This is a genomic window from Janthinobacterium paucivorans (assembly GCF_051380805.1).
In the GTDB taxonomy this organism is placed as follows: Bacteria; Pseudomonadota; Gammaproteobacteria; order Burkholderiales; family Burkholderiaceae_D; genus Janthinobacterium; species Janthinobacterium lividum_D.
Genome location: NZ_JBNYXR010000006.1, coordinates 221,802 through 278,070, shown reverse-complemented (window position 1 = coordinate 278,070; position 56,269 = coordinate 221,802). Strand labels below are relative to the sequence as shown.

Annotated in this window: 50 protein-coding genes and 1 pseudogene (1 of these 51 running past the window's edge); 18 read left to right on the top strand and 33 right to left on the bottom strand. The window is 61.1% G+C overall.

The annotated features are described in order from the left end of the window. Window positions 1-30: 30 nt before the first annotated feature. The 5 genes from serS to ACQ4V8_RS10325 form a co-directional block, all read right to left on the bottom strand. Window positions 31-1,320, bottom strand: coding sequence for a serine--tRNA ligase (gene serS, locus ACQ4V8_RS10345; RefSeq protein WP_196856434.1), 1,290 nt, complete (start codon window positions 1,318-1,320; stop codon window positions 31-33). A gap of 146 nt (window positions 1,321-1,466) precedes the next feature. Continuing rightward, window positions 1,467-1,670: a hypothetical protein gene (locus ACQ4V8_RS10340; protein WP_010396568.1), complete on the bottom strand. Its 204-nt coding sequence runs from the start codon at window positions 1,668-1,670 to the stop codon at window positions 1,467-1,469. Window positions 1,671-2,150: 480 nt separating this feature from the next. Beyond that, window positions 2,151-3,470 (bottom strand): replication-associated recombination protein A, encoded by a 1,320-nt coding sequence (locus ACQ4V8_RS10335; protein WP_196856478.1) that lies wholly within the window; start codon window positions 3,468-3,470, stop codon window positions 2,151-2,153. Between the two features lie 69 nt (window positions 3,471-3,539). Beyond that, entirely contained in the window at window positions 3,540-4,199 is a 660-nt protein-coding gene (lolA, locus tag ACQ4V8_RS10330) for an outer membrane lipoprotein chaperone LolA (RefSeq protein ID WP_070345414.1), read from the bottom strand. A gap of 5 nt (window positions 4,200-4,204) precedes the next feature. Beyond that, complete coding sequence (locus tag ACQ4V8_RS10325) at window positions 4,205-6,565, bottom strand: DNA translocase FtsK (protein WP_070345415.1); 2,361 nt, start codon at window positions 6,563-6,565, stop codon at window positions 4,205-4,207. A gap of 215 nt (window positions 6,566-6,780) precedes the next feature. On the opposite strand from ACQ4V8_RS10325, the gene trxB reads away from it, so the two are divergent. The 3 genes from trxB (at window position 6,781) to ACQ4V8_RS10310 (ending at window position 9,177) form a co-directional block, all read left to right on the top strand. Next, entirely contained in the window at window positions 6,781-7,734 is a 954-nt protein-coding gene (trxB, locus tag ACQ4V8_RS10320; RefSeq protein WP_010396559.1) for a thioredoxin-disulfide reductase, read from the top strand. 7 nt (window positions 7,735-7,741) lie between these two features. Next, a complete protein-coding gene (locus ACQ4V8_RS10315; protein WP_010396557.1) occupies window positions 7,742-8,413 on the top strand; it encodes a Smr/MutS family protein in 672 nt (223 codons plus the stop codon). A 134-nt stretch (window positions 8,414-8,547) separates the two neighbouring features. Continuing rightward, window positions 8,548-9,177, top strand: a complete 630-nt coding sequence (locus tag ACQ4V8_RS10310) for a trimeric intracellular cation channel family protein (protein WP_010396555.1) — start codon at window positions 8,548-8,550, stop codon at window positions 9,175-9,177. Window positions 9,178-9,332: 155 nt separating this feature from the next. Here the strand turns inward: ACQ4V8_RS10310 and ACQ4V8_RS10305 are convergent, their stop codons facing one another. Together ACQ4V8_RS10305 and ACQ4V8_RS10300 are read right to left on the bottom strand one after the other, a co-directional pair. Next, on the bottom strand, window positions 9,333-9,671 hold the full coding sequence (locus ACQ4V8_RS10305; RefSeq protein ID WP_010396553.1) for a P-II family nitrogen regulator: 339 nt from the start codon (window positions 9,669-9,671) through the stop codon (window positions 9,333-9,335). A 41-nt stretch (window positions 9,672-9,712) separates the two neighbouring features. Then, window positions 9,713-11,329 carry an NAD+ synthase gene (locus ACQ4V8_RS10300; protein WP_010396552.1) on the bottom strand — a complete coding sequence of 539 codons (1,617 nt, stop codon included), beginning with the start codon at window positions 11,327-11,329 and terminating at the stop codon, window positions 9,713-9,715. Between the two features lie 102 nt (window positions 11,330-11,431). Between ACQ4V8_RS10300 and ACQ4V8_RS10295 the strand changes: the two genes are divergently transcribed. After that, window positions 11,432-12,565: a GNAT family N-acetyltransferase gene (locus ACQ4V8_RS10295; RefSeq protein ID WP_010396549.1), complete on the top strand. Its 1,134-nt coding sequence runs from the start codon at window positions 11,432-11,434 to the stop codon at window positions 12,563-12,565. Window positions 12,566-12,651: 86 nt separating this feature from the next. Here the strand turns inward: ACQ4V8_RS10295 and ppa are convergent, their stop codons facing one another. The 5 genes from ppa to hemC all read right to left on the bottom strand — a co-directional run bounded on the left by ppa (window position 12,652) and on the right by hemC (window position 17,581). Further along, window positions 12,652-13,194: an inorganic diphosphatase gene (ppa, locus tag ACQ4V8_RS10290; protein WP_010396547.1), complete on the bottom strand. Its 543-nt coding sequence runs from the start codon at window positions 13,192-13,194 to the stop codon at window positions 12,652-12,654. A gap of 228 nt (window positions 13,195-13,422) precedes the next feature. Continuing rightward, window positions 13,423-14,619 (bottom strand): heme biosynthesis HemY N-terminal domain-containing protein, encoded by a 1,197-nt coding sequence (locus ACQ4V8_RS10285; RefSeq protein WP_436571401.1) that lies wholly within the window; start codon window positions 14,617-14,619, stop codon window positions 13,423-13,425. A 4-nt stretch (window positions 14,620-14,623) separates the two neighbouring features. Then, window positions 14,624-15,799 carry a uroporphyrinogen-III C-methyltransferase gene (locus tag ACQ4V8_RS10280; protein WP_280720811.1) on the bottom strand — a complete coding sequence of 392 codons (1,176 nt, stop codon included), beginning with the start codon at window positions 15,797-15,799 and terminating at the stop codon, window positions 14,624-14,626. Beyond that, window positions 15,796-16,578, bottom strand: a complete 783-nt coding sequence (locus tag ACQ4V8_RS10275; protein WP_070346515.1) for a uroporphyrinogen-III synthase — start codon at window positions 16,576-16,578, stop codon at window positions 15,796-15,798. The genes ACQ4V8_RS10280 and ACQ4V8_RS10275 overlap by 4 nt, the downstream gene beginning before the upstream one ends. Further along, the gene (gene hemC, locus ACQ4V8_RS10270; RefSeq protein WP_436571400.1) at window positions 16,571-17,581 is read right to left on the bottom strand and encodes a hydroxymethylbilane synthase; all 1,011 of its coding nucleotides are present in this window, start codon (window positions 17,579-17,581) and stop codon (window positions 16,571-16,573) included. Before hemC ends, ACQ4V8_RS10275 begins: the two co-directional genes overlap by 8 nt. A gap of 254 nt (window positions 17,582-17,835) precedes the next feature. Here hemC and ppc point away from each other — a divergent pair, with 254 nt between their 5' ends. Further along, on the top strand, window positions 17,836-20,685 hold the full coding sequence (gene ppc, locus ACQ4V8_RS10265; protein ID WP_436571399.1) for a phosphoenolpyruvate carboxylase: 2,850 nt from the start codon (window positions 17,836-17,838) through the stop codon (window positions 20,683-20,685). Between the two features lie 244 nt (window positions 20,686-20,929). Continuing rightward, complete coding sequence (locus ACQ4V8_RS10260) at window positions 20,930-22,075, top strand: HAF repeat-containing protein (RefSeq protein ID WP_436571398.1); 1,146 nt, start codon at window positions 20,930-20,932, stop codon at window positions 22,073-22,075. A 131-nt stretch (window positions 22,076-22,206) separates the two neighbouring features. On the opposite strand, the gene rpoD is transcribed toward ACQ4V8_RS10260, so the two are convergent. Further along, window positions 22,207-24,756 (bottom strand): RNA polymerase sigma factor RpoD, encoded by a 2,550-nt coding sequence (gene rpoD, locus ACQ4V8_RS10255; protein ID WP_070345423.1) that lies wholly within the window; start codon window positions 24,754-24,756, stop codon window positions 22,207-22,209. A gap of 561 nt (window positions 24,757-25,317) precedes the next feature. Between rpoD and ACQ4V8_RS10250 the strand changes: the two genes are divergently transcribed. From ACQ4V8_RS10250 to ACQ4V8_RS10235, 4 genes are all read left to right on the top strand, one after another. Next, on the top strand, window positions 25,318-25,827 hold the full coding sequence (locus ACQ4V8_RS10250; protein WP_010396530.1) for a ProQ/FINO family protein: 510 nt from the start codon (window positions 25,318-25,320) through the stop codon (window positions 25,825-25,827). Window positions 25,828-25,836: 9 nt separating this feature from the next. Next, window positions 25,837-26,484, top strand: a complete 648-nt coding sequence (locus ACQ4V8_RS10245; protein WP_010396528.1) for a 3'-5' exonuclease — start codon at window positions 25,837-25,839, stop codon at window positions 26,482-26,484. A 216-nt stretch (window positions 26,485-26,700) separates the two neighbouring features. Beyond that, a complete protein-coding gene (locus tag ACQ4V8_RS10240; protein ID WP_436571397.1) occupies window positions 26,701-27,459 on the top strand; it encodes a c-type cytochrome in 759 nt (252 codons plus the stop codon). Next, window positions 27,456-28,730 (top strand): c-type cytochrome, encoded by a 1,275-nt coding sequence (locus tag ACQ4V8_RS10235; RefSeq protein ID WP_436571396.1) that lies wholly within the window; start codon window positions 27,456-27,458, stop codon window positions 28,728-28,730. The genes ACQ4V8_RS10240 and ACQ4V8_RS10235 overlap by 4 nt, the downstream gene beginning before the upstream one ends. A 125-nt stretch (window positions 28,731-28,855) precedes the next feature. On the opposite strand, the gene ACQ4V8_RS10230 is transcribed toward ACQ4V8_RS10235, so the two are convergent. Further along, window positions 28,856-29,491, bottom strand: coding sequence for a class I SAM-dependent rRNA methyltransferase (locus tag ACQ4V8_RS10230; protein ID WP_010396525.1), 636 nt, complete (start codon window positions 29,489-29,491; stop codon window positions 28,856-28,858). Window positions 29,492-29,679: 188 nt separating this feature from the next. On the opposite strand from ACQ4V8_RS10230, the gene ACQ4V8_RS10225 reads away from it, so the two are divergent. After that, entirely contained in the window at window positions 29,680-30,483 is an 804-nt protein-coding gene (locus ACQ4V8_RS10225) for a head GIN domain-containing protein (protein ID WP_436571395.1), read from the top strand. 60 nt (window positions 30,484-30,543) lie between these two features. On the opposite strand, the gene ACQ4V8_RS10220 is transcribed toward ACQ4V8_RS10225, so the two are convergent. Then, window positions 30,544-31,086 (bottom strand): YaeQ family protein, encoded by a 543-nt coding sequence (locus tag ACQ4V8_RS10220; RefSeq protein ID WP_010396523.1) that lies wholly within the window; start codon window positions 31,084-31,086, stop codon window positions 30,544-30,546. 50 nt (window positions 31,087-31,136) lie between these two features. After that, window positions 31,137-32,006, bottom strand: coding sequence for a formyltetrahydrofolate deformylase (gene purU, locus ACQ4V8_RS10215; protein ID WP_010396522.1), 870 nt, complete (start codon window positions 32,004-32,006; stop codon window positions 31,137-31,139). A 344-nt stretch (window positions 32,007-32,350) separates the two neighbouring features. Between purU and ACQ4V8_RS10210 the strand changes: the two genes are divergently transcribed. The 3 genes from ACQ4V8_RS10210 to ACQ4V8_RS10200 all read left to right on the top strand — a co-directional run bounded on the left by ACQ4V8_RS10210 (window position 32,351) and on the right by ACQ4V8_RS10200 (window position 33,974). After that, window positions 32,351-32,863, top strand: a complete 513-nt coding sequence (locus tag ACQ4V8_RS10210) for a phasin family protein (protein ID WP_070345425.1) — start codon at window positions 32,351-32,353, stop codon at window positions 32,861-32,863. A gap of 58 nt (window positions 32,864-32,921) precedes the next feature. Beyond that, window positions 32,922-33,326, top strand: a complete 405-nt coding sequence (locus ACQ4V8_RS10205; RefSeq protein WP_010396518.1) for a KGG domain-containing protein — start codon at window positions 32,922-32,924, stop codon at window positions 33,324-33,326. A 135-nt stretch (window positions 33,327-33,461) separates the two neighbouring features. After that, the gene (locus tag ACQ4V8_RS10200; RefSeq protein ID WP_010396517.1) at window positions 33,462-33,974 is read left to right on the top strand and encodes a YgjP-like metallopeptidase domain-containing protein; all 513 of its coding nucleotides are present in this window, start codon (window positions 33,462-33,464) and stop codon (window positions 33,972-33,974) included. Between the two features lie 96 nt (window positions 33,975-34,070). On the opposite strand, the pseudogene ACQ4V8_RS10195 reads toward ACQ4V8_RS10200, so the two are convergent. The 12 genes and pseudogenes from ACQ4V8_RS10195 to ACQ4V8_RS10140 all read right to left on the bottom strand — a co-directional run. Then, window positions 34,071-34,187 (bottom strand): annotated as a pseudogene (locus ACQ4V8_RS10195) (FxDxF family PEP-CTERM protein); the annotation flags it as partial. Window positions 34,188-34,694: 507 nt separating this feature from the next. Beyond that, window positions 34,695-35,240: an LOG family protein gene (locus ACQ4V8_RS10190; RefSeq protein ID WP_070346517.1), complete on the bottom strand. Its 546-nt coding sequence runs from the start codon at window positions 35,238-35,240 to the stop codon at window positions 34,695-34,697. 11 nt (window positions 35,241-35,251) lie between these two features. Next, window positions 35,252-36,025 carry a tetratricopeptide repeat protein gene (locus tag ACQ4V8_RS10185; RefSeq protein ID WP_010396511.1) on the bottom strand — a complete coding sequence of 258 codons (774 nt, stop codon included), beginning with the start codon at window positions 36,023-36,025 and terminating at the stop codon, window positions 35,252-35,254. A 48-nt stretch (window positions 36,026-36,073) separates the two neighbouring features. Then, a complete protein-coding gene (locus ACQ4V8_RS10180) occupies window positions 36,074-36,745 on the bottom strand; it encodes a TetR/AcrR family transcriptional regulator (RefSeq protein ID WP_010396509.1) in 672 nt (223 codons plus the stop codon). A gap of 137 nt (window positions 36,746-36,882) precedes the next feature. Continuing rightward, window positions 36,883-37,500, bottom strand: coding sequence for a phasin family protein (locus tag ACQ4V8_RS10175; protein WP_436571394.1), 618 nt, complete (start codon window positions 37,498-37,500; stop codon window positions 36,883-36,885). 135 nt (window positions 37,501-37,635) lie between these two features. Further along, window positions 37,636-41,274: an EAL domain-containing protein gene (locus ACQ4V8_RS10170; protein ID WP_010396504.1), complete on the bottom strand. Its 3,639-nt coding sequence runs from the start codon at window positions 41,272-41,274 to the stop codon at window positions 37,636-37,638. 301 nt (window positions 41,275-41,575) lie between these two features. Next, complete coding sequence (locus ACQ4V8_RS10165; RefSeq protein ID WP_436571393.1) at window positions 41,576-42,547, bottom strand: esterase/lipase family protein; 972 nt, start codon at window positions 42,545-42,547, stop codon at window positions 41,576-41,578. Further along, complete coding sequence (locus tag ACQ4V8_RS10160; RefSeq protein WP_070345428.1) at window positions 42,544-44,184, bottom strand: GMC family oxidoreductase; 1,641 nt, start codon at window positions 44,182-44,184, stop codon at window positions 42,544-42,546. Before ACQ4V8_RS10160 ends, ACQ4V8_RS10165 begins: the two co-directional genes overlap by 4 nt. 10 nt (window positions 44,185-44,194) lie before the next feature. Continuing rightward, on the bottom strand, window positions 44,195-44,719 hold the full coding sequence (locus tag ACQ4V8_RS10155) for a hypothetical protein (protein ID WP_010396498.1): 525 nt from the start codon (window positions 44,717-44,719) through the stop codon (window positions 44,195-44,197). Window positions 44,720-44,968: 249 nt separating this feature from the next. Then, entirely contained in the window at window positions 44,969-45,733 is a 765-nt protein-coding gene (locus ACQ4V8_RS10150; protein WP_029496276.1) for an RNA methyltransferase, read from the bottom strand. 339 nt (window positions 45,734-46,072) lie between these two features. Next, the gene (locus tag ACQ4V8_RS10145; protein WP_070345429.1) at window positions 46,073-46,429 is read right to left on the bottom strand and encodes a MarR family transcriptional regulator; all 357 of its coding nucleotides are present in this window, start codon (window positions 46,427-46,429) and stop codon (window positions 46,073-46,075) included. A gap of 81 nt (window positions 46,430-46,510) precedes the next feature. Then, window positions 46,511-47,071 carry a hypothetical protein gene (locus ACQ4V8_RS10140; RefSeq protein ID WP_261980691.1) on the bottom strand — a complete coding sequence of 187 codons (561 nt, stop codon included), beginning with the start codon at window positions 47,069-47,071 and terminating at the stop codon, window positions 46,511-46,513. A 1,116-nt stretch (window positions 47,072-48,187) separates the two neighbouring features. On the opposite strand from ACQ4V8_RS10140, the gene ACQ4V8_RS10135 reads away from it, so the two are divergent. Continuing rightward, entirely contained in the window at window positions 48,188-48,970 is a 783-nt protein-coding gene (locus ACQ4V8_RS10135; RefSeq protein ID WP_010396489.1) for an inositol monophosphatase family protein, read from the top strand. A 65-nt stretch (window positions 48,971-49,035) separates the two neighbouring features. Here the strand turns inward: ACQ4V8_RS10135 and ACQ4V8_RS10130 are convergent, their stop codons facing one another. From ACQ4V8_RS10130 to ACQ4V8_RS10115, 4 genes are all read right to left on the bottom strand, one after another. Beyond that, on the bottom strand, window positions 49,036-49,194 hold the full coding sequence (locus tag ACQ4V8_RS10130) for a XapX domain-containing protein (protein ID WP_010396486.1): 159 nt from the start codon (window positions 49,192-49,194) through the stop codon (window positions 49,036-49,038). Next, entirely contained in the window at window positions 49,191-49,391 is a 201-nt protein-coding gene (locus ACQ4V8_RS10125; RefSeq protein ID WP_196856453.1) for a DUF1427 family protein, read from the bottom strand. Before ACQ4V8_RS10125 ends, ACQ4V8_RS10130 begins: the two co-directional genes overlap by 4 nt. Before the next feature lie 9 nt (window positions 49,392-49,400). Beyond that, a complete protein-coding gene (locus ACQ4V8_RS10120; protein ID WP_436571392.1) occupies window positions 49,401-51,251 on the bottom strand; it encodes an amidohydrolase in 1,851 nt (616 codons plus the stop codon). 85 nt (window positions 51,252-51,336) lie between these two features. Next, complete coding sequence (locus ACQ4V8_RS10115) at window positions 51,337-51,990, bottom strand: hydrolase (protein ID WP_436571391.1); 654 nt, start codon at window positions 51,988-51,990, stop codon at window positions 51,337-51,339. Between the two features lie 216 nt (window positions 51,991-52,206). Here ACQ4V8_RS10115 and ACQ4V8_RS10110 point away from each other — a divergent pair, with 216 nt between their 5' ends. Further along, entirely contained in the window at window positions 52,207-52,461 is a 255-nt protein-coding gene (locus ACQ4V8_RS10110) for a hypothetical protein (RefSeq protein ID WP_436571390.1), read from the top strand. Between the two features lie 31 nt (window positions 52,462-52,492). Here ACQ4V8_RS10110 and ACQ4V8_RS10105 read toward each other — a convergent pair whose 3' ends face one another. Continuing rightward, the gene (locus ACQ4V8_RS10105) at window positions 52,493-54,235 is read right to left on the bottom strand and encodes a methyl-accepting chemotaxis protein (protein ID WP_436571389.1); all 1,743 of its coding nucleotides are present in this window, start codon (window positions 54,233-54,235) and stop codon (window positions 52,493-52,495) included. Between the two features lie 290 nt (window positions 54,236-54,525). Between ACQ4V8_RS10105 and ACQ4V8_RS10100 the strand changes: the two genes are divergently transcribed. Both ACQ4V8_RS10100 and otnI read left to right on the top strand, forming a co-directional pair. Then, window positions 54,526-55,896, top strand: a complete 1,371-nt coding sequence (locus ACQ4V8_RS10100; RefSeq protein ID WP_010396472.1) for a DEAD/DEAH box helicase — start codon at window positions 54,526-54,528, stop codon at window positions 55,894-55,896. Window positions 55,897-56,055: 159 nt separating this feature from the next. Next, window positions 56,056-56,269, top strand: partial view of a 2-oxo-tetronate isomerase gene (gene otnI / locus ACQ4V8_RS10095; RefSeq protein ID WP_010396469.1) — the 5' portion only. Its footprint extends 623 nt past the window's final position; the window shows 214 of its 837 coding nt (coding positions 1-214); it begins with the start codon at window positions 56,056-56,058; its stop codon lies off the right edge, out of view.

Genomic DNA, 56,269 nt, shown 5'->3' with positions numbered 1-56,269 from the left:
GCCTTCCATGGCGGCCCCTACCGGGCTCTTTTACGCCGTCAAATGCGTCAAGCCACCCATGTAAGGACGCAGCACTGGCGGGATCTCGACGCTGCCATCGGCTTGCTGGTAGTTTTCCAACACGGCGACCAGGGTGCGGCCCACTGCCAGGCCGGAGCCGTTCAGGGTGTGCGCCAGTTCAGGCTTGCCGGCCGCGTTGCGGAAACGCGCTTGCATGCGACGGGCCTGGAAGGCTTCCGTGTTCGACAGGGAAGAGATTTCGCGGTAGGTGTTTTGCGCCGGCAGCCACACTTCCAGGTCGAAAGTTTTGCTGGCCGTAAAGCCCATGTCGCCCGTGCACAGCGACATCACGCGGTAAGGCAGGCCCAGGCGTTGCAGAATCGTTTCCGCATGGCCGACCATTTCATCGAGCACTTGGTACGAGGTATCCGGGTGCACAACTTGCACCATTTCCACCTTGTCGAACTGGTGCTGGCGGATCATGCCGCGCGTGTCGCGACCGTAGCTGCCCGCTTCCGAACGGAAGCATGGCGTGTGGGCCGTCATTTTCAGGGGCAGCTGATCGAGCGCAAGGATTTCATCGCGCGCGATGTTGGTCAGCGACACTTCCGAGGTCGGGATCAGGTAGAAGGTCTCGCCCTCGCCTTCCACGCCGCCCTTTTTGACCGAAAACAGATCGGCTTCGAATTTCGGCAACTGGCCCGTGCCGCGCAGCGAATCGGCGTTGACCATGTAGGGGGTATAGCATTCCGTGTAGCCATGCTCGTCCACGTGCGTGTTGAGCATGAATTGCGCCAGCGCGCGATGCAAACGGGCGATGCCACCCTTCATGACAGAGAAGCGCGAACCGGTCAGCTTGGTCGCCACTTCGAAATCGAGGCCCAGCGGAGCACCCACGTCGACGTGATCCTTGACCTCGAAATCGAAACTGCGCGGCGTGCCCACCTTGCGCACTTCCACGTTGCCCGACTCGTCAGTGCCTAGTGGCGCCGACTCATGCGGCAAATTCGGCACGGCCATGATGAAATCGCTGAGTTTGGCTTGCACCAGGGCCAGCGCCGCTTCATCGGCTTTCAATTCATCGCCCAGGCCAGCCACTTGCGCCATCACGGCCGAGGTATCTTCCCCCTTGCCTTTCAACATGCCGATTTGCTTGGACAGCGCGTTGCGCTTGCCCTGCAGCTCTTCGGTGCGCGTCTGGATCGCCTTGCGTTCGGCTTCGAGGGCATTGAAACCTGCCACGTCGAGCTGGAATTTGCGCGTCGCCAGGCGGGCGGCAACAGTGGCGATGTCTTTACGGAGAAGTTGGATATCTATCATGGGTGGATGGCGGTGCCGATGTATCGAAAGCACCCATTGTACCAAGACCCGTTCAGTTCTTTATGAGTTTTGCGCAGCGCCAAGCATCATCATGGTAGCCTGGCTGGACACTCGCACCGCTTTATCGCAGGTGCTCAGGCGGCGGATCAAATAAACGCAGCTTTTTCGGCAGCGCTCAAGCGGCGGGCGCTGACGCTGACGACGGGCATCGCGCTGTCGGCAGCCTGGGCAATCACGGTGTTGCTGGCACTCACTTCCAGGGGATGCGCGCCGGCAGTGGCAAAGCTGGCGCCGATGGCGATCATGGCGGCGGCGACAAAGGTGATTTCCATGTTTTTCAGTGCGTGCATGATGTGACTCCTGGTTAGTTTGCGTCGTTGACTGCTGCTGGTATGGTGGTACTTTAGCCAACTGCCACAAACAAGGCCACCGACTTGCGACCAGCGGCCAAAAACAGGGAGCGAACGGTAAAAAACGGGGCTTGAAGCGTAATGCCGTTCAGTTAGTGTGTTAGTGATGCTATTTTTAGCCCAAGAACTAGGACAGGGGTCGGACCCTGAGGGTCCGACCCCAGCTCTTTGCCTCTGGGGTTAGCGAATTTACTGGCGCTCATAAATCACGCCAAAACCCTTAACTGAACGGCATTAGGGCTTGAAGCGCGCAGTGACAAGGCATCCTTGACGAGCTGCCCTCAACGGCTGATCGCCTGCCCGATGCGGGCGCTGCCGGCATCATCGGCAGCACTTTCTGACAACGTCGGCACGGGCAAGTCTCGCTGCGCCTGGCACACTGGCAGGCTGGCGCCAGCGCCCTGCGCTGGGACTCTAGTCTCAGCCCTTGCCGGCTACTTTCCCTGCTTTCCTGTCGAGCTCGCGCAGCCATGCCAATTTATCGGCAATCTTGCTTTCCAAGCCACGCGGCACGGGCTGGTACCAGCCAGGTTCAGCCATGCCGTCCGGGAAGTAGGTTTCGCCGGCCGCATACGCGTCAGGCTCGTCGTGCGCATAGCGGTAGGCGTGGCCGTAGCCGAGTTCCTTCATCAATTTGGTCGGCGCGTTGCGCAGGTGCACCGGCACTTCCTTTGATTTATCTTTCTTCACAAACGCCATGGCCGTGTTGAAAGCGTTGTAGCCGGCATTGCTTTTTGCGGCAATCGCAAGGTAGATTACCGCCTGGCCCAGCGCCAGCTCGCCTTCGGGCGAGCCCAGGCGTTCATACGTCGCGGCCGCGTCATTGGCCATGGTCAAGGCGCGCGGATCGGCCAGGCCGATATCTTCCCAAGCCATGCGCACGATGCGGCGCGATAAATAGCGGGGGTCGGCGCCGCCATCAATCATGCGGCAAAACCAGTACAGAGCGGCGTCCGGGTTCGATCCCCGCACGGATTTATGCAAAGCGGAAATCTGGTCATAGAAGTTGTCGCCGCCCTTGTCGAAGCGGCGCGAATTGAGGGTCAGCGCATTGTCGACAAAGGCTGCGTCGATATTCGTCGTGCCCGTCGAGCTGGCGGCCGTCTCGGCCTGTTCCAGCAAATTCAGAAAGCGGCGCGCATCGCCATCGGCGTAGCCGATCAGGGTGTCGGCGGCCGCCTCGTCGAAGCGCAAGTGGGTCAGCGCCGTGCTTTGCGCCTTGGCCAGCAAGAGCTTCATCTCGTCTTCGTTGAGCGATTTCAAGACATACACTTGCGCGCGCGACAGCAACGCCGAGTTAACTTCGAAACTGGGGTTTTCCGTCGTCGCACCAATAAACGTCACCAGGCCCGACTCGACGAAAGGCAACAAGGCGTCCTGCTGCGACTTGTTGAAGCGGTGTATCTCGTCGACAAACAATAGCGTGTGCTTGCCGAACTGGTCCAGGCTGTGACGCGCCTGATCCATGGCTGCGCGAATATCTTTCACGCCTGCAAACACGGCCGACAGGGCGATGAATTCGCTGTCGAAGGCATTCGCCATCAGGCGCGCCAACGTCGTCTTGCCCACGCCGGGCGGCCCCCATAAAATCATCGAATGGGCCTTGCCGGCCTCGAATGCCAGGCGCAGCGGCTTGCCGACACCCAGCAGATGCGTCTGGCCGATCACTTCGTTGAGGGTACTTGGGCGCAAGGCTTCGGCCAGCGGCTGGCGCGGTGCGGTGGAAAAGAGATCCGCCATCATATTTACCGGGTAAGAATGCAAAGGCCTCGCGTGGTGCGAGGCCGGTCAATAACAGTATGCGAAAAATTAATTATTAATCACATCCGCCCCTTTGGGCATGACAAATTTAAAGTGATTGGCAGATAGCGCCGGATTCTTTTGGAAATTCTTGAACGCCAGCACCGAGGTCTGGCCGAACGAGTCGCGCAACTCCATCGCTTCGGGCACGCCGTTGCGCAAGCCGATCGTGATTTCGTCAAACGTCGTGTCCTTGGCTTTCGGCGTGGCTTTCAGCCACTCCAGGCCATCGCGCGTACCCGCTTCGGCCAGGGTAAAATTCTTTTCCAGATCGTTACTGCCAAACAAGATCGCCGCTGGCGAGGAACCGAGCGCGTCGCCCAGTTTCTTGACCGTCACCTGGCTCAAATCCTTGTCATAGATATACAACTTGTCGCCGTCGGCTTGCAGCAACTGCTCGTAGGGTTTCAGATAGGTCCAGATGAACTTGCCGGGACGGGCGAATTCAAACGTGCCACTGGCCGGCGTCGATACCTTGGCCTTGCCGCTGGCGTCCGCCTTCTTGACTTGCCGCTGCACGAACTCGCCCTTGGCCGACTTGGTACCGGCCGCAAAGCTCTTGAATTGTTCCAAGGCACTGGCCGAGGCGCTGGCCGCGAACAGCAGGCTGCAGGCGATGCCTGCCGCGCCCACGACGATTTTTGCCACGACACTATATTGTTGCTTCATTCTTTTTATCCTTGTTCGCTACTTGCCACCGGCACCAGGATTTCCCGGTTGCCATTGGATTGCATGGTTGATACTACCCCGCTCTGTTCCATCTGCTCGAGCAAACGGGCGGCGCGGTTGTAGCCGATGCGCAAATGACGCTGCACCAGCGAAATCGAGGCGCGGCGGTTTTTCAACACCACCGCTACCGCCTGGTCATACAGGGCATCGGCCTCGCCACCGCCCTCGCCCGGCGCGCCGCCTTCGGCGCCGTCGCCTTCCAGGGTGCCGCCTTCGAGGATGCCCTCGATGTAATTCGGTTCGCCCTGCAGCTTCAGATAGCTGACGACTCTGTGCACTTCCTCATCGGAAACAAATGCACCGTGTACGCGCATCGGCAAGCCGGTGCCGGGCGGCATGTAGAGCATGTCGCCCATGCCGAGCAGTGCTTCCGCGCCCATCTGGTCGAGAATGGTGCGCGAGTCGATCTTCGACGACACCTGGAAAGCGATACGCGTGGGAATGTTCGCCTTGATCAGTCCCGTGATCACGTCGACAGATGGGCGCTGCGTGGCCAGGATCAAGTGCAAACCGGCGGCGCGCGCCTTTTGCGCGATACGCGCAATCAGTTCCTCGACTTTTTTGCCCACCACCATCATCAAATCAGCGAGCTCGTCGATGATGATGACGATGGTAGGCAGTTTATCGAGCGGCTCCGGCGAATCGGGCGTCAGGCTGAACGGATTCGGAATATGTTCTTCGCGCTTTTTCGCGTCGGCAATCTTCGCGTTGTAGCCGGCCAGATTACGCACGCCCATCTTGCTCATCAGCTTATAGCGGCGCTCCATCTCGTTGACGGCCCAGTTCAGCGCGTGGCCAGCCTGGCGCATGTCGGTAACCACGGGCGCCAGCAAGTGCGGAATGCCTTCGTAGACAGACATTTCCAGCATCTTCGGATCGATCAGGATCAGGCGCACGTCGAGCGGGTCAGCTTTGTACAGCAGCGACAAAATCGTCGCATTGATGCCCACGGACTTACCGGAACCGGTGGTGCCGGCCACCAGCAAGTGCGGCATCTTGGCAAGGTCGGCCACGACGGGCTTGCCAGCGATATCCTTGCCCAGCGCAATCGTCAGGCTCGACACGCCATCGTTGTAGACCTTGGAGCCGAGGATTTCCGTCAGGCGCACGATCTGGCGTTTGCTGTTCGGCAGTTCCAAGGCCATATAGTTCTTGCCGGGAATGGTTTCCACTACGCGGATCGAAGTGAGCGACAGCGAACGTGCCAAGTCGCGCGCCAAGCCCACGATCTGGCTGCCCTTCACGCCCGTGGCCGGCTCGATTTCGTAGCGCGTGACCACGGGGCCCGGGTAAGCGACCACCACCTTGGCATCCACGCCAAAATCGGACAATTTTTTTTCGATCAGACGGCTCGTGAATTCAAGGGTTTCCACAGAAACCGTTTCCACCACAGGTGGCGCTTCGTCCAGCAAGGACAGCGGCGGCAACTTGCCACCGCCCGCTCCCTCGAACAGATGAGCTTGACGCTCCCTTTCCACGCGCTCCGACTTCACCACCGTAACGACTTGCGGCTCGATCTTCACGGGCGGCGCGACCACATGCTTTTCCACGTGTTTGGCGCGCTCGATCACCACCACTTCGTCGCGGCGCACGGCCGCCACTTCGCCCTGGCGGCGGTCTTCGCGGTCCTGGTAGCGCAGGACAAACCAGTTCACGGTGTCTTCGATGGCGCCGCCGATGCGCTCGGCCACTTGCAGCCAAGACACATGAAAAAACAGGCTGAAACCTAGGCCAAACAGCAACAGCAACAGCAAGGTGGCGCCCGTGAAACCGAAGGCCACGTGGGACGAGTGTCCCACCAACTGGCCCAGCACGCCACCGGGCTCGCGCGGCAATTGCACGTGCAGGCTTTTCGCCATGCGCAGATATTCCAGGCCCATGCTGCCGATCAGCATGATGGAAAAGCCGACGATGCGGATCAGCATCTCGACATGGTGCTCGCGCTCGACCTCCTCCTCTTCGAGCAGGAAGCGCTTACTCAGGCGGCGATAGCCATGCCACACCGTGCGCAGCAGCCAGACGCACCACCACCAGGCGGAAAAACCAAAAATATACAGCAACAAATCGGAAAAAGTCGCCCCCAGCTTGCCGCCCAGGTTAGCTACCTTGTCGACCGAAGTCGCATGCGACCAACCCGGATCGAGCTTATTGAAGCTGGCCAGTATCAGCACGAAATACAGGGCAAACGCGGCCAGCGCGAACCAGCGCGCCTCGGACAGCAGCCGCACCAGCCGGTTCGGCAGGGGCCGGCGTTCGACCGGTTTGCGGGTGTAGCTATTTTGATTGGCCTGGGCTGGTTTAGTCATTCTGGGAAGCGCTGCAAGGTGATAAATGTTTCTGAAAGGGAATTTCCCATTATAAGCAAGTATTCTAAGCCATATATGCCCCTGACGGCCCCACGATTCGTCGCTACAGACGGCTTGGTCTATAATCAGCAATTGCTTGCGCGAGCGCAAAACACCCTTGTTCTTTGCGCGTATGCCCCCAATTCGGATAGACCCCACTCATAGAGAAGCCTCCCATGACCACTACCAAACACGCCCGCGTTTTGATCCTCGGCTCCGGCCCAGCTGGTTACAGCGCCGCCGTCTACGCCGCCCGCGCCAACCTGAACCCGATGCTGGTCACCGGCGTGGAACAAGGCGGCCAACTGATGACCACCACCGACGTGGAAAACTGGCCCGGCGACCCGATGGGCGTGCAAGGCCCGGACCTGATGCAGCGCTTGCTGCAGCACGCCGAACGTTTTAATACGGAAATCGTGTTTGACCACATCCACACCACCTTCCTGAACGAAAAACCGATCCGCCTGAAGGGCGACAGCCACGAATACACGTGCGACACGCTGATCATCGCCACGGGCGCCTCCGCGCAATACCTGGGCCTGCCGTCGGAAGCGCAATTCATGGGCAAGGGCGTGTCTGCCTGCGCCACCTGCGATGGCTTCTTTTACCGCAACCAGGAAGTGGCCGTCGTCGGCGGCGGCAACACGGCCGTCGAAGAAGCGCTGTACCTGTCGAACATCGCCAATAAAGTCACCCTGATCCACCGCCGCGACAAGTTCCGCGCCGAAGCGATCCTGATCGACCGCCTGAATGCCAAGGTTGCCGAAGGCAAGATCGTGTTGAAATATAACCACACCCTCGATGAAGTGACTGGCGACGAAGGCGGCGTGACGGGCCTGAACATCAAATCGACCATCGACGGCAAGGTCGAAGCGCTCTCCGTGCACGGCGTGTTCATCGCCATCGGTCACAAGCCGAACACCGGCATCTTCGAAGGCCAGCTGGAGATGCACAACGGCTACATCAAGACAAAAACCGGCCTGGAAGGCATGGCCACGGCCACCAGCGCAGCGGGCGTGTTTGCCGCCGGCGACGTACAAGACCACATTTACCGCCAGGCTATCACCAGCGCCGGCACGGGTTGCATGGCAGCACTCGACGCCCAGCGCTACCTGGAAGGCCAGGAGTAAGCGTCGCATGGCGTCGATGAAAGACTTTGCCGACCTGAAAGCGGTCAGCAAGCAGCTCAAGGAGCAGGCCGATGCGCGCGCGCAAGCCGCCGCTGAGCGCGCCCAGCAAGTCAAGGTGCAGGCCGTGGAGAGCAATCTGTTCAAGGCCAGCATCGGCGGCGTCAAGCGCCTGCCCGAGTCAGACCGCTACGTGCCCAAGCTGCCCAAGGCGGGTGCCATGGCCTCGCAGCCGGTGCGCAAGCTGACGCCGGAAGAGGACCATGCGGCCGTGCTGCGCGAATCGCTGTCGGACTTGTTCGAGGTCGACCATTACCTTGAAAACGATCCGGCGCTGAACTATGCCCGTGCCGGCGTGGGACCGGACGTGGTGAAGAAGATGCGCAAGGGCCACTGGCCCATCCAGGATGAGCTGGACTTGCACGGCTTGCGCCGCGACGAGGCGCGCGACGCCATCGGTGCCTTTTTGAACCAGGCGACGCGGCGCAAGCTGCGCTGTGTGCGCGTGATCCACGGCAAGGGTTTTGGCTCGAAAGGCCAGGAACCGGTCTTGAAATCGATGGTGCACAGCTGGCTCGTGCAAAAGGATGAAGTCATCGCCTTTTGCCAGGCGCGCCGCTCCGAAGGAGGCGATGGCGCGCTGGTCGTTTTGCTTTCCGCAGCGCTGCAGCCGATACGCTAGGATTGATAGCCAGAAATTGTAATTGAGCAACAAGTTATCCCAATTAAGTCCCATGCGCACGGCCCCGTTTGTCACCATTCGGGGCCGTGTCATGTTAACCTGTGATAATTATTTCCTGCCCACGTGCTCTGCCCATGATGCCACCCCAACTGCCGCCTGGCTCGCTGATCAAGATCATTGAGGTCATCGCCATCCTGGTGGGCGCGTTTTCCGGCTTCATCGAAGCGCGCCGCAAGCGCATGGACCTGGTCGGCGTGTTCGTCGTCGCGTTCATCACTGCGTTTGGCGGCGGCACCCTGCGCGACATCCTGCTCGACAAGCGGCCTTTGTTCTGGGTTTCGCACCAGGAATACGCGATTTTGATCTTTGTGCTGGCACTGACGGCAGCGCCACTGATCCAGCATTTGCGCCAGATCGTCTCGGAACGCCTGATCGTCATCGCCGACGCCATCGGCCTGGGCATGTTCGCCATCGCCGGCGTGGCCGAAGCCACGCGCGCCGGCATGCCACTCTTTATCGCCTCGATGATGGGCGTGATTACAGGGATTTTTGGCGGCGTGATGCGCGATATTGTCTGCAACGAAGTGCCGATGGTGTTTCGCGATGGCAAACCCTACGCCATCTGCGCGTTTTTCGGCTGCTGGGCCTATCTGCTGCAAATGCATTTCGGCGCCGAGCACGACTTCGCCCTGTGGACCAGTGCCAGCGGCATCACGGTGCTGCGCCTCATATGCTGGAAATTCGATATGCGGGTGGGGCGCTAAGCAAGCGCTGCTGCGCAATCGGGCAGCTTTGGTGGCTCAGCAGCGTCGGCTTACGCGCTGGCGCGCTAACCCGACCTACGGCATGACCCACATTGCTACACGTAGGTCGGAATAGGCTCGAAGAGCCGTCATCCGACAACATTGTTGGCTTGGATTTACACCGCGTCCGGACCCGTCTCGCCCGTACGGATGCGGATAACCTGCTCCACGTCGCGCACGAAAATCTTGCCGTCGCCAATCTTGCCCGTGCGGGCAGCCTTGATGATGGCGTCGACCACCAGCTCCGAGATGCTGTCGTCCACCACCACTTCGACTTTAACTTTCGGCAAGAAATCAACCACGTACTCGGCGCCACGGTACAGCTCGGTATGCCCCTTCTGGCGGCCGAAACCCTTCACTTCCGTCACGGTCAAGCCCGTCACGTTCACATCGGCCAGGGCCTCGCGTACTTCGTCGAGCTTGAATGGTTTGATGATGGCGGTAATCTGTTTCATGGCTACTCCTAAAAATTGTTGGATCGTGGACAGATGGCTGCTTATTCGTAGAACTTGGAAGTAATCGGGTAGCGCCAGTCGCGACCGAAGCCACGGTGTGTGACGCGGATGCCCACCGGCGACTGGCGCCGCTTGTATTCATTGATCTTGATCAGTCGCGTGACCCGGGCCACATCGGCTGGCGGGTAGCCAGCGTCGATAATGTCGGCGAGCGGGCGGTTTTCTTCCATGTACAGCTGCATGATGGCGTCGAGTACCTCATAGGGCGGCAAGGAATCCTGGTCCAGCTGGTCGGCGCGCAACTCGGCGGACGGTCCGCGCGTCAGGATGCGTTCGGGTATCACGTCCAGCACGCTGTTACGCCAGGCACACAGGCGGTACACCAGGGTCTTGGCGATATCCTTGAGCACGGCAAAGCCGCCCGCCATGTCGCCATACAGGGTGCAATAGCCAACTGCCATCTCGCTCTTGTTGCCCGTCGTCAGCACGATGCTGCCATGCTTGTTCGACAGCGCCATCAGCAAGGTGCCGCGGATGCGCGCCTGGATGTTTTCTTCCGTCGCGTCTTGCGCCAATCCCGCAAACTCGCCAGCGAGGGTGGCGCGGAAAGCATCGAAGGTAGGCTGGATCGGTATTTCATCGTAGCGCACATTGAGCCGTTTTACCATGTCGCGCGAATCGATCCACGAGATATCGGCCGTAAATTGCGATGGCATCATCACCGCGCGCACCTTGTCGGCGCCCAGCGCATCGACGGCGATGGCCAGGGTCAGGGCGGAATCAACACCGCCCGACATGCCGATCAGCACGCCCGGGAAGCCATTTTTGCCTACATAGTCGCGCACGCCCAGCACCAAGGCCTGGTACACCTGCGCCTCAATGCTCAACGGCGCGGCCAGCGCTTGCGGCACGGGCTTGGCGCCGTCGAATTGGACCAGTTGCAAGTCTTCCTCGAAATGGCGCAGCTGGGCGCAAATGGTACCGGCCGCATCCATGACAAAGGAATCGCCATCGAAAATGAGCTCATCCTGGCCACCGACCAGGTTGGCGTAGACCAGGGCCATGCCTTGCGCACTGACATTCTTGCGCATGGTTTCATAACGCAGATGCTGCTTGTTCATGTGGTACGGCGAGCCATTCGGCACCAGCAGTACTTGCGCGCCGGCCGAGCGGGCGCGCATCGGGGCATGCTCGAACCATGTGTCTTCGCAGATATTGATGCCGAAACGCACGCCCTTCACGCCAAACACAAACGCCTGGTCCGACGACGTGAAATAGCGTTTTTCATCGAAAACAGTCGTGTTCGGCAAGTCGTGCTTGCGGTAGGTGCCCAGCACTTCGCCGTTCAGCAGCACGCAGGCAGCATTGTGGCGCACGCCCTTCGCGTCTTGCAGGGGCAAGCCCACCACGACGTGCAAATCCTTGAACTGGGCGAGGTCGGCGGCCAGTCCGGCAAACGCTTCCTGTGTTTTTGCGTAGAATGCATTACGCAGCAACAGGTCCTCGGGCGGATAGCCAACGAGCGACAGTTCCGGCGTGAGCACGATATCGGCGCCCGCCTCAAATGCGCGGCGGGAAAGGTCGAAGATCTTGGCACGGTTACCGGCCAGATCGCCGACCGTACTATTCATTTGAGCAATTGCGACTTTGACTGTCATGATGGTGGAAATTTCGTTTTATTAATTTAATTAAACAAGAACAAGACAGGGGCGCACAGGCCGGTGATGGCGCCCCGAGAGTGATCAATGCAAACTACAACAATGAATTATCGCACGGCTGTCGTCTCTACCCTGGCTGAAATTGGCGAAGCGGCCTGGTCTGAACTGCTGGCCAGCCAGGCCGATGCCAGTCCCTTTCTCTCCTACGCCTTTTTGCACGCGCTACACGAGTCCGGCTGCGCCAGCGCGGACACCGGCTGGCAACCGAATTACTTGGCGCTGTGGCAAGGCGAGACCCTGGCCGCCGCCCTGCCCCTGTACCTGAAAATGCACTCGTATGGCGAATACGTGTTCGATTGGGCCTGGGCTGAAGCTTATCAACAGCATGGTCTTGAATATTACCCGAAACTGTTATCGGCGATCCCCTTCACGCCCGTCAGCGGTGCACGCTTGCTGGCCCGCGATGACGAGGCGCGCGCCGCCCTGCTCGCCTTTTTGCAGACCCAGCAGCAAGCCAGTGCGGTGTCGTCCTGCCATATCCTGTTCCCGCCGGAAGGCGAGGCGCGCCAGCTGGCGCAAGCGGGCTACCTGATGCGTAGTGGCGTGCAGTTTCACTGGCTCAATCCGGGCTACACGGATTTCGAGCAATTCTTAGCTACCCTGGAACACAAGAAACGCAAGAATATCCGCGCCGAACGGCGCAAGGTACAGGAAGCGGGCGTGACCATGCGCCAGGTGCGCGGCGTCGACGCGCTTGACGCCGACTGGGTCCTGTTCCATCGCTGCTACAGCAATACCTACGCCGAACACCGCTCCTCGCCTTATTTGTCGCTGGAATTCTTCCGTCGCATCGGTGCCAGCATGGCGCAGAACATTTTATTGGTGATCGCCGAACGCGAAGGCCGGGCCATTGCCGCCTCGCTGGTGCTGCACACGGCTGACACCCTGTATGGCCGCTACTGGGGCGCGCTCGAGCACGTACCGTGTTTGCATTTCGAGACGGCCTACTACCAGCCGCTGGAGTTTTGCATCGCCAACGGCATCGCCACCTTCGAGGGTGGCGCCCAGGGCGAGCACAAGATGGCGCGCGGCTTTTTGCCGCAAAAGACTTGGTCCGCCCACTGGCTGGCGCACCCTGCCTTTGCCGATGCCGTGCAGCGCTTCCTCGAACGCGAGCGCGGCGGCATCGACGCCTACCTCGATGAATTGAACGAACACAGCCCGTTTCGCAGCTAGAAAAAGAAAAACGCTCCCGGCCATGCTAGACGGGGAGCGCTGTGAACCTCAGGCGCGAGTCAGACACAACTCCGGCGCCGCCTTGCTTAGGCTTGTTCAGCATCCTTCTTGAACGCAGCGACGCCGCTCAGGATTTCTTCCTTGGCCACGTCAGGACCGTACCAGCCGTCGATCTTGACCCATTTGCCTTTTTCCAGGTCTTTGTAATGCTCAAAGAAATGCTGGATCTGGCGCAGGCGCAGTTCATTCAAGTCTTCCGGCTTTTGCCAGTGGCTGTAGATCGACAGTACCTTGTCGACTGGCACGGCGAGTACTTTCGCGTCTTCACCCGACTCGTCGGTCATTTTCAGCACGCCGATAGGACGGCAGCGTACGACCACGCCTGGGATCAGCGGGAATGGGGTGATGACCAGCACGTCAACCGGGTCGCCGTCCGGCGACAGGGTGTTCGGCACGTAGCCGTAGTTGCACGGGTAATGCATGGCGGTACCCATGAAGCGATCGACGAAAATCGCGCCGCTTTCCTTATCGACTTCGTACTTGATCGGATCGGCATTCATCGGGATTTCGATGATGACGTTGAAATCGTTTGGCAGGTCGCGGCCGGAAGAGACGTTATTCAAACTCATGGGGTTCCTCATTAGCGGATTGTGTTTTAACCGCGCAATTATAGCGAAGTAAGGGCTGCTTGTGCGCTGCAGCAGCAGCGCTGCCGACATTTTGCGCCCCAAGCCAACAACAGTGGCATGCACGGCGCGCAAGGCGCCACCGCGTGCGCAATAAAAAGCCGTTCAGTGTGCACGGAACGGCTTTTTCAGGTCTGCAGAAACAGCGTACAAGCTGACTTGCAAACTGGCTTACAGGATGGTGGCCAGCGCGCACTGCCGGTAATGGGCAGCAGCCTGTTCCGTCTGCTGCAAGGCATCGTGCATCTGCGCCAGCTTCAAGTGCGCGTCGCGCACCATTTGCGGCTCGTTCGCGTCCGACAAAGCCTGCTCCAGGTGGCGCTGAGCCTTGCCCCACAGTTTTTGTTTGAGGCACAAGGCACCCAGGGTCAGCGCCAGTTCCGCATCGAGCGGACGTTGTTTCATCCATTGCTCGCAATGCTCGATCTGCAGCAGCAGGGCCGGTGTGCCGGCCGGTGCCGCCGCTAAGCGGTAGGCACGCACGACACGCGCATCCCAATCGGCGGCCAGCGATTCTTCGCACACGAGGCGCGCTTCGTCGTGCAGGCCGCGCACATTCAGGGCCGTGGCGGCGCGGCAGGCGATGTAGGGCTTGACGCGGTCTACACTCGGCACGCTGGACCACACGCGCATCACCGATTCGGCGTCATGCGATGGGTCGGACAGCAAATGGTCGTAGGCCAGCTCGCGCAGGCGCGACGACAACGCCGGATGCAAGGCGCGATGCTTGTCGAGCGAACGCACGAGGCGCAGCACTTCCGGCCAGTTCTTGGCCTGCTGCTCGGCTTTCAGCGACCATTGCAGCGCGTGGATATGCCGCGTGCCGCTGGCGTTGAGTTCACGCACGGCCGCCAGGGCCGCTTCGGGCTGATGGTCGTCGACCAGCAATTCTGTCACCGTCATCAAACGCGCCGTCTTCAGGCTGGCATCGGCTTCGACGCGGGCCAGCCAGCTGTCGCGGCGTTCGGACTGGCGCATGCGGTGCGCAGCGCGCGCGCCGATCAGCGCGGCCAGGCCGGCGTTTTCTTCCAGCTCGGCAGCGCGCAAGGCGGCCTTTTCGGCGTGGCCGAAACGCCCTTCGAACAGGGCTTTCAAGGCTTCGCGCAAGCCCTTGTTGCCATCACGCTCACGCTTGCGCTGGCGGTAGGCCGCCACTTGGGCTGGCATGCGCGCGGTGGCGCGCACGGCGCGCACCAGCAGGTAGAGCAGCACGAACAGCAGTGCTTGCAACAGCAGGAAGAAGTTCAGCGACAAATCGATGCGATATGGCGGGTAGAACAGCACCACATTGCCAGGATTGAAACGGGCCGTCACGGCGATACCGATCGCCGTAGCCATCAGGGCGAGTAACCAGAGAAATAGACGCATGGGCTCAGGACTTCGCTTTGTAGTTGCGCACAGCCGTCAGACTGTCGGATAAGGTTGGCATGTCGATGGCCAAGTTGCTGCCCTGCACCTGGCGCAGCAAGGATTGTGCCGTCTGCGTGCTCTTGGCACGGGTGTCGAAATACTTGGCCAGCGCATCTTGGGCGGCGATCAAGTCATTCCTGAACGCGGTTTCATTGCGCGACAACAAGGCCATGCGGGCATTGAGCAGGCGCAACTTGACGTTTTCGCGCAAGAAATACGCTTGCGTCGGCGACAGCATCAGCGCTTCCGGCGTATCGACGCGGCGGATGCGTATCAATTGCCGCACGTCAGTCCACATGTCGCCGCTCCAGGTATCCCAGCCGTCGCGCACTTTTTGCAGCAGCGGTTCGGGCGCCGGCGGTCCTGCCAGCTTGCCGCTCGCATCGCGCACGGCCTTGGGCTTGGCCTCGGCCTTGGCCTCGGCCTTGGCCTTGCCCGGCTTTTCCGGCGCGGCCAAAGCCGGCGTCTCGTCGGACAGCATCGGCAGCGCGTCGATCTGGGCGATCACGGCATCGAGGCGCAGTGCCACGCCCGTCGAATCGACGCTGGGCAGGGCCTTGAGTTTTTCCATGTCGCGCCCGATGGCGCGGCGGATGGTGATGAATTGCGGCTTGTCGGAACGCGACAGGCTGCGATCCGCATTTTGCAGGGCGATCAGCGCACCGGGCACGTTGCCGGCCAGTTGCAGCTGCTGGCTGGCGGTCGACAACACTTGCTCGATTTCCGTCAATGCCCACTCGTCGCGGTTCTTCGACAAGTCGTTATACAGTTGTTCCAGCGCCAGCTGCTGGCTTTGTGTTTCGCTCTGGCGGTTTTCCAGCGCGCCCACCTTGATTTGCAGCTCTTTCGTGCCTTCTTGCACGTTGCGCGCCAGCACGCCTGTTTCAGCGTTGCTGACATCGCCTTTTTGCAGGCGCTTGGCAACTTCTTCGCGCAAATTGCGGATTTGCTTGCTGGTCGACCAGCTGTGTGCCGCCAGCAGTACCGCCAGCACGATGACGGCGATGCTCATGGGCTTTTGCAGCTGCTCAAGCAAGCTGGGCGCGCGGCCAGCGGATTGGTCGGCCGCCTGCGGCGCCGTCTTCACGGCGCTGCCAGGCGTTGCATTCGGTTCGGAGAGTGTAGGCATTTCGTTCATGGTCGTGATTGTAACGCGGCGAGCACTCCTGCGTCGCCTGATCCTGTCAAGGTAACACGGACAAAACCCAGGGCCGCCGCCGTTTGTGCAATGCGCGCGTGCGGCACGATCAGATGCTGCTGTTGCATTTTCACAACAGCCGTCTTTTTATCATCCAATTCTTCGAGCAGCGCCAGCAAACCGCGCAGCGCTTCCGAGCTGGTGATGATCCAGTCATTATCATGCTGCAACAGGCTTTCCAGGGTGGCCCGCAAGGCTGGCGTCAGCGTTGGCACCTGGCGACGGTAGGCCGTCAGGAACGCGACGTCGGCGCCGGCGGCGCGCAAGCCGTCGGCCAGGTAATCGCGTCCGCCATCGCCGCGCACGATCAGCACGCGCTTGCCGCGCAGGGCCGGCAAGTCCAGCGCCAGCAACAGATGTTCGGAATCGCTGCGCGACGGGTCCAGCGGGCTGCTAATGCTGGCATTCGCAGCCGTGACGCCATGCGCGGCCAAGGCCAGGCGGCTGCCCTCGCCCACCACGGCCAGCGGCACGCCGGACGGCCAGACGCTCAAGTGCGCAAAGACGCAGTCGATGGCGTTCGGCGAGACGAACGCCACCAGGTCGAACTCGGTCAGTCGCGCCAGCACCGCTTGCAGCTGCGCGCCTTCCTCTGCGCCGTCAAGCGCGTGGATTTCCAGCAGTGGCAGCACGGTCACGGGCCAGCCTAGCGCCGCAATTTTGGCGGCCAATGGCGCCGCTTGCGCTGCCGGCCGCGTGATCACCACGGTGTCAGGCATGCGGCGCCAGGCCTTCATGCTCGTCAGGCGTAACGATACACGAGGCGAGGATGCCGGCGGCGTCCTGCTCGCGCAGCAGTTCAGCCACCTGTTCACCCAGCAATTGCGGCGCACTGGCCGGGCCACTGACATCGGCGCTGGCCATGCGCGCGCCGTCCGGCGTGGCGACCATGGCGCGCAAACGCATCTGTTCGCCTTCGACGGTGGCAAACGCGGCCAACGGAATCTGGCAGCTGCCGCCGAAAATCTTCGACACCTTGCGCTCGGCCGTGACAGCTTGCGCCGTCTCCGTGTGGTTCAGCGGCGCCAGCAGGCGCACCAGGTCGGCGCCGTCGCTGCGCCCGCTACGAATTTCGATCGCCATGGCGCCCTGGCCGGCGGCCGGCAGGCTGTCTTCCGGCGCCAGCACGGCGCGGATGCGCGCGGCCAGGCCCAGGCGTTTCAGGCCGGCAGCGGCCAAGATGATGGCGGCATAGTCGCCACGGTCGAGCTTGCCCAAACGCGTGTCGAGGTTGCCGCGCAGGGGCAAAATCGTCAGGTGCGGATAGCGCGCGGCGATCAGCGACTGGCGCCGCAGGCTGCTGGTACCGACCACGGCGCCATGCGGCAGCTCGGCCAGGCTGGCGTAATCGTTGGAGACAAACGCGTCGCGCGGATCTTCGCGCTCGAGGATGGCGGCCAGGCTATAGCCTTCTGGCAACGTCATCGGCACGTCCTTCAGCGAATGCACAGCCAAGTCGGCGCGGCCTTCTTCCATCGCCACTTCCAGCTCCTTGACGAACAAACCCTTGCCGCCCACCTTCGACAGGGCGCGGTCGAGAATCTGGTCGCCGCGTGTGGTCATGCCGACAATTTCAACGCTACACTGTGGGTACAGGGCGGCCAGGCGCGCGCGCACGTGTTCAGCTTGCCACATGGCAAGACGGCTCTCGCGCGTGGCGATCACCAGGCGCGCGGGTATGCTCAGGGGCAATTCGTTCGGGGTCAATTCGGATGCTTTCAAAACAAGTTCTTTCGCTGTCATTGTCGTTGCGATTGTCATTGCGATTGGCGTTGCCTGTGCGCGCGTCCGCGATCAATGTGTATCGGGTGGCGCCCGGCGTGGCTATAATCGTTATCCCTTTGCCTAGAAGGCCAAGCTAGGCTGGCGTCCATGTTGAAGACCACAAATTTTATCATGCGCCCCCTCCCCCCTGCGGCCAAACGCCCGGTGCGATCCACATTTCCTTGCTTTTACACTTACTTTGGTTCTTTATTATGCTCAATGACGCAGTAGCACCAGAAATAGTTCCAGCGGCCGGCTCCGACAAGGACGCGCCACTGAAAGAAGACATCCGCCTGCTCGGTCGCCTGCTGGGCGACGTACTGCGCGAACAGGAAGGCGACGCCGTCTTCGATGTGGTGGAAACCATACGCCAGACGTCCGTGCGCTTGCGCCGCGAAGCGGATGCGGGCGCCGCGCTCGAACTCGACGCCATGCTCAAGGAACTGAGCCGCGAACAGACCATTTCCGTGGTGCGCGCTTTTTCCTATTTTTCGCACCTGGCCAATATTGCCGAAGATCAACACCATATCCGCCGTCGGCGCGCCCACCTGCTGGCCGGCTCGCCAGCGCAAAAGGGCAGCGTCAGCTTCGCGCTGAAAAAACTGCGCGCCGCCGGCGTGCCGCGCAAGACCGTCGACACTTTCTTTCAGGAAGCGCTGATCGCTCCCGTGCTGACGGCCCACCCGACGGAAGTGCAGCGCAAGAGCATACTCGACGCCGAGCACGACATCGCGCGTCTGCTGGCAGAGCGCGACCGGCAGCTGACGCCGAAAGAACGGCAAGCCAATATGCAGCTGCTGCGCGCGCGCGTCTCCACCCTGTGGCAAACGCGCATGCTGCGCTATTCGAAGCTGACGGTCGCCGACGAGATCGAAAACGCGCTGTCCTATTACCGCATCACCTTTTTGCGCGAACTGCCGGGCCTGTACGACGATATCGAGGAAGATATCGCCGCCCAATACCCGAACGGCGACGGCACCATCGAACCCATCAACGCCGCCTACGTGCAGATGGGTAGCTGGATCGGCGGCGACCGCGACGGCAACCCGAACGTGAATGCGGGCACCATGCAGCATGCGCTGACACGCCACGCCACCACCATCCTCGACTTTTACCTCGACGAGGTGCACACGCTGGGTGCGGAATTGTCCGTCTCGACCCTGATGGTGGGCGTCAGCGAGGAACTGCAGGCGCTGGCCGAGCAGTCGCCGGACGCCTCGCCGCACCGCAGCGACGAACCCTACCGCCGCGCCCTGATCGGCATCTATGCGCGCCTGGCCGCCACCGCCCGCGCCCTGGGTGCCACCAATATTTTGCGCAAGGAAGTGGGGCCGGCCGCAGCGTATCGCGACGCCGCCGCGTTTGTGACCGACTTGCGCACCATCGTCGCCTCGCTCGAATCGCACCATGGCGCAGCGCTCGTGCGCCCGCGCCTGGCCACTCTGGCGCGCGCGGCCGACATCTTCGGTTTCCACCTGGCCTCGCTGGATATGCGCCAGACTTCCGACGTGCACGAACGCGTGCTGGCCGACCTATTCGCGAAAAGTGGCGTAAGCGCCGACTACACGGCCCTGCCCGAGGAAGATAAGCAGGCCCTGCTACTGAATGAACTGGCGCAGCCGCGCCTGCTGTACTCGCCGTATATCGCCTACAGCGCGGAAACGGATTCCGAACTGGCGATTTTGCGCACGGCGCGCGATATCCGCCAGCGCTATGGCGCGCGCGCGATCCGCAACTACATCATTTCGCACACGGAAACCGTGTCCGACTTGCTGGAAGTGCTGCTGCTGCAAAAAGAAACAGGCTTGCTGCGCAGCGACTGGAAGGCGGGAGGCGACGGCGACAGCAGCTGCGAGCTGATGGTCATCCCCCTGTTCGAAACCATACCCGATCTGCAGCGCGCGGCCGGCATCATGAGCCAAGTCATGGCCTTGCCTTTGCTTAAACAACTGATCGCCAAACAGGGACAGTTGCAGGAAGTCATGCTCGGCTATTCCGATTCGAACAAGGATGGCGGTTTTCTCACCTCGAACTGGGAACTGTACAAGGCCGAACTGGCGCTGGTGACCGACTTCCAGAAGGCCGGCGTCAAGCTGCGCCTGTTCCATGGTCGTGGCGGTACGGTGGGCCGAGGCGGCGGACCCAGCTATGAAGCCATCCTGGCCCAGCCGCCGGGCACCGTCAACGGGCAGATCCGCCTGACGGAACAAGGCGAAATCATCGCCTCGAAGTTTTCCAATGCCGAAATCGGCCGGCGCAACCTGGAATTGCTGGTGGCCGCCACCCTGGAAGCGAGCCTGGCGCCGCAAGCAGCCAGTGACGCCCACGCCAGCGAACTGGCGCAGTTCGAGGCCGTGATGGCGGACCTGTCGAAACTGGCGTATCACGCTTACCGCCACCTCGTGTATGAAACGCCGGGATTTACCGAGTATTTCTTTTCGGCCACACCGATTGCGGAAATCGCCGAACTGAACCTCGGTTCGCGCCCCGCCTCGCGCAAGGCCAACCAGCGCATCGAAGACTTGCGCGCCATTCCTTGGGGCTTTTCCTGGGGCCAGTGCCGCTTGCTGCTGCCAGGCTGGTTTGGCTTTGGCAGCGCCATCGAAGCGTGGATTAACGACGCTGCGGGCGCCGCGAAAGATGAGAAGATCGCCACCCTGCGCGCCATGTACGCCGCATGGCCATTCTTTGCCACCCTGTTGTCGAATATGGACATGGTACTGGCCAAGACGGACCTGGCGATTGCCTCGCGCTATGCGGAACTGGTGGCAGACCAGGACTTGCGCGAACGCATCTACAAGCGCATCACAGATGAGCATGGCACCACCTTGCGCTGCCTGGAGCTGATCACCGGCAACACGGAGCGCCTGGCGGGCAACCCGCTGCTGGCGCGCTCGATCCAGAACCGCTACGCCTACCTCGATCCGCTGAACCACTTGCAGGTGGAATTGATCAAGCGCAACCGCGCCCTGTCGGCAGAAAGCAAAATCGACGAAAGGGTACACCGCGGCATCCAGCTATCGATCAATGGCGTGGCGGCAGGTCTGCGCAATACGGGCTGATCGCATCAGGCTGCCATCGGCAGACAGGGGCCGGCACCGAGAGAGCCACGGGCCACGGGCCGGCCCCATGCACACCGCAGCGACCAGGGAGGCCGACTCGCGCCTCGTCCTGCGCATCAGCGACAATGGCACCCGCATCGGCATAGCGATAGCACGTCACAAAAATTATCAAAAAAGGTAACAAATTAAGTATGCATTTACGGCATAAAAAAGTATAGTAAGTTTTTTCTTTGAAGAGCCTATCATGCCGCCACGGTTCTGCTGCCTTCCCGCCACCGTGCTCGGCCTGCTCCTGCTGGCCGCCGTCCCCACTGCCATCGCCAGCGCCACCAACTATGCCGAACGCGGCTTTGGTGAAAAAGATGGCAATGGCAGTATCGCATCCGACCTGAACCCGGCCGGCCTGGTAGCGGGCATCGTCATGGAAGCAGAAGGACGACGCCGCGCCGTGACGTATCAGCATGGCCGTATCCGCGAACTGGGCACCCTGGGCGGCAATGAAGGTTTCACCAAGGCGATTAATACGCATGGCGTGGTGGTGGGCTCGGCGCAGACAGCCACTGGCGCCTGGCATGCATTCCGCTTTGAAGAAGCGGGCGGCATGCGCGACCTGGGCACCCTGGGCGGCACCAGCAGTTACGCCACCGCCATCACGCGCGACGGCCAGGTGGCCGGCTATGCCGATACCAGCGACGGCGATTTCCACGCCTTTATCACGAAAGCCGACCTCAGCCTGCAAGACCTGGGCACCCTGGGCGGCGCCAGCAGCTATGCCAGCGGCGTAAATATACATGGCGTGGTGGTGGGCACGGCGCAGCGCGGCGATGGCTACCGCCGTGCCTTCGCCTACCGCCCCGGCGCGGGCATGCAGGAAATAGGCACCCTGCCCGGCGGACGCATCAGCTCGGCCACCGCCATCAATGACGCGGGCCTGATCGTGGGCGCCTCGGAAACGGACAAGCGCCGCTGGCACGCATTCGCCTGGGATGGCAAGCGCATGCTCGACCTGGGCGCCCTGATCGGCCAGGGCGACAGCTACGCCACGGCAGTCAACGCTGCCGGACACATCGTCGGCAGCGCCCACATCAAGGGCTTTGAACCGATGACCTTTGTCTACAAGGAAGGTGTGATGACGGTGCGCCGCCGCGACGATGGCCTGTACCTGACCAACAAGATCACGGACGCCGGCCTGGTGGTGGGCGCCATTTACACGGGGCATAAATTCCAGGCCTTCGCCGTGCCATCGCAAGCGGCCCCCGCACCGCAGCGCAGTAATCCATTGGACTGGCTGGTGATCACCATCGTGATCTCGACCAGCGGCGTCCTGCTATACAAATTGCAACACAACTATCGCATGGGCCTACTAGGCGCGCGCACGCGTTTCATGTAAGCCAACGCTAGGGATGGACGAAAAAAAAGAGGCTTGCGCCTCTTTTTAAATGTACTCAATACCTATCGCGACACCTGACAGTAGCGTAGCGGGCGCAAGTGAGGACGCGCAGTAGGTTCTGGCGGGTGTCTCTAGTTTTGCGTCAGGAAGGTTTTCAGCTTGTCCGAGCGCGAAGGCTGGCGCAGCTTGCTCATGGCTTTCGCTTCAATCTGGCGGATGCGCTCACGCGTCACGTCGAACTGCTTGCCCACTTCTTCCAGGGTATGGTCGTTCGACATTTCCACGCCGTAACGCATGCGCAGCACTTTCGCTTCGCGTGGCGTCAAGGAATCGAGCACTTCCTTGATGACATTGCGCATCGACGCGTGCAGTGCGGCGTCCAGCGGTGCCAGGGTAGTGTTGTCTTCGATGAAGTCGCCCAGTTGCGAATCGCCATCTTCGCCCATCGGCGTTTCCATGGAAATCGGCTCTTTCGCGATCTTCATGATTTCGCGCACCTTGTTTTCCGGCATTTCCATCTTGACGGCCAGCGTCGCCAGGTCAGGCTCGCTGCCCGTTTCCTGCATGATCTGGCGCGAGATGCGGTTCATCTTGTTGATCGTTTCGATCATGTGCACCGGCACGCGGATGGTACGCGCCATGTCGGCGATCGAACGCGTGATGGCCTGGCGTATCCACCAGGTGGCGTAAGTCGAGAACTTGTAGCCGCGACGGTATTCGAATTTATCGACCGCCTTCAGCAAGCCGATGTTGCCTTCCTGGATAAGATCGAGGAATTGCAAGCCGCGGTTGATGTATTTCTTGGCGATCGAAATAACCAGGCGCAAGTTGGCGACCGTCATTTCGCGCTTCGCGTGACGCGCACGTTTTTCGCCGGCAGCCATCTGCTTGTTGATCTTGCGCAAGTCAGCCAGCGGCAAGGCCACGCGCGCTTGCAGGTCGATCATCTTCTTTTGCAGTTCCTTGACGGCGGGCACGTTGCGGCTGAGGATGGCGCTGTACGGATACTTGCAATCGACTTCGCGGTCTACCCATTCCAGGTCACATTCATTGCCCGGGAACACCTTGATGAAGTGGGCGCGCGGCATGCCGCATTTGTTCACGCACAGTTCCAGCACGGCGCGCTCGATGTGGCGCACTTCTTCCATCTGGCCGCGCAGGGTGTCGCACAGCTTTTCCACGACCTTGGCCGTAAAGCGGATGCCCAGCAATTCCTGCGAAATGGCTTCCTGCGCCTTCGTGTAGGCTTTCGAGTTGTAACCCTCGGGCGCCTTGCGCATCTTTTCGTACTGCGTCGAAATGACGTTGAACTTCTCCAGCGCATTCTTTTTCAGCTGGGCCAATTGCTCGCTGGAGAAACCGGCTGCGCCGCCATTCGCGTCGCCGTCTTCTTCCTCGGCTTCTTCTTCCTCTTCCTCGTCGTCACCGCTGGCGACGACCGGCGCGGCGGCAGCGGCAGGCGCCGGGGCATTACTTTCGTTCAAGTCGACAAAACCGTCGACCACTTCATCGACCTTGATCTCGTCGCGCGCGATTTTTTGCGACAGAGCAACGATTTCGCCGATGGTGGTCGGGCAGGCGGAAATTGCCTGGATCATGTCCTTCAGACCGCCTTCGATGCGCTTGGCGATCTCGATCTCGCCTTCGCGCGTCAGCAGCGCCACGGCGCCCATTTCACGCATGTACATGCGCACAGGGTCGGTGGTGCGGCCGAAGTCGGAGTCGACCGTCGACAAGGCGGTAGCGGCAGCGGCTTCGACTTCATCATCGCTGGTGACGGTGGCGACGTTGTCGGTCAGCAACAAGCTTTCCGCGTCAGGGGCGCGCTCGTAGACGGCGATGCCCATGTCGTTAAAGGTAGCGATGATGCCTTCGATCGCTTCCGGATCGATGATATTTTCCGGCAATTGGTCATTGATCTCGGCATAGGTAAGGAAGCCGCGCTCCTTGCCCATGTTGATCAAGCCCGTGATCTGCTTGCGACGGCGTTCCAGGTCCGCTGCCGAGGCTTCCGGATCGCCCAGTGCATCGGCCAGGCCGCCTTTGGCTTTGCGGTCGCGCGCTTTCGATACCGCCTTCAGTTCGGCGCGCTCAACGGCGTTAAGCGCTGCCACTTCATCGTTTTCTGGCGTGAATTCGCTCGGTTTGCGGCCACGTCGACCCGGCACCTTGACGCTCGGCAAGAAGTAATTCGAGGTGTCGATGGCGGCCAGGGCATCGGCGTCCGTGGTCTTGCTGACCACTTGCGCGCCGGTGATAATGGTCACGGGCGCCACTTCAGGCTTGGCGCGCACGACTTTCGAACGGGCAGCCGTCACCACTTTATTCGTGGCGGCGCTTTCGCTGATCTTGCGTGGCGCGACCGGCGCCTTGGCGCCGGGAGCGATCTTCACGCTCGGAGTCTTGGCCGGCGCAGCATCGACTACCTCGGCAACGACTTCGGCGGCAGGTGCGGCAATGGCTGCTTCCACAGCCGACTCGGCCGGCGGCACGGCAGCGAGACGCGAACGGCTTTTCTTTACCACGGTGACGACGGTGGGCGCCGTCGTGACGGTGGCTTCCGGATTCGCTTGCGCATTATCGATGAAGTAAGATAAAGTCGTTTTGGGTACGGCAAGTGGTGCCGCAGCTGGGCGTGGCGCCTTGGCGGACAACGTTAAAGTTTTTGGCGTATTCTTCATGAGATATCTCTTAATGCGAGACCAGATGGTGTCGGCGCGAAGTGAATGATTCCACCTAAGCCTGCGAAACCGGACTCGATGGAGCGTATTGTTGCCGCTGCCGTCAAGGGCAGCGGCGCCTGTCTATCGGGACGTTCAAAGCCCGCGCACACAGCGGCGGCGGGGCCGAAGCCGGGTCAGATAAATAAGCGATGTACATTGCGGAATGAAAAAAAGCCCGTACCAGAACGGGCTTGAATCTATTGTTGTTCAGTGAAGACACAGCGGAGAGCAAGATTATGCACGAAGGCCAGTTATCTGGATAATTGATAAGCAAAATATCTGGTATCAAAAATATCAATAATAGTGCCCCTGCACCGCACTGCTCTTATCCCCTGCACACCTGAGCCAGACCGTGAAATACGGGGCCTAGTCATCAGCGCAAGCGGACATTATACACATTTCTCGCCATTCGCGCTGCGCGCACTGTCGTACGGACTAGCTTATCTCTGCACAAGTTGCCAAAAAAGACAATGCACTTGCCTGTGGCGCGTGCTATGCTCGCCTTTTATAGCCCAACCAATGATGTCGATGACCAGCTCCACGCCAGACCAGCAAGCCACCACTCCAGACACGCCAGTCGATGCAGCCCCAGCGGCGGCTCCAGCGGCAGCGGCCACGCCGGCCCCTACCGGCCTGACAGCGCGCGCCCTGCTCAAGCAGTTCCAAGAGCAATTCCCGCCGTTCCGCGATTGCCTGCCATTATCGATCGGGATCGACAAGCAGATCCTGGCACGCCTGCCGGACCTGGACCGCAAGCTGATGCGCACGGCGCTGGGCATCCACACGGGTTCGCTGCGCTATTTGCGCATGATGGAAAAAGCCAAGATTCGCTATGACCTCGACGGTACAGCCGGCGCAGAAGTGACACAGACGCACCGCGACCACGCCACGCAAGTGTTGCAGCAACGCTTCAAGAAGGAAGCCGATCGCAAAAAGGCCGAACGCGACGCCGCCGCTGCCGAAGAAGCGAACCGTTTGCGCCTGGAAAAACTGAGTCAGCTGACCGCAAAATTCTCGCGCAAAGGTTGATCCGGTTTCATGGACACAGCTGTCGCACCGCCTCTGCCCCCATATCAAGGCATTGCAATCGAGCACGTCAAACTGGTACGCACCAGTGATGACGCCAGGGCCGCCATGGCAGCCCTGCTGGCAGCTGACGCCATCGGCTTCGATACGGAATCGAAGCCGACTTTTGTGAAGGGCGAGTCCTCCACGGGGCCGCACCTGATCCAGCTGGCCACCGACGACATCGCTTACCTGTTCCAGGTAGGCAGCGCACCGGCCTTGGCCTTGGCCGAACTGAAAGCCATCCTCGAATCGACCACCACCATCAAGGTGGGCTTTGGCTTGTCCGACGACGTCAAGCGCCTGCGCAACAAGCTCGGTATCGCGCCGGCCCAGGTGCTCGACCTGTCCGTCGCCCTGCGCGGCGGCCAGCGCAACGACCTGGGCGCGAAGACTGCCGTGGCCAAGTTCTTTGGCCTGCACCTGCAGAAATCAAAAAAGATCTCCACCACCAACTGGGCCACCTCGCGCCTGACGGAAAAACAGATCCTGTACGCAGCCGACGATGCGCAAGTGGCCCTGCGCGTGTATCGCCGCTGGATCGCCGACGGCGGTAAAGTAACGGCGCAAAAAGCCCCCCGCGCCAGCACGCCGCCGGCCACACCGCCCGCCCCCGTCTGAGCTGGTGCACGCATGGCGGCACCCCCTGCCGCCAATGGCCCATCGCATGTCAATCCTACGCCCTTAAAGCGATAACTGATAACTGATAACTGATCTGTCGTGTTCTTCACAACTGATGCTGTCAGAATCACCGTGGCGGGTATATGCTAGGGTAAAAAATGATCCGTGCAGCAAGACCAGCACGCCGTTGCGACCGACGAGAGAGCTTATTTTGCCATGCCACTTTCCAGACAACTTTCGCTAGCACTGCATTGCCGCTGCGCACTGGCACTGGCGCTGGCCCTGGCACTGCCCTTGCCCGGCCTGGCGCTGGCAGCAGCGGCGACGCCACCAGCGCGCCACGACAGCCTGGAACAGCGCATCAAGGCTTGCACCGCCTGTCATGCGCCAAAGGAGCGCCATGATGCCTTCTTTCCCCGTATCGCTGGCAAGCCGGCCGGCTATCTGTACAACCAGCTGCTCAACTTCCGCGAAGCAAGGCGACAGTACCCGACGATGAATTACATGGTCGAACACTTGCCCGACGATTACCTGCGCGAAATCGCCGAGTATTTTGCGGCGCAGCACCCTGCCCCGCCGCCGGCCCAGCCCAGCAGCGCCGGCAAGGCGGCCCTGGCGCGCGGCAAGCAGCTGGTGCTGCAAGGCGATGCCGGCAAAAAAATTCCAGCCTGTAGCGCCTGCCATGGCCATCAACTGGCCGGCGTGGCGCCAGCCATCCCCGGCTTGCTGGGCTTGCCGCGCGACTATATCAACGCCCAGCTCGGTGCCTGGAAGAATGGCATACGCCGCGCCCATGCGCCCGACTGCATGGCGCAAGTGGCCCAGCGCCTGTCGGATGCGGACGTGGGCGCCGTCTCGGCCTGGCTGGGCACGCAAGTGGCCAGCGCCGACGCGCGCCCTGCAAGCAGCATCACCCTGCCCTTGCCGCTGCACTGCGGTGGCGTGCCAGGTTCTGCGGCGCAGGTGGCGCCATGAAAAAATGGATGATCGCGGCCGGCCTGCTACTGCTCGCCGGCGTCAGCGCCAACGTCCTGCTGTACCCGGACGACGACCTCGGCCCAGCCGCCGTTGCCAGCCCCCTTAGCCAGCAACAGCTGGTCGCGCGTGGCGCCTACCTGGCCAAAGCGGGCAATTGCATGGCCTGCCACACGATGCGCGGCGGGGTGGCGTATGCGGGGAGACGGGCCTTGCAGACGCCGTTCGGCACAGTGCTCTCACCGAACATCACGGCCGACAAGGAAACGGGCATAGGCAGCTGGACGGCCGACGATTTCTGGCGCGCCATCCACAACGGCAAGTCGAAAGACGGCCGTTTGCTGTACCCGGCGTTCCCCTACACCAACTACACCAAGGTGCAGCGCGCAGACAGCGACGCCCTGTACGCATATTTCCAGCGCGTGCCGCCGCACAGGCAGGCGAACGCGCCGCACGCGCTGCGCTTTCCCTACAACCAGCAAATCGCGCTGGCCGCCTGGCGCGCACTGTACTTCAAGCCCGGCGTGTACCAGCCGCTCACGACGCACAGCATGGAATGGAATCGTGGCGCCTACCTGGTGCAGGGCCTGGGCCACTGCAGCGCCTGCCATAGCAGCCGCAATGCCCTGGGCGGTAGCGACGAGACACTGTCGGGCGGCCTGATACCCGTACTGGGCTGGTACGCGCCAGCGCTGACATCGGATGCGCAAACGGGCCTGGGCGACTGGGATACGGCGCATATCGTGGCATTGCTGCAAACGGGCGTCTCGCCGCGCGCCACCGTCTTGGGCCCCATGGCCGAGGTGGTGCGGCAAAGCTCGCAGCATATGCGCAGCGACGACCTGCAGGCGATGGCCGTGTACCTGAAAAGCTTGCCCGGCCCGGCGCAGGCGGCAGCACGCCCCCCGCGCGAAACGTCAGAGCAAGTTCGGCAGCAACTGGCACTGGGGGAAAAACTGTATCGGGCGCAGTGCGCGAGTTGCCACCAGGCCGACGGCAAAGGCGTGCCGCCTGACTACCCGCCGCTGGCCGGCAAGCGCGCGCTGACGACGGACTCGGCCGTAAACGCCATCCGCCTCGTGCTCAACGGCGGCTTTGCGCCCGGGACCAGCAGCAACGCGCGGCCCTATGGCATGCCGCCGTTCGGTGCCGCCATGGATGACGCCGAGATAGCGGCCGTGGTGACGTATGTGCGTGCCTCGTGGGGCAATAATGCGCCGGCGGTTTCTGCATTAGAAGTCAACAGGTACCGCAGCGTGCCGCTGGACTAGCCGTCCATCATTCCCAAGCCCTGCTACAGCCGGAGTCGGATCCTCAGGATCCGACTCCGGTGATGCGCGGGTTAGCCATAAAAAAACCGGCCGGCGCCGGTTTTTTTCACGTCAGGCAGCCGCTCTCAACGGAACTTGCTTTTATGTCCGGTCTTCAAGTCCAGCGCATAGCGCACGCCGTTGTCCGTCAGCATGACTTCATCGGGCGGCTCTTCGCCGGCCAGGGCGCCGTCGATCAGGGGCAAGCCTTCGCCCTTGCGCATCAAATCATCGCAGCGCTCGTACACGTTCACGCAGCCGGTAGAAGCCATCAGCGATTGCACGATGGCCACTTTCCACGCATCCACGCCACCGGCATTGAATTGGCAAATCAGATAGCCTTGCACGCCGCCAAATAACTGCACCACCAGGCCCGGCAAGCCCTCGTCTTCGCCCTTGATGAGGGTCAACAGCTGGTTCTCGCCCGCCTTCTTGATGACTGGCAGTTTTTTCTCGATGGCAGCCTTGACGCGGCGCTTGATCAGCGCATGGTCGACCGGTTCGTCTTCCTTGAAGCTCCAGATGCGCGCGCGGATTTGCGACTTCGAATTGTAGGCGGCGCGGGCGATGAATTGCTTCGCCGAGCTTTGCACGATGGCCGTCGAGCCGGGCTTCATTTTTTCCTGCGGCTTGCCTTCGACTTTTTCAATCGCAGACGCGTAAATCCAGGATTGGCCCAGCAAGCTCTTTTCCTTGCCCTGTTTGATGGTAATGATCAGCATGTAATTCCAGTAGTGTGAGCGGCGCGAGCCGGTCGTCGTATGTCCAATACCCGCATGATACCTCATGCCATCGCGTCACAGCCTGCTGCATTCTGTGCCGCCGCCGCCGCAGTCTGTCGCAGCGCGCTACACAGGCGCGGGTGTCTGGCCTACCATGGCTGCAGACTAATTCAAAACAGGGAGCAAGAATGACACAGCCACTTTTCCGACCTCGCCACCTTCGCCGCCTTCGCCACGCCGGCATCGCCAGCGCCCTGCTGCTGGCCGCCTGCGCCCTGGCCATCCCGGCCGCGCCGGTGCTGGCGTCGCCACTCGACTGGATCTCCGGCAACAGCATCGAGGGCAGCGGCAAGCTGCAAAAGCAGACGCGCGAGCTTGCCAGTTTCCAAGGCGTGGCGCTCAATGTGCCGGGCACGGTCGAATTGCGCATCGGCAACACGGACAGCATCACCATCGAGGCCGACGACAATATCGTGCCGCTGATCGAGACGGTGGTGGAAAACGGCACTTTGCGCATCCGCTGCGCCAAGCGCAACATGCATTTCCGTCAGAGCAGCCTGAGCATTGTCATCCAGGCGCGCCAGGTGGAGCGCATCAGCGTGGGCGGCTCGGGCAGCATCACGGCAACGGGCTTGCGCGCCGATAAGCTGCGCTTCGACGTGGGCGGCTCCGGCGCCATCCACGCGCCTGACCTCGATAGCCGCCAGGTGGCCGTGGCCGTCGGTGGCAGCGGCAACTTTACGGCCAGCGGCAAGACGCGGCAACTGACGGCATCGATCGGCGGCTCGGGCAATATCCAGGCAGGCCGCCTGGCCGCGCGCGACGTGCAGGTGAGCATCGGCGGCTCGGGCGAGGCGCAAGTGTGGGCCAAGGATGACTTGAGCATCAGCATCGGCGGCTCGGGCGCAGTGCGCTACTACGGCGATCCGCGTATCAGCCGCAGCATGCAGCGCTCAAGCAGCATCGAGCGCCTGGGCAGCGCGCCGATATAAACGCCAGCAATGACAAAAGCCCGGATCGCTCCGGGCTTTTTGCGTTTCAAACGATCACAATCAGCGCGCCGGCTTGACCGGCTCGCGCTCGATCAAGACTGTGTTGACGCTGTCGGTCAGCCAGATCTGGCCATCCTGGATCGTGCATTGCAGTTGCATGTTGCGCTGCGCCAGCTTGCTCATGTCTTGCGCCGCCTCGGATGGCAGGTTGATCACGGTCAAGTTCTTCGCCCGTTCCAGCTTGTTGGCGATTTGCTTCCACCAGATATGGCTGGTTGCGCCGTAACTGTAGACGATCACCTGCGCCGAACGCCCGCAAGCCTTCAGGATGCGTTTTTCGTCGGGCTGGCCCACTTCGATCCACAGCTCGATGGCGCCTGTCAGGTCTTTCTGCCACAGGTCGGGCTCTTCAGTATCGAACAAGCCCTTGGTAAACGTCAACGCCTCGTTGGCGTGGATGGCGAACGCCAGCAGGCGCACCATCATGCGCTCGTCCGTTTCGGACGGGTGGCGCGCCAGGGTCAGGGCGTGATCCTGGTAGTAATTGCGGTCCATGTCAGCGATCTGCAGATCGGCTTTGAAAATTGTTGCTTTGAGGGCCATCGTGTTTCTGTCTCTGTAAAGTGGATATCAATATTGTACGGGCGGCGCTATCAGCGGAAGACCACGGTCTTGTCGCCATTTTTCAAGATGCGGTGCTCGACGAACCATTTCACGGCGCGCGCCAGCACCACGCACTCGACATCGCGGCCAATGGCGGTCAGCATTTCGGCATCCATCGCATGGTCGACGCGCTCGACGTCCTGCTCGATGATCGGGCCTTCGTCGAGGTCGCCCGTGACGAAATGGGCCGTTGCGCCGATCAGCTTGACGCCGCGCTGGTGCGCCTGCGCGTACGGCTTGGCGCCCTTGAAGCTGGGCAGGAAGGAATGGTGGATATTGATGGCGCGGCCATCGAGCGCCTGGCACAGGCCGGGCGAGAGGATTTGCATGTAGCGCGCCAGCACCACCAGGTCGATCTTGTGCGTGTCCATCAGCTCGATGATCTTCGCTTCCTGCGCCAGCTTGGCCGCTTCCGGTGCTCCGGCCGCCAGGGGCAGGTGGTGGAAGGGAATATTGTAGCTGGCCGCCAACTGGTAGAACTCCATGTGGTTCGAGACGATGGCGGGAATTTCCACGTTCAGCAAACCACTCTTGTAGCGGAACAGCAAATCGTTGAGGCAATGGCCAATCTTCGACACCATCAGCATCACGCGCGGCTTGACGCGCGCATCGTGCAACTGGCCATTGAGCTGCATGACTTGCGACAGGTCGGCGAAGTCGCTGCGCAACTGGGTGTCGCTGACGCTACCGTCTTCCAGCGCGAAATGCACGCGCATGAAGAACAGCTGGGATTCCTGGTCGCCGAACTGGGCGGAATCGAGGATGTTGCAGCCGTGTTCGGCCAGGAAGCCGGACACGCGGTGCACGATGCCGCGCTGGTCCAGGCAGGACAGGGTCAGGATGTATTCGGGATGCGTCATGGTCGAGGAATAATGCAAAAAAGAGGGCTATGCTCGGCTAAGCCAGGCGCGCCGGCCATCGGCTGCGCTGCCGCGAGCCGGCTATTGTCGCACGGCCGGGCCTGCAAGCCTGCATTTTCCACACGCGCTGCATGACTGCCAGCGTTGGCAAAGCGCTACATCTTCATTTGATCTGGCACAAAGTCATCGCGTTTTTACGTCTGCCAGCCCGAATTCTCACAGCAAGCCGGCATCCCGCAGGGAACCTGGGACGCCATACGGCGTCTATCTCTTTGCTTGTTTCAGTACACGTCGCATCCGCTACACCGGGTGTTTCTCGGACCAGATTTTCATTGAGGTAGAACATGTTCACAAACAGCATCCCTCCCCATCTCAGCCCAGCGCTGAAGTCGCACCTGGAAATCCAGTGCAATTTCGCCACAGAACTATCACGCAAGCTGTTCGACACGGCGCAGCAACTGAGCGAGCTGCATCTGCGGCTGGCGCAAGAACTGCTGCAGGAATGGAGCAGCGCCAGCCAGCAACTGCTGTGCGCGCGCGACACGGGCGAGTTCCTGTCGCTGGCCGCTGCCCAGCTGCAGCCGGGTAGTAACAAGCTGCGCCAGTACCAGCAGCAACTCGGCAATCTCGTCGCCAACGCCAATGTCGAAATAAAGCGCACGGCAGAGTATCACTTGCCCGAAGCGAGCCGCACGGCCGTGGCCTTCGCTGACGAAGTGGTGCGCAAGACGGCCGAAGAAACGGAAAAAGCCACACAGCGCCAGCGCGAAATGCTCGCAAAACTGCATGCCACGGGCCACCGCGACGGTGCGGGCCGCAGCCGCGATCCCGGCAGGCAATCCGATCAAGCACATTGAGCACCCGTATTGACCCGTATTGAACACCGGGCCACTACCCGACAACAAGGAGAGCGACATGGCCAACAGTAATGAGCAGGGCAAAGGCGCTGGCAGCAGCCAGAAAGCGAGCGCATCGGGCAGCAGCAAAGGCACGGCCAAACGCGGTTTCGCCGCCATGAGCGAAGGCCAGCAACGCGAAATTGCCAGCAAGGGCGGTCAGGCAGCCCATCAAAAGGGCACGGCGCATGAATTTGACTCGGAAGAAGCACGCCGGGCGGGGCAAAAAGGTGGCGAAGCGGTCAGCCGCAACCGTGTACACATGGCGGAAATCGGCAGGAAAGGCGGCGAGAGCCGGCAATCGGCCCAACGCGCTAATGAAGGCCGCAACAGTAGCGCGTCGCGCAGCGGCAACGCCGAGCAGCAAGCCAAGGCGAGCTTGCAAGGCAGCCACGACGACGAGCACAAGGCAGAACCGCGCTGATCTGCCACGCCAGGCCAGGCTAGACAAGGGCGTGGGGCGTGGGGTGGCCGCAGCGGCCGATGTCGGCGCTGGCACAGCGCGGGGCGCCGCGGTATGGTACATTCTCGCCTTACTCTCGACCGCGCCCTTCCCCGCATGCAGCCATCCCTGAAATACCTGAGCGCCTATTCCGAACAAACGCAAGCGCAAGTGCAACAACTGATCGCGCAAGACAAGCTGGGCGAAGTGTTGCTAAAACGCTACCCTAACGCGCATGAGGTGCGCAACGACAAGGCCTTGTACCAGTACGTACAAGAGTTGAAGAATGAATTCCTGCGCAATGCCGAGCCCATCAACAAGGTGGCGTTCGACAGCAAGATCCATGTGATCCAGCACGCGCTGGGCTTGCACACGTCGATTTCACGCGTGCAAGGCGGCAAGCTCAAGGCCAAGCATGAAATCCGCGTGGCCACCATGTTCAAGGAAGTGCCGCTGGAATTCCTGCGCATGATCGCCGTGCACGAACTGGCGCATGTAAAAGAAAAGCAACATGACAAGGCCTTCTACAAGCTGTGCGCGTATATGGAACCGCAGTACCACCAGTACGAGTTCGACGTGCGACTGTACTTGACCCAGCTCGACCTGTCGGGCCAGCGCCTGTGGTCGTGAGCACCGGTGGCGACAAGTAAGCAATAGCCGCCAGCTCAAGCAGCGGCGGCTTTTTTCATGCGCGCTGGCAGCGCCTGCGCCAATTCAAGTTCAAGCTCAGGTTAAGGCGGCGTTCTTGCGGCGGCGCATGAAAGCCAGCAGGCCCAAGCCGCCCAGCAGCATGCCATATGTGGCCGGTTCCGGCACGGCGCTTACGCTGGCAGCGATATTATCGGCCTGGAAGGTATGCACGAGGCCTTCTTTCCACGATGCCGACAACAGATCGTAGCCACCTTCGGAGTAGGAGGGTAAAACGGCAGCAAAGATGCCGGAGGTCTCCAGCGCCTTGAAGTTAATGGTGGTAGTTTGCGCGTGGGCGCCGCCAACGGCGAGCATGGCAGCGACGGCAGCCGTGCGCAAGAGGGTCATAGCTTTCAAAATAACATGCTTTCAAGATGGGCAAGCAGCAAGGTTGTGGCACTTTGCACTACCTGCACGTTGTCGCAGGAAACTCAGGCGAGCCGCGGCGGACGTCCGATATATCTGTCTTTTGGACAACACTAGCTTGGCACCGTCGTATATAAAAGATATTTTAGATTTCAAAAAAACATGTCTACTGAGAAGCACTATAGATGAATTGGCAACTTTAATATTGTTCCGGTCCAAAATTTTCGTGTGGCAATAAAAAAGCCATGCGCTTTCCAGGGCATGGCTGTCGGGCTTGGCATCGACGCACGCACACTAGGGTGCGCTATCCTTCAAGCGCTGTACCAGCGCTGCCGGATCGGCATCGGCATTCAGGAAAGCTGCGTGCTGCGGGCGGATGAAGCCCTGCTCCCTGCCATTTTCCACGAAGGCCAGCAAGCCATCATAAAAACGCTCGACATTGAGCAAGCCGATAGGCTTGGCGTGCAGTCCCAGTTGGGCCCACGTGAGCATCTCGAATAGCTCTTCCAGCGTGCCATAACCGCCGGGCATGGCGATAAAGGCATCGGACAGGCTGGCCATCATCGCCTTGCGCTCATGCATGTCCTTCACGATGAACTGGCGCGTCAAGCCCGTGTGACCCACTTCGCGTTCGACCAGTTGGGTGGGAATCACGCCCGTCACCTCGCCTCCCAGGCGCAGCACTTCATCGGCGATCACACCCATCAGGCCAACCTTGCCACCCCCATACACCAGTGAAATATTTTCCGCCACCAGCACGCGCGCCAGTTCCCGCGCCGCCACGGCATAGTCCGGCGAGACGCCCGCGTTGGCGCCACAGTACACACATAAAGCCTTGATCACGGTAATCCTTAATCTTTCAATTCGTCGATAGCCACCTCGATATCGAGGCGTTCCTTGGCGTCCAGTGCGACGCACTGAGCCGCCTTTTCATACAGGGCCAGCGCTTCCGCCAGCTTTTTCTTTCCGTCAAGCATATTCAAGGCGCGCGCATATTCGCTGTGCGCCAGCGCCGAATGCGGCGTCAGGGCCAGCGCCGTCTTGAAGTGCTGATAGCCATCTTCCTTGTTGGCGCCATAGGTGAGGCTGCCGATCATGCTGCCGACCTTATCGATAATTTCCGTATGATAAATTCCAAACGCGATATGCGCTTCCGCATGCATCGGCGCCACCGTCATCGTGCGGTCCAGGCTGTTACGTACGCGCGCGCCCATACCCTGCGCCAAGGCCTTGACGACAGACGTGCCCAGCGCATAGCGGCCCAGACTATAAGCATGCCAGTAGTAGCCGGCCGGGTTATCGGGCTGCTCGCTTTGCTGGCGCTCGCAGCGCTCCGCGACTGCTTCATACATGTCGAGTTTCTGGCTATCTTGCACTTCCAGGTGCGTGGCATAGATACAGGTCGCCTTATGCGCCACCGCATAGCCGGGCACGCCGACGGCCAAGCCCAGCTTCACGGCGCGCTCGAAGTCGCCCGCATGGAAAGCCAGCCAGGCCTGCACCAGCGCCGGGTGCGTGGGAAACGGTTCCACATCGCCCGCATGCAGGCGCGCCCAGGCTGCCTCCAGCGTATGCGGCGTGTAGACATATGCTTCTTCAGGATAGGGAAATTGTTTCCAAGCCATACATGTCTCCTGTAAATAACGACTTGCCGCTTAGCCGCAGCGGCACGCTCAGTCGTTGTTGAGTTTGGTCACATACTCTTCCGAGAGTTTGCGAAACAGCAAATGCGTTTCATTGCGCAGATACGGCCCGATCAGGGACAACACTTGATAGCAGCCGCGCGCCAGCGCATCGGACATCGATTGCTGCTCGCTGTACTTGCGCGGGTTGCGCACATATTCGTACGACAGCCAGTAGGTAGCAACGACCACCATATTTGTCGCCATGGCAGCCACTTCCATGTCCGACGCTTCCAAAGACTGTTCGCTGCGCAAATCTTCGCACAGCTGCGTAGCGACCTTAATTTTGTGCGCCAGGATCAGCTTGAAATGCAATTCCAGCTTGCGGTTGCGCGACAGCAGATCATTAAGGTCGCGATAGAAAAAGCGGTAGCGCCAGATCAGTTCGAACATCAGGTGCAGGTACAGCCAGACATCCTCGATATTCGAGCGGCGCCCGTCAGGCACGGTCAGGATGCGTTCGATTTCCGCCTCGAATTGGACGAAGATCGAATTGACAATGTCGTCCTTGTTGCGGAAGTGGTAGTACAGGTTTCCCGGCGAAATATTCATCTCTTCCGCAATCACGGTCGTCGTGATATTCGGCTCACCAAACTCATTAAACAGACGTAGCGACAACTCCAGGATGCGTTCGCGGGTACGGCGTGGTACTTTTTGTGGCATAACGGGCAATCTCTCTGTGTTCTGCCGCAAGCATACCACCTAAGATAGCTGCAATGAAACACTCTGCCCCACGGCACCGGCGAAAAACGCAGGCAAAAAAAGCCCGCACGCGCCGGCCGGAGCAATGCTGCACCAACTCAGGCGGGCGCTGTTTTTTTCTTCGCCGCCGCTGTCGCAACAGGCTTGCTCACTGGCTTGCTCGTGGGCTTGCTCGTAGACTTGGCTGCGGCGCGCGGTGCGGCCACCGCTGCCAGCTTGGCCGGAGCCCTGGCGACGGCCGCTTTCGGCGCCGCTTTCGGTATGGCTTTCGGCGCCCCCTTCACGGCGGGCTTGGGCACAAGCTTGGACTTGGGCGCCGGCGCGGCCTTGCCCGTCAGCGCTGCCACCTGCGAGCTCAAGGCATCGATCTTGGCGTGCAGTGCGACGATATCGTTTTGCGTCGGCACGCCGATGGTGGCCAGGGCACGCGCCACGCGCTCTTCAAACACCTGTTCCAGCTTGTCCCAGGAGCCGCTGGCCTGCTTGCCCACGCCATCGGCCAGCTTGCTGACGCTATCGCTGACATCGCCCACCTTGTCTTCGGTGCGCCGCTGGAATTGCGAGCCCTCCTTCACCAGCTTGGAAAACACGCGCCCGCCCTCTTCCTGCGCCTTGGCGTAGGCACCGAGGCCCGCTTGCCAAATCTGCTGCGCGGACGAACGCACCGCACTCATCAATTCCTGGTCTTGCGTCAACTCTTTCAATTTCTTCACCATCGCCAGCTCCCGTCATCTGCAAGGCCATGCCACTTCATGGGTGATTTTTATTCTAGTGAGCAAAACTAGAGACGGGCGTCTAATGCGATAGAAAACTGCGTCTCAACGCGCGCCAGCGCACGCAGTGGCAAGCGCCTAGGCCGCCGCTTTCACCGGGCCATGCAGCAGCTTGTGCAAGCGGAAGCCTTCGCGGATATTCTCGCGCAGCACGGCGCCTTTCCAGGGCTTGGTATAGAAACGGTCGACGGCGCCACGGTTGATGGCCGCCATGATGGGCGTCAGGTCGGCAAAAGCCGACAACATGATGCGGAAGGTATCGGGGCACAGGTGCTTGACCCGCTCCATGAATTCGGTGCCGCTCATGAGCGGCATGCACTGGTCGCACAGGATTACCTGCACCTTGAGGCGCGCCAGGATGTCGAAACCCGCGGCGGCGGTCTGCGCCGTCAGGATGCGGTAGCCGTCTTGCGCCAGGAAGTCGCTGAGCACGTCGAGCATGAAGACATCGTCGTCGACGATCAGCAAGGTTTGCTGCTCATCGCTATCGGCATCCTGCGGCGCCTGCAGCAGCTTGCCGGCCATCAACATCTGCTCGAATTCTTCCTGTGGCAAGGGCCGACTGAAATAATAGCCCTGCATCTCGTCGCAGCCATGACGACGCAAATAAGCCAGCTGCGCATCGTTTTCCACGCCTTCTGCGATCACTTCCAGCTTCATGCTGTGCGCCATGCTGATGATGGCCAGCACGATGGCCGCGTCGTCAGGGTTGCTGGTCACTTCACGCACGAAGGCGATGTCGATCTTCAGCTTGTCGATGGGGAAACGCTTCAGGTAGGCCAGGCTGGAATAGCCGGTGCCGAAATCATCGATGGAAATCTGGATGCCGAGCGACTTCAGGTTGCGCAGCACAGCGATGGTTTCCTCGGCGTTCGACATCAGCGAGCTTTCCGTCAGCTCCAGTTCCAGCAGATCGGGCGCGATATCGTACTTGCTGATCGCCTTGAGCACCTCTTCTTCCAGGCCACCGACGAAAAACTGGATGCCCGACACATTCACCGACAGGTGCACAGGACCGAAGCTGCTGGCACCCCACTCGCTGATCTTCTTGCACGCTTCGTCAAGCACCCAGTTACCGACGCGCACGATCAGCCCCGTTTCTTCCAGCAGCGGGATGAACAGGGCCGGCGATACCATGCCATGGCCGGGACGACGCCAGCGTATCAGCGCCTCGGCGCCGCTGACGCGCCCCGAGAGGATGTTCACCTTGGGCTGGAAGAACAAAACGAATTCCCCATTGTCGATGGCACGCCGCAGGGCATTTTCCATGTCCATCCGCGCCATCGATTGCACATTCATTTCCGCCGTGAAGAAGCGGAAGGCGTCGCGCCCGGAATCCTTGGCGCGGTACATGGCCGTGTCGGCATACTGAATCAGGGTGTCGGCATCGACGCCGTCTTCGGGGAACACGGAAATACCGATACTCACCGTCACCGTCACCTCGTGCCCCTGCAAGTCGAAGGGCTTGCGCATCGCTTCGCGGATCTTGTCGACCACGCCCACGGCGTGTTGGGCGCCTTCAGGCAGCACCAGGATGGTGGCGAACTCATCGCCGCCAAAGCGGCCGATGGTATCGCGCACGCGCAGGCAATCGACCAGGCGGCTGGAAAACTGGCGCAGCAGGTCATCACCGATGGCATGGCCCAGGGTGTCGTTGATATTTTTGAAGCGGTCAATGTCCATGAACAGCACGGCCACGGCCCACTGGTGCTCCTGCGCCTGAGACAGCGAATGGGTCAGTGAGGCATAAAAATGGCTGCGGTTCGGCAAGCCCGTCAAGGTATCGAAATGGGCCAGCTTAATCAGGCGCTGCTCGGCATCCTTGCGCTCGGTGATGTCGCGCGCCACGGCCACCAGGATCCAGCTCTGTCCCGAGCGCAGGGTGCGCCGCTGCACTTCCACCGACAGCGGCGAGCCATCCTTGCGATGCAGCTGCAATTCCGTCATCGGGCCGGTCTGGTCGCCCGCCAACAGCTTGCTGTAGAGCTCTTCCAGCTGGATCTCGCCCTCGTTCGCGCCCTTCGGCCCCACGCGCAGGAAATCCTCGCGTTCAAAGCCCAACATGCGGCAGGCAGTCTGGTTGACATCGACGAAGCACATACCGGCGCGGTCAACGAGGAAAATCGCATCGGCCGTGGCATCCATGGCCAGGCGGAAACGGCGCAAGTCTTCATCGAGGCGGATGCGCGCCGCCATGTCCAGGGTCAGCTGCTCGTGATGGCGCTTGATCTCCTCGTACAGCAGCAGGTTGTCATAGGCGACGGCGATCTGCGCCGCCACCGTGGCAGCGACCCGCTCGTCGACTTCCGAAAACTCGTTCGCGCCCAGCTTGTCGACCAGGTACAACCAGCCATGGCTGCGCTCGCGCGAGGCGATGGCAACGCCCAGGAAGGAGTGCACGGGCGGATGCGTGTCGGGCAGTCCCAGCGCGCCAGGGTCACCCTTCAAACCATTCACACGGCAAGGCTGGCGCTGTTCCAGCAAGCGGCTCAGGATACCCGCGCGCGGCGCGCTGGCGATGCACTCAAGGCTTTTCTCGGCGCCGCAGGAGGAAAAATAACTGAGCTTTTCGGCACCCTCTTCGAGTACGCCTATGCAGGCGTACTTGGAGACGCAGATATTCTGCGCCACCTTGCAGCCCGCCTCGATCAAGGCGCGCGGGTCGCGCTCTTCGCCCAGCTTGATGCCCAGCTCGATCAAGGCCGTCAGGCGCAGACTGACCGCCTGCAGGCTCGACAAAGAGCGCGACAGGCGCTCCGTCATGATGCTCAGGTCTTCGGGCATGGCGGCGTGGCCTTCGCGCTGGCTGGCCAACTGCGAAATCTGCTGACTGCTAGACTCGACTTCGTCGAGGTAGCCACTGACCTGGTGCTCGATGTCGGCCAGCTGGCCAGTGGCGAGAGAGGCCGCACCGCCGCCCGCGCCTGGCACAGCGGACACCTGGGGGGACGCCGGCAGCAGTCCCAGCGCCTCGTCGACCGTGCGCAAGATAAGCTCGGGGTCGGACGGCTTGGGCAACACCCAGCGTACGCCGCACGCCTGCGCCAGCAAGATCGCTTCCTGCTCTCGGTACGTGGCAGTATAGAAAATGATGGGCACGTCGCTCAGCGCGGGATCGGCATGCACGCGCGTGACGAATTCGTAACCGTCCATGTTCGGCATGAGGATGTCGGAGATGATCAGGTCCGGCCGCTCGGTGCGCAGCACTTCGAGCGCATCGGCGCCGTTCCCCGCCTGCAGCAGGCGGTGGCCGCCGTAGCCAAGCAGAGCGGTCAGGAATTCACGGTTCAACACATGATCGTCAACGATCAAGATGGTCGCTATGTCGTTTTTAACTGGCGTCGACGGCGCCCCGGGCAAAAAAGATTCCAGCTCCGCCACGAACAGGTCCGGCTCGATCGGCTTGCCGATATACCCATTGAAACCCGCTTCAAGCAGGCGTTCGCGGTCGCCCACCATGGCCAGCGCCGTCACGGCCAGGGCCGGGATCTTGCACAGCAGCGTGTCTTTCTTCAGTTGCGCCACCACGCCATAGCCATCGAGCTTGGGCAAATGCACGTCGCAAATGATCAAGTCCGGCAATTCGCTGCGCGCCATGCGCACGCCTTCTTCGCCGTCATAGGCGGCCAGCGGCGTGTACCCGAAGGCACGCAGCAGGTACGCCATCAATTCCATATTGGTGGCGTTATCTTCGATAATCAGGATACGTGCAGACAATTAGCACCCCCAGGAAAACTGCATAGACTCATTATGTGACTGCCCTCATCATTGCGCTTGTACGGCACCATGCTAATCCTACAATATTTTGCCATACATCGACGCAAAATATCTCACATGCGTATCTGAACGGAACGGCGCATACGGCCTCGGCAATCATTGCTAGTCATCACCTTCGCAATACTAGCTTAATACAGGACACCAGTGGAAAACAGCACTTTCTGGCCCTGGGGCTGTTAAAGCCGGGCAACAGCAGCGTTCAAAGAGAGCGTCTCGCCATGCAGACAAAACACAACAAGATTCAGGAAAAATGGGCGCAAGAAAGGGGCTGCGCGACTTCGTGCTTGGTAGTGATTTCCGCCAAGAGCTGGTGCAGCACGCACGGATCGCTGGCCAGCGCCACATGGCCGATGCCGCCGTAGGCCAGATTGCGCGCACCGGGCAAGTGGGCGGAAGTTTGCGGCGCGACAATATTATCGTGATGCGAATACATCGAGGTGATCAAGGCGCGCAGTTCCGGTGTCTCGCTGGCGGCCAGCTGCACCAGCCAGGCGTGCGGCGCGCCGCCCAGTGCGCCATGACTGCGGCGCATCTGGCATGCATTCGTTCCCGTCGCCAAGTTGGCCAGCACCGTACCGTGGTGCGGCGTGCCGATGGTGATGATGCGCGCCACGCGGGCGGCGCCGTAGCGGCGCAGCCAGGCGCGCGCCACCAAGCCGCCCATGCTGTGGGCAACGATGATGACGCGCTCGCTGCCCGTGCGGACGCACAACGCTTCGACGGCGCGCGCCACTTGCGGTACGACATCCTCGATATCGGCAAATATGGGCTCCAGGTCGACGGCGTCATGCGCGATGCCTGCCCGCGCCAGCTGGCGACTCAGTGGCGTCCAGTAGCCGCGGTTGCAGACATAGCCGTGGATCAGCAGCACCGGCAAACCGCAAGCATCCGTGGCGGCGTCTGGCGCGTGCAGGCGCGGGCGCAGCATGCCCCATGACGAGGTCCACAAGGTAGCGCGCAATTCGCCCAGGAACAGACGCGCGGCGCCCTGTACGCCAAGCTGATACTGCGCTGGCACCGGGCTGCCAAGGCGCCGGCTCAGGCGAAAATTGTATGCCTCGATCAGCGCACGCATGGCCAGCAACATGGTCAGCGCCAGCAGCACGGCGATGCCGGGCGAAGCGATGCCCCAGGCATGCATGAGCAGATAGGCGAACCCCAGCACGGCCAATACCTGCAGCAGCATCAGCCACTTGAGGATGCGCGCGATCATGCCTTCGCTGGGGCGGGCATGGGTACGGGGGCCGGCTTGCCGGTCATCGCTTGCGCCAGGCCGCTGGCCAGGCGCGCCGCTAGCGCATAGATCGTCAGTTGCGGATTGGCGCCGATCGAGGTGGGAAACAACGAACCGTCGTGTACAGACAAGTTGCGCACGCCGTGGTAGCTCCCATCGACACCGGTCACGCCCAAGCGCGCATCGTCCGACATGGTACAGCCGCCCATCACGTGGGCCGACACCACGCGCGTCAGCAGCGCCTTCAATGGCAAGGCATTGATGGCCTGTTTCGCCTGCGCCCAGCTGGTGTAGTGGCTGGCCAGCTCGTGCACGGGATACACGCTTTTCGCACCGGCGGCGAACTGGATTTCGGCCATCGACAACAGCGCGCGCCGCACGCCATCCCACATAAAAGGCGTGAGCGGATAGTCGAGCACGGGCGCGCCGAAACTGTCGATGGACACGCTGCCGCCCACGGAATCGTGGTGAAAACCGTCGCGCAGCAGCGCCAGCAAGCCCTGCACATGGGGGAATTCGCGCATGGTGCGCGCATGTTCATCGCCGAAGCCGCCCATCGTGGTAGCCATCAGCAGCGGATGCAAGGGCGGCGCTTCGAGCTTGTAGCCGATAGCACCGTCGATGGACGCCACGTGCAGGAAATGGTCGGAATAAATCGTCTGCGGCGCGCCCGCATAGGCATCGACGCGCTGAGGGAACAGGCCCGCCGAAATCACCGTCGGATGCAAAAAGGTGCGCCGGCCCAGCAAGCCATGCGGGTCAGGTGCCTGCGAGCGCAACAGCAGTGCCGGCGAGTTGATGGCGCCGCCAGCGAGCACAAAATGCTTCGCCTTGACGCTCAGGCGTACGCCCGTCGGTGCCTGGCCGCTGGCATCGAGCGCGCTCACTTGCAGGCTGTCGATGCGCTCGCCCTTGAAGATGAAACGTTCGGCACGCGCATGCACGAGCAGGCCCGCGCCCAGCGCCAGCGCCGAGGGGATCGTCGTCACCAGCATCGACTGCTTGGCATTGGTCGGGCACCCCATGCCGCAGTAGCCGAGGTTCCAGCAACCGTTCACATTGCGCCGGATGGCTGCCGTGGGGATGCCCAGCGCCGTGGCGCCACGGCGCAATAAGTCGTTGTTTTCGTTCGGTGGCGCGGCCCAGTCGCTCACGTGCAGGCGTTTTTCCATCATGGCGAACCACGGCGCCATCGCATCGACGCCATAGCCTGCCAAGCCAAAGTGCTTGTGCCAGTATTCCAGGGTGCCGGGCGGCGTGCGAAAGCTCGAGGTCCAGTTGACGGTAGTGGAACCGCCGACGGTGCGCCCCTGCAAGATGTTGATGGCCTTGTCGCGCGTCTTGCGCGCGGCCGATTCCTGGTACAAAGTGGGATACGCATCGGCTTCGCGCATCTTGAAGTGTTTCGAAGACTTCAGGCCGCCCTCTTCGACAAGCAAGACTTTCAAGCCGGCCAGCGCGAGGATTTCCGCCGTCACGCCGCCGCCAGCGCCGGTGCCGATGACGACGACGTCCGCTTCGAAGGTGCGCTCGGCGCTCAAGGTGCTGGCGTCGGTGACGTTCCAGCCGCTGGCAACGCCGATGGCGATAGGGTCGGGAATGGGAGATGTGCTCATGATGGCCTTGTCAACTCAATTCAGGCAGCGGTCCCGGGTAGCCGATGGCGGCCCAGTGGGAGGCATCGGCGTACCAAGCGCCAAGGATCAGGTCGTGCAGCGCCAGATAAGCCGTCTGCAGGGTGGCCAGGCGGTGCGTGCGCCACGCCTGCAGGAAGGCGGCGACTTGGGCCGGGTCGGCCCCGGGCCAGCCTTGGTCAACGCCGGCGACGAAACGCCGTGCGGGCGCCAGCGCCAGCAAACCAAACAGGTCTTGCACTTCCTGCTGCGCCGCCAGGGGCAGGCCATGAATGGCCGTGTCCACGCCGGCGATGGCGCCATCGAGGGCCTTGCTGCGCGCAGCGCCGGCCGGTGGCAAGGCCTCGCCCAGCATGGCCGGCACGATGGCCGTCAGCGCCGCACGCGCCTCGCCATCGAGCACGAAGCGGCCCGGCGGCGCAGGCCCCCGCAGCGCACGGTATGCGGCGCCGCCGACGGCCAGCGCGCAGGCGCCGAGCACGCCCAATTTCAGAAACGATCTGCGTCGCATCAGCATGTCTCCACCACTTTGTCTCCCCTTGTTTTGTACAGCCTTTTGCAAACCAGTGTACGCCAAAGGAAGTGCTTGCCTGCACGCAAAACTTAGAGCACCGCATCTATTTTTTCGACTGAAAGCATCGGCCATGCGCGCCTTCGAGCCAGGCGATGGCCTGCGGCGGAGACGGCTGCGCGGCGCGAACTGGGCGCCTTGGAGATGGCGAGCAAGCGAGCAATGGAATGCACTGGCGCGGCCGCCAGATCTCGATCAGGATGCTTTTTTGGCCATTGCCAGGATATGGCGCGCGATGCCGCGCAGGATGTTGACTTCTTCCGTCTCCAGTCCCGTGCGCGAAAACAGGCGTTTCAAGCGGGGCATGAGTTTTTTCGGGTTGTCGGCATCGAGGAAATCGATGGCCACCAGCGCCTGCTGCAAGTGATCGTACATGCCGTCGACCTGCGCCAGGCTGGCCGCGTCGCCATGGAAACCGACGGCACTGGCGATCTGCCCGTCGCCAAGAGCGGCCACGCGACATTCATAGGCGACGACTTGCGCCGCCTGCGACAGATTGAGCGATGAATACTCGGCATTGGCGGGTATATTGATCAGCACATTGCACTGCTCGACGATCTCGTTGGGCAAGCCGAAGCGCTCATTGCCGAAGATGACGGCGGCATGCAGGTCAGCGCTGGCGACGAGCTGCGCCGCAATGGCGCGCGGGGCCGTGACGGGCGGAGAAAATTCGCGCAGGCGGGCCGAGACGGCGGCCGCGTAATTGCAGCCTTCGAGCGCTTCGGCAATCGAGCCGACAATGCGCGCGCCAGACAATATATCCTGCGCGCCACTGGCGAAGGCCACCGCTTCGGCATCCGTCAAGGCATCGGGAAAACGCGGGTTGACCAGCACCAGATCGGAAAACCCCATCGTTTTCATGGCGCGCGCGACGCCGCCAATGTTACCAGGACGACTAGTTTCTACAAGAATAAATCGCAGGCGTTTGAAAAGAGACGTGTTGGTTTCAGGCAGATTCATTTAAGGGGCACATTGTGCAGTATCAATAAACAAGGGGATGACAGCGAATTGACCGCTACTTTGCCCCACAAGGCTCGATTTTACCCCGTACTCGCCTGTGCAGCCGCACTTGTTCCTAATTTTTAAAATTGTATTTTATTTAATTTTTTTGATCTTTCATGCCAGAGCGACAGGATCACCATCGTCTGGAGCCAGAACCGCATCAAGGTCTCGCTCAGCCATTTCACCCGCCGCACTTTTCGATATTGCCAGGCTGACGTCAACCATCACATGCCGCTATAAATTACAAAACAATTTAGACGACAATGCTGTTGGTCTCCTTGTTGCTCTCCTTGTTGCTCAAGCGAGTTTTGTCGCCTGCTGCAGGCACTTGGAGAGCTTGTCAAAATGCAGTAACGCAGCCTGCGTAAGCTCGATTTGCTTGCGGCGCGCGTCGTCGGTGTCGGACAGCATGATCCAGCCCTTCTCGCGCATGGAGGTCAGCCGACTGTGCAGTGTCGCCGGTGAGCCTAACTCTTTTTTTCCCATCATGTCGCGTACGGAGAGCCGCTGCTGCTCCTGTCCGGCACGCGCAATGATACCCAAAATACGCTCTTCCAAGGGATCGAGCGACGGCAGGGATGGCAAACCACGTAATGCCTCTGCTAATTGCAGGAAGCGCATATAGATGTCGGCGGGGCGTTTAGGAGTTGTCATGGCGCGGTTGTAAACTACTGTGTAATTGTCGGCTCAAGCGACAGTCTTTACTGCTATAAATTCTAGCACGCAAATGACTGATCAACGAGAATACGCAGGCGGGGGCAATAGCGCAAGCACGCCTTTGGCCGTGTACACCACGATCAATGTCCCCATTAAGTCACCGACAAACATCACGGCAAAGCCACTCATCAAGTGAGGGTCATCACGTATGGCAAACCAGAGGTGGTGCAATAGCGGACTCGCAAGCGAGCAGCCGACGGCGCACAGCAACAGCCGCTGAGGCGTCAGGTTCGTCAACGAAGCGCGTAAGCCCAATCGCTCTTGCGCGATCACGTAGACCAGATAAGGGCCAATGGCCCCCGCAATCGCGCCCATCGTCGCTCGCAACGGATCGCCTGGAAAGTAGTACCAGTAGCAGGCGAACCATCCGGTGATCAGCAAGCCAACCGCGCCCGACCTGCCGAACAGCAGCGTGCACAAGAGGCGCGTACCGGCGGGCAAATAAATCCACCCGATGCCTTTCAGGAATTGTGCTCTCGCAAAGAAGAGTTCGTTCGCCAACATCATCAGCCCATGCATAATGATCGTAGCGAGTATCAAGTACAGATTCATGCGCATGGGGGAGATAGGCTGTTTCATGTTCGATATACTCGATGTCGCACGCGTGCGGACATTGTAAATGAGAAACACTTGGCACAACTAGGCAATCACTGTTTTGACGCGTACCGCCTGCCAGACTGCCTGAAAAGCGTTACTGCAAAGGCTTTTCAACAAAATGACTTGGCCGTTGGCCCTCCATGCTGCCAACAACTGTCGCCCAATGTCGGTGTACCCGACACCCGCCGTCTGAACACGCCCCAAAGTATGCGCTGTGAGATGCAGTGAGCCAGAGGTCTGGCTTAAGGCTTCATATCAACCGTCGAATAAATGGTAGCAATCAAGCAATTTTGCGCGGCAACTGCTATAATTTTTGTATCAATATATTAGTCACCCCTGTCCGGTAACTAACTGGCGCACCCAAGACATGATGGCCGTCCGGCCGAACCGTGCACATTGCAATTAACTTGAGTCGAGCAAATGAAGAAAGCGCCTATCGTATTGATGCAGACAACAGTCGGGAATGGCGGTGATTGTGACACGTGCGGTATGAGAAAAATGTATGCCCAGCTTCGGCTTAACTTGGCCATGGAGCGTTTCCTTAACGCGAGAAGTCGGCAAGAAAAAGGACAGGCGGCGCGATGGGTCGTCGCCTGGAACGGCCAACTCGTGCAACCGGCAAGCAAGTCGCCGCGCCCTGAGGAAAAATTGCCTGCACAGCGATATAAATCGTGACATATTCAATTTAAAAATTCACATTTCTGCGCATTTTCTGCGCATTTTCTACATACGATGCGACGAATGACGTGAAAGCTGCATCGGCAAAGGCGTTCCATTGTATAACGCTTAAGTCAGCGTTTTCATGGCGCGTACAACGCCGCTAATGTTGCCAGGACGACTAGCTTCAGCAAGAATAAATCGCAGACGCTTGAAAAGAGACGTGTTGGTTTCCGGTAGATTCATTTAAAATAGCGCTATTGCGCGGTATCGATACAGAAAATTTCGGGAAACGGAGTCACAAAACGCTGACGCCGGGCCGGGATTTTAAGCAGTTCGACACCGCTCCGCTCTTTAATTCATTCTTGCACTCTATCGTACCGGCGCCGAAAGGCGACGCTGGGCGGTCGCGTGCTTTTAACGGAAGCTCACATGCACCCAATGCTCAACACGGCGATCAAAGCCGCCCGCCGCGGCGCCGCCGTCATCAACCGCGCCTCTTTTGACCTCGACCGCGTCGTCGTCACGGAAAAACAACATAACGATTTCGTCACCGACGTCGACCAGGCGGCCGAACAAGCCATCATCGAGGTGCTGTCCAAAGCCTACCCGGACCACGCGTTCCTGGCTGAGGAATCGGGAGCTTCCGCCAATAGCCATGACGAGAATGAATTTCAATGGATCATCGACCCGATCGATGGCACCACCAACTTTATCCACGGCTTCCCGCAGTACTGCATCTCGATCGCGCTCGCGCATCGCGGCGTCGTCACGCAAGCCGTCATCTACGACCCGGTACGCAACGACCTGTTTACAGCCACCAAGGGCGCCGGCGCCTACCTGAATGAAAAACGCATCCGCGTCACCAAGCTGGACCGCATCTCGAACGCCCTGCTGGGCACCGGCTACGTGGCAGGCAGCGCCCGCGCACTCGATGAATACCTGAAGATGTACGCGATCATGGGTGAACGCAGCCAGGGCGTACGTCGCGCCGGCTCGGCCGCGCTGGACCTGGCTTACGTCGCTTGCGGTCGCCTCGATGGCTTCTACGAAAAAGGCTTGAAGCCCTGGGATATCGCTGCCGGCGCCCTGATGATCACGGAATCGGGCGGTATCGTCGGTGAATTTTCCGGCGAATCGGACTACCTGTACAAGGGTGACGTGATTGCCGCCAGCCCGAAGATCTTTGGCCAGATGATTACCTTGCTGACGCCTTTCGCGTAAGGTTAAGCATCGGCGTCGCGCACGCGGCATACTGAAAAAACCGGCCTAGGCCGGTTTTTTTACGTTCAGGGACTGACATGCCCGGCCACGACAAAGCCCAAAGTCATGGCCACCACCATCGCCGCGCCTGTCGGCGTGGGTGGCGTGGGCGATGGCAGGTCGAACCGGCGACACACGACGCCCACCAGCACGCCGAGCACGGCGCCGGCCAGCATGACGTTCATGGCGCCTCCCGCTGCGCTTGTGCTGGTGCGCGGCGCTCAAGGTACAGGCCCGTCAGCCAATAGCCGCAGCTAGTCAGAAACACCAGCAGCGCAGCGCCCAGCACTGGCGGCGCCGGCACGGGGATGTGCGCCAACTGGCAGACGAAGCCCACGACAAAGGCCAGCAGCAGCCCCAAAATCACTTTTTTGTATTGCATGAAGTTCCCCTAGAAAGCGAAGCAGCTGCACCCGAGCGCGCCCCAAAAGCCGGAAAAATCGGAAATCGGCACGACCGACTTGCGCGCCCGGTCGTGCGCATGCGCATGCACGCCGCAGGCGCCCGCGCACTGGTGCGGCAGCAACGCTTGCGCCGGCGTGGCCGCAGCACGGTAATGGCCCGGCACGGTGCGCACGGGCGACCATTCGGGCAACACGGGAATCGAAGGCGGCGCCAGCGAAGAAAATGGCCCCTGGCCATAGACGATTTTGCCGCCCACCACGGTCAGCACGGATTCGATGGACTTGATCGCCTCTTCCGACACCATGAAATAATCGGCCGACAATACGGCCAGGTCGGCCAGCATGCCCTCGCGGATGCGTCCCTTCTTGCCCTGCTCGCTGGAAAACCAGGCACTGCCCGCCGTCCACAGCTCCAGCGCCGTGTCGCGCGACAATCTGCCCGCTGCATCCGTCAGGGCCAGGCCGCCCACGGTGCGCCCCGATACCAGCCAGTACAGCGCCGTCCAGGGGTTATAGCTGGCGACCCTGGTGGCATCGGTGCCGCCGCCCACGGGCACGCCCGCGTCCAGCATGCGCTGCACGGGCGGCGTAGCCCTGGCAGCGTGGGCGCCGTAGCGCTCGACAAAATACTCGCCCTGGAAAGCCATGCGGTGCTGGATGGCCAGGCCGCCACCCAGCGCCTTGACGCGGTCGATATTTTTCAGGCTGATGGTTTCCGCGTGGTCGAACAGCCAGTGCAAGCCGGCGAACGGCGTATCGCGGTTAACCTTTTCGAACACGTCGAGCATGCGGCTGATCGATTCGTCATAGGTGGCATGCAGGCGAAATGGCCAGCGCTGCTCGACCAGGTGGCGCACGACCTTTTCCAGCTCGTCTTCCATGCCAGCGGCCAGTTCGGGGCGCGGCTCGATGAAATCCTCGAAGTCGGCGGCGGAAAACACCAGCATTTCGCCGGCGCCGTTGTGGCGCAAGAAGTCCGTGCCGTCGCCCGGTTTCAGCATGCCGGTCCACTTCTGAAAGTCTTGCAGCTCGGCGCCCTTGTTTTGCGTAAACAGGTTGTAGGCGATGCGGATGGTCAGTTGCTCTTTTTTCGCCAGTTCATCGACGACGGCGTAATCCTCGGGATAATTCTGGAAGCCACCACCGGCGTCGATAGCGCTGGTGATGCCCAGGCGGTTCAGTTCGCGCATGAACTGGCGCGTGGAATTGACTTGCAATTGCAGCGGCAACTTGGGGCCTTTCGCCAGGGTCGCATATAAAATCATGGCGTTGGGCCGGGCGATCAGCAAGCCCGTGGGGTTGCCGGCTGCGTCGCGCACGATCTCGCCGCCTGGCGGGTTCGGCGTATTTTTATCGTAGCCGACGGCGCGCAAGGCGGCGCGGTTCAGCAGGGCGCGGTCGTACAGATGCAGGATGAAGACGGGCGTGTCGGGCGCGGCGGCGTTGATTTCATCCAGGGTCGGCATGCGTTTTTCCGCAAACTGGAATTCGGTCCAGCCGCCCACCACGCGCACCCATTGCGGGTTCGGCGTGCGCAGCGCCTGTTCTTTCAGCATGCGCAAGGCGTCGGCCAGCGAGGGCACGCCTTCCCAGCGCAATTCGAGGTTATAGTTCAAGCCGCCGCGTATCAGGTGCAAATGCGAGTCGTTCAGGCCGGGAATGACCGTGCGGCCGTGCAGGTCGATCACCTGCGTGGCCGGGCCGCGATGGCGCATCACGTCTTCAAGGTCGCCCACGGCGAGAAATTTGCCGTCGGCGATGGCAACGGCGGACGCCAGCGGCTGCGTCCTGTCGACCGTGTGGAAACGGCCATTGTGTAAAATCATGCTTGCGCTCATGCTAAATCTCCGAAATCAGATGCTAAAACTTGCCCCGCCGGCAAGCGGCGGGGACAAATCATGTCTATGAGCAATTAAGGAGCCATCAATGGCCTTCGCTGGCGTTGAACATGGATTTGGCGTAGATTAAGCCCAGGCCATAGCCGCCGCCGTGCGCCACGGCCGTCGCCACCGTCTCGTTGTAGGTGTCGCTGCGGGCCCAGTCACGCTGCAGTTCGAGCAAGTATTGCACCGACGTCATCGGCTGCGCACCCGCCTGCAGCATGCGCTGCATGGCCATCGCATGCGCTTCGTCGGACACGTCGCCGCTGGCGTCGGCGATCACATACACCTCGAATCCCTGTTCCAGCGCCGACAGCGCGGGACCCACGATGCAAACAGACGTCCACAGGCCGGCCAGCACGATCTTGCCCTTGGCGTAGCCATTCACCTTGTCGGCGATGCGCGCATCTTCCCAAGTATTCATGGTCGTGCGGTCGATCGGTGCCTGTGCGGGGAAGACCGTCTGGATTTCATCAAAGATAGGGCCGGAGAACGATTTGGCGGCCACGGTGGTGAGGATCGTCGGCACCTTGAATTGCGCCGCCGCCTTGGCCACCAGAGCCGCATTGTTGCGCAGCAGGGCCAGGTCGATGGAGCGGGTAGCGAACGCCATCTGCGACTGGTGATCGATCATGATCAGGGTATGATCATTTGGCGTCAGCAGTTTTTGTGCAGCTTGGGCGGTAGCGATAGGCATGATGTTTTCCTTTGTGAAAATAATTGAATATATAAAATGTATTACTTTCGTGGCGTTTCCGCCCGTAAACTGGCGCATTTGCTGCATGCCAGACCAGTGCGATGCAGTATGAACGAGACATCTTGAAAACAAAAACGGAAAGAATGCCAAGCTATATACGATTTTTTCGATGATTAAAATTACGCGCATCGGCGCGCCACAACACCGGGAGAAAACATGGGATTTGAATTCAGAATTACGGCCGGCCTGACGCAGGAGCAGCGCCAGCACATCGCGCAACTGCTGGCCACACGGTCGCAAGCACCCGACGCGCCCGACGCCGCCCTGCCCGAAACCGATATCCGCTTGACGGACGCCGGCCTGTATATCTGCCAGCACCTGCGCGCCGATCCCTGGCACGCACTGGCATCATTGCGCGCCTACCTCGATGCCAGTGGCATGAGCTACACCGTCGAAGAGATCGATGACTAGGCCTGCGAGGCGCCCAAGGCGAGAGCGCTGACTAGAACTCTTCCCATTTGTCATTTTTGGCGAGACGTGAGCCGTCGCCCGCCTGCACGTTGCGCGGTGGCGGCGTCTTAGTCGGCAACACCTTGGCTGCGGGGCGCGACGCCGTGGCAGGCGGACGCGCCGACCAGCGTGCGCCAGCGCTCGCTGGCTTGCGGCGCGGCGCCAGCGGTGCGGCGTCCACCTGCGCCGTCTTGAACACGCTCACCACCTCGGCCAGCCGGGCAGCCTGCTCCTGCATCGATTCAGCCGCTGCGGCAGCCTCTTCCACCAGCGCAGCGTTTTGCTGGGTCACCTGGTCCATTTCGCTGATCGCCTGGTTGACTTGCTCGATGCCAGCCCGTTGCTCGTCGCTGGCGGCCGAGATCTGCCCGACAATGCTGCTGACCCTGTGCACGCTATCGACGATCTCGCGCATCGTGTGACCGGCCTCGTCGACCAGGCGCGCGCCGCTCTCCACCTGCGCCACCGAGTCGTTGATGAGGGTCTTGATTTCCCTCGCGGCGGCAGCCGAACGTTGTGCCAGGTTGCGCACCTCGGTGGCGACGACGGCAAAGCCGCGCCCCTGCTCGCCCGCCCGGGCCGCCTCCACGGCCGCGTTCAGGGCCAGGATATTCGTCTGGAAGGCAATGCCGTCGATCACGCCGATGATGTCGACGATCTTGCGCGATGAATCGTTGATCGAGCCCATGGTATCGACCACTTGCGCCACCACGCTGCCGCCCTTGCCTGCCACGACAGAAGCCGACGCCGCCAAGCCGTTGGCCTCGCTGGCACTGTGCGCGTTTTGCTGTACCGTGCTGGTCAGCTCCTCCATCGACGAGGCCGTCTCTTCCAGCGAACTGGCCTGCTGCTCCGTGCGTGCAGACAAGTCACTATTGCCCGCGGCGATCTGGCGCGACGCCGTGGCGATGGCCTGCGTGCCGCCGCGCACTTGCGTGACGATGTTCAGCAAGCTGGCCGCCATCTCTTTCAAGGCCTGCATCAGCTCGCCCGTCTCATCCTTCGAATGCACCTCCACCTGCACCGTCAAATCGCCCTGCGCCAACTGCCGGGCGATGTCGATCGCCGAGCGCAAGGGCGCACTGATGTTACGCGCCAGCCAATAGGCGAGCAGGACGGCCAGGACCAGCGCCGCCGCACCGCCGCCCAGTAAAGTCCAGCGCGTGCGCACCTGCAGGGCCGCTGCCGCTGCCGTGCGCTGGGCCAGCAAGCCCACTTCCACTTGGCTGATCTCGCCAAGCAGCGCCCGCATGGTATCCATGCCACGCTTGCCCCTGCCCTCCTTCACCCGCGCCAACACAGGCTCGATGGTCGCCGTGCCGTGCACCACGGCACGCCGCATGGCGATCACGGGATCGAGCGCAGCGGCCAGCCAGGCTTGCTTGGCAGCATCGAGCTTCGCCAGGCGCTCCTGCTGGGCCGGGCTATCACTGGTCAAGGCGCGCGCCGCCGCCAGGTGCGTGCCAAACGCGGCCTGCCCTTCCTTGTATGAGTCCAGCGACGCTTCCTCGCCCGTGATGACGTAGCCGCGCTGGCCAGTTTCCATATTAATCAGGCTCTCCAGGATCGCGCTGTTTTCAGCGAGCACCTGGTAAGTATGGGTATTAATGGCAGTGGCGTCGGCCAGCCGCGAGACATTCAGCGTGGCGACGCTGACCAGGGCGACCAGCAACAGAACGATGCTGCCGAAACCGCCATACAGGCGGCTGGCGATGCGAAGATCGGCGATACGCATGATATTGCTCCAGGAGTGAGCACCCCGGCACCACGGCAAGACCCGCGCATGGAGTGCTAGCACCAATATTAGTCATTAATGCGCATGGTGAGCGCGCCATAGGCATGCACTTCCTTTACCTGTGGCCTTGCGCACCTGAAACAAAATCGGCGGTTTTTTGCCATGCTGTTATACTTCGCGTGTGCGGCACATATGACCAGTCCCCTTGCCGCTGTCTTTCGACCCCTAATCTGATTGCCTGCGACTGGCGCCTCACGACGGCGACAGGCCGATCTCACAATAAAGTTACCATGTCCTTTTCCTCCCTCGGATTGTCCGACGCTATCGTACGTGCCGTTACCGAACACGGCTACACCGTGCCGACCCCCATCCAGTCGCAGGCGATTCCCGCCGTGCTGGCTGGCGGCGACTTGCTGGCCGGCGCACAAACCGGTACCGGCAAGACGGCCGGCTTTACCCTGCCCGTGCTGCACCGTCTGTCGACCGACGCGAATGGCGCGTCCATCACCAGCACCACTTCGACGCGCCCGATCCGCGCCCTGATCCTGGCACCGACGCGCGAACTCGCCGCGCAGGTCGAGGAAAGCGTGCGCGCCTACAGCAAGTACACCAAATTGAACTCCACCGTGATCTTCGGCGGCGTCGGCATCAACCCGCAAATCAAACAGCTCAAGCACGGCGTCGACATCCTCGTCGCCACGCCGGGCCGTTTGCTGGACCACATGGGCCAGGGCACGGTTGACCTGTCGAAAGTGGAAATCCTGATTCTCGACGAAGCCGACCGCATGCTCGACATGGGCTTCATCCGCGACATCAAGAAAGTGCTGGCCGTGCTGCCGCCAAAACGTCAGAACCTGCTGTTCTCGGCCACGTTCTCGGAAGAGATCAAGGCCCTGGCCGATGGCTTGCTGAACAAGCCAGCTATGATCGAAGTGGCGCGCCGCAATTCGACCGTGGAAGTGATCAAGCAAAAGATCCATCCGGTCGACCGCGACAAGAAGCACCCGATGCTGTCCTACCTGATCAAGTCGAACAACTGGACGCAAGTGCTGGTATTTACGCGCACCAAGCATGGCGCCAATAAACTGGTCGAGCAACTGGGTGCGGACGGCATCGGCGCCCTGGCCATCCACGGCAACAAAAGCCAGTCGGCGCGCACGCGCGCACTGTCCGAGTTCAAGGATGGCACATTGCAAGTACTGGTCGCCACTGACATCGCCGCGCGCGGTATCGACATCGATCAGTTGCCGCACGTCGTCAACTACGACTTGCCGAACATTCCGGAAGATTATGTGCACCGTATCGGCCGCACGGGTCGCGCCGGCGCCAAGGGTGAAGCCGTGTCGCTGGTCTGCGTGGATGAGCACGAAATGTTGAAAGACATTGAAAAGCTGATCAAGCAAACCCTGCCGCGCGAAGTCATCGAAGGCTTCGAGCCAGACCTGAACGCTCGCGCCCAGCCTGTGCAATTGCGCAGCGGCACCGGCGGCCACCGCAACAACAGCCGCGCGCCAGCTGGCGCCGTGGTGCGCGTAAAAACCGGCGGCAGCGGCGCCAAGCCACGCAGCGCCGGGCCAGCGGGCGGCGGCGGTGGTGGCAACCGTGGCGGCAATGCGCCGCGTTCGGCAGCATCGCACCGTTCCGGCGGTCGCGGCCGCTAAAACGCGGCCTTAAGGCGCCCCTTTCAGGCGGCGCTTGTCTGTATCAACAAGACGGTAAAACCGTTCCAGAACCTGCTTCTGGAACGGTTTTTTTACGCATGCTTACCTTTGCCGGTTTTGAGCTAGGATGATGTCCATCGTCCTCACCTGCGTACTGCCATGCCGAACTTCGCCGCCAACCTCAGCATGATGTTTACCGAACTGCCTTTCCTGGAGCGCTTTGCCGCCGCCAGGGAGGCGGGCTTCGATGCTGTCGAGTTTCTGTTCCCCTATGCCGTCGAGGCGCGCCAGATCGCTACGCGACTCGAACGTCACCATCTGCAACTGGCCGTCTTCAACTTCCCGCCCGGTGACTGGGAACACGGTGAGTGGG

What these genes read in the sequence shown, in the direction of transcription:
- ACQ4V8_RS10230 (WP_010396525.1), bottom strand. Translation starts at nt 29,491, where the DNA reads ATGCTGATCATTACCATCAAACAGGGCAAGGAAAAGAGCTTGCTGGGC.
- ACQ4V8_RS10280 (WP_280720811.1), bottom strand. Translation starts at nt 15,799, where the DNA reads ATGAACGAAATGCCTACACTCTCCGAACCGAATGCAACGCCTGGCAGC.
- ACQ4V8_RS10155 (WP_010396498.1), bottom strand. Translation starts at nt 44,719, where the DNA reads ATGCTGATGCGACGCAGATCGTTTCTGAAATTGGGCGTGCTCGGCGCC.
- ACQ4V8_RS10285 (WP_436571401.1), bottom strand. Translation starts at nt 14,619, where the DNA reads ATGCGTCTATTTCTCTGGTTACTCGCCCTGATGGCTACGGCGATCGGT.
- ppc (WP_436571399.1), top strand. Translation starts at nt 17,836, where the DNA reads ATGCTCAATGACGCAGTAGCACCAGAAATAGTTCCAGCGGCCGGCTCC.
- ACQ4V8_RS10105 (WP_436571389.1), bottom strand. Translation starts at nt 54,235, where the DNA reads ATGCGTATCGCCGATCTTCGCATCGCCAGCCGCCTGTATGGCGGTTTC.
- ACQ4V8_RS10205 (WP_010396518.1), top strand. Translation starts at nt 32,922, where the DNA reads ATGGCCAACAGTAATGAGCAGGGCAAAGGCGCTGGCAGCAGCCAGAAA.
- ACQ4V8_RS10315 (WP_010396557.1), top strand. Translation starts at nt 7,742, where the DNA reads ATGGCGTCGATGAAAGACTTTGCCGACCTGAAAGCGGTCAGCAAGCAG.
- serS (WP_196856434.1), bottom strand. Translation starts at nt 1,320, where the DNA reads ATGATAGATATCCAACTTCTCCGTAAAGACATCGCCACTGTTGCCGCC.
- ACQ4V8_RS10125 (WP_196856453.1), bottom strand. Translation starts at nt 49,391, where the DNA reads ATGCAATACAAAAAAGTGATTTTGGGGCTGCTGCTGGCCTTTGTCGTG.
- ACQ4V8_RS10225 (WP_436571395.1), top strand. Translation starts at nt 29,680, where the DNA reads ATGACACAGCCACTTTTCCGACCTCGCCACCTTCGCCGCCTTCGCCAC.
- ACQ4V8_RS10235 (WP_436571396.1), top strand. Translation starts at nt 27,456, where the DNA reads ATGAAAAAATGGATGATCGCGGCCGGCCTGCTACTGCTCGCCGGCGTC.
- ACQ4V8_RS10210 (WP_070345425.1), top strand. Translation starts at nt 32,351, where the DNA reads ATGTTCACAAACAGCATCCCTCCCCATCTCAGCCCAGCGCTGAAGTCG.
- ACQ4V8_RS10150 (WP_029496276.1), bottom strand. Translation starts at nt 45,733, where the DNA reads ATGAATCTGCCTGAAACCAACACGTCTCTTTTCAAACGCCTGCGATTT.
- ACQ4V8_RS10335 (WP_196856478.1), bottom strand. Translation starts at nt 3,470, where the DNA reads ATGGCGGATCTCTTTTCCACCGCACCGCGCCAGCCGCTGGCCGAAGCC.
- ACQ4V8_RS10220 (WP_010396523.1), bottom strand. Translation starts at nt 31,086, where the DNA reads ATGGCCCTCAAAGCAACAATTTTCAAAGCCGATCTGCAGATCGCTGAC.
- purU (WP_010396522.1), bottom strand. Translation starts at nt 32,006, where the DNA reads ATGACGCATCCCGAATACATCCTGACCCTGTCCTGCCTGGACCAGCGC.
- ACQ4V8_RS10300 (WP_010396552.1), bottom strand. Translation starts at nt 11,329, where the DNA reads ATGACAGTCAAAGTCGCAATTGCTCAAATGAATAGTACGGTCGGCGAT.
- ACQ4V8_RS10325 (WP_070345415.1), bottom strand. Translation starts at nt 6,565, where the DNA reads ATGACTAAACCAGCCCAGGCCAATCAAAATAGCTACACCCGCAAACCG.
- ACQ4V8_RS10145 (WP_070345429.1), bottom strand. Translation starts at nt 46,429, where the DNA reads ATGACAACTCCTAAACGCCCCGCCGACATCTATATGCGCTTCCTGCAA.
- ACQ4V8_RS10160 (WP_070345428.1), bottom strand. Translation starts at nt 44,184, where the DNA reads ATGAGCACATCTCCCATTCCCGACCCTATCGCCATCGGCGTTGCCAGC.
- ACQ4V8_RS10245 (WP_010396528.1), top strand. Translation starts at nt 25,837, where the DNA reads ATGGACACAGCTGTCGCACCGCCTCTGCCCCCATATCAAGGCATTGCA.
- ACQ4V8_RS10340 (WP_010396568.1), bottom strand. Translation starts at nt 1,670, where the DNA reads ATGCACGCACTGAAAAACATGGAAATCACCTTTGTCGCCGCCGCCATG.
- ACQ4V8_RS10310 (WP_010396555.1), top strand. Translation starts at nt 8,548, where the DNA reads ATGATGCCACCCCAACTGCCGCCTGGCTCGCTGATCAAGATCATTGAG.
- ACQ4V8_RS10295 (WP_010396549.1), top strand. Translation starts at nt 11,432, where the DNA reads ATGAATTATCGCACGGCTGTCGTCTCTACCCTGGCTGAAATTGGCGAA.
- ACQ4V8_RS10140 (WP_261980691.1), bottom strand. Translation starts at nt 47,071, where the DNA reads ATGAAACAGCCTATCTCCCCCATGCGCATGAATCTGTACTTGATACTC.
- ppa (WP_010396547.1), bottom strand. Translation starts at nt 13,194, where the DNA reads ATGAGTTTGAATAACGTCTCTTCCGGCCGCGACCTGCCAAACGATTTC.
- ACQ4V8_RS10120 (WP_436571392.1), bottom strand. Translation starts at nt 51,251, where the DNA reads ATGAGCGCAAGCATGATTTTACACAATGGCCGTTTCCACACGGTCGAC.
- ACQ4V8_RS10275 (WP_070346515.1), bottom strand. Translation starts at nt 16,578, where the DNA reads ATGCCTGACACCGTGGTGATCACGCGGCCGGCAGCGCAAGCGGCGCCA.
- ACQ4V8_RS10240 (WP_436571397.1), top strand. Translation starts at nt 26,701, where the DNA reads ATGCCACTTTCCAGACAACTTTCGCTAGCACTGCATTGCCGCTGCGCA.
- lolA (WP_070345414.1), bottom strand. Translation starts at nt 4,199, where the DNA reads ATGAAGCAACAATATAGTGTCGTGGCAAAAATCGTCGTGGGCGCGGCA.
- ACQ4V8_RS10175 (WP_436571394.1), bottom strand. Translation starts at nt 37,500, where the DNA reads ATGGTGAAGAAATTGAAAGAGTTGACGCAAGACCAGGAATTGATGAGT.
- ACQ4V8_RS10180 (WP_010396509.1), bottom strand. Translation starts at nt 36,745, where the DNA reads ATGCCACAAAAAGTACCACGCCGTACCCGCGAACGCATCCTGGAGTTG.
- trxB (WP_010396559.1), top strand. Translation starts at nt 6,781, where the DNA reads ATGACCACTACCAAACACGCCCGCGTTTTGATCCTCGGCTCCGGCCCA.
- ACQ4V8_RS10100 (WP_010396472.1), top strand. Translation starts at nt 54,526, where the DNA reads ATGTCCTTTTCCTCCCTCGGATTGTCCGACGCTATCGTACGTGCCGTT.
- ACQ4V8_RS10165 (WP_436571393.1), bottom strand. Translation starts at nt 42,547, where the DNA reads ATGATCGCGCGCATCCTCAAGTGGCTGATGCTGCTGCAGGTATTGGCC.
- ACQ4V8_RS10200 (WP_010396517.1), top strand. Translation starts at nt 33,462, where the DNA reads ATGCAGCCATCCCTGAAATACCTGAGCGCCTATTCCGAACAAACGCAA.
- ACQ4V8_RS10250 (WP_010396530.1), top strand. Translation starts at nt 25,318, where the DNA reads ATGATGTCGATGACCAGCTCCACGCCAGACCAGCAAGCCACCACTCCA.
- ACQ4V8_RS10110 (WP_436571390.1), top strand. Translation starts at nt 52,207, where the DNA reads ATGGGATTTGAATTCAGAATTACGGCCGGCCTGACGCAGGAGCAGCGC.
- ACQ4V8_RS10135 (WP_010396489.1), top strand. Translation starts at nt 48,188, where the DNA reads ATGCTCAACACGGCGATCAAAGCCGCCCGCCGCGGCGCCGCCGTCATC.
- ACQ4V8_RS10260 (WP_436571398.1), top strand. Translation starts at nt 20,930, where the DNA reads ATGCCGCCACGGTTCTGCTGCCTTCCCGCCACCGTGCTCGGCCTGCTC.
- ACQ4V8_RS10305 (WP_010396553.1), bottom strand. Translation starts at nt 9,671, where the DNA reads ATGAAACAGATTACCGCCATCATCAAACCATTCAAGCTCGACGAAGTA.
- ACQ4V8_RS10185 (WP_010396511.1), bottom strand. Translation starts at nt 36,025, where the DNA reads ATGGCTTGGAAACAATTTCCCTATCCTGAAGAAGCATATGTCTACACG.
- ACQ4V8_RS10130 (WP_010396486.1), bottom strand. Translation starts at nt 49,194, where the DNA reads ATGAACGTCATGCTGGCCGGCGCCGTGCTCGGCGTGCTGGTGGGCGTC.
- rpoD (WP_070345423.1), bottom strand. Translation starts at nt 24,756, where the DNA reads ATGAAGAATACGCCAAAAACTTTAACGTTGTCCGCCAAGGCGCCACGC.
- ACQ4V8_RS10115 (WP_436571391.1), bottom strand. Translation starts at nt 51,990, where the DNA reads ATGCCTATCGCTACCGCCCAAGCTGCACAAAAACTGCTGACGCCAAAT.